We start from the raw sequence: 56755 nt of genomic DNA, 5'->3' as shown, positions 1-56755 counted from the left end.
ACATCTATTGGGGCGCGGTCGGATCGGCCAGCGAGCTGGTGGATGGCCAGCCGGTGTTCCGCGAATGGCAGCCCGAAACCGACGCCGAATGGCAGGCCGTGGCCGCATCCGCCGCCAAGCTGCGCGATCTGGCCAACACGATGGGCAGCCCCGCCTATGCCGAAGGCCGCGATGCGGGCTGGACCGATTTCACCGAAGGCATGGCCGAAGCCGCAACCCGCGCCGAACAGGCCGCGCAGAGCAAGGATGCCGATGCCGTGTTCGAGGCGGGCGGCACGCTCTATGCCGTGTGCTCCGCCTGCCACCAGGCCTTCCCGCCGGAAGCCGGCATCCCGGGCGAGCCGGTGGACATGACCCCGGACCAGTAGGGTCGGGACGGTGCTCTATCTCGCCGCCAAGGCCCTGCTCTCTGGTGTGATCATCGCCATCGCTTCCGAAGTCTCGCGCCGCTGGCCGGGTGCAGGCGCGTTGATCGTATCGCTGCCGCTCGTATCGCTGCTGGCGATGATCTGGCTGTGGCGCGACACCCAGGATCCGGAGCGGTTGGCGCTGCACGCCGGGGCCACCTTCTGGTACGTGCTGCCCAGCCTGCCCATGTTCCTGCTGCTCCCGCGCCTGCTGCGCGGGGGCATGGGTTTCTGGCCGGCGCTGGCGCTGGGCTGCGTGCTGACCGTGGCGCTCTATGGCTTGCTGGTGCTGGCCACACCGCGATTTGGAATTCGCCTGTGACCGGGCGCCTTGATAGCAGCCGCCTGCTGACCCTCGCCGTGCTGGCGCTGTTGGTGCCGGTGGCCGCCCTGGCCCATGACGTGGCGCAGAGCGACAAGGCGTTCGTGTCATCCATCAGCGGCCCCGCCATCCCGCAGTTCCTGTACCTTGGCGCCAAGCACATGGTGACGGGCTACGATCATATCGCCTTCCTTGTCGGCGTGGTGTTCTTCCTGCGCCGCCTGAAAGACGTGGTGCTCTACGTCTCGCTGTTTACCCTGGGCCATTCCACCACCCTGCTGGCGGGCGTGCTGCTGGGCTTTGGTGTCAACAGCTACCTCATCGATGCGATCATCGGCCTGTCAGTGGTGTACAAGGGGTTCGAGAACGTGGGCGGCTTCCAGAAGCTGGGCCTGGCCATCAACACCAAGGTGGTCGTCCTGGTCTTCGGCTTGTTTCACGGGCTGGGCCTGGCCAGCAAGGTGCAGGACCTGGAGATGTCGCGCGATGGCCTGCTGGCCAACCTCATCGCTTTCAACGTGGGCGTGGAACTGGGGCAGGTGATCGTGCTCTCTTTCGTGGTCTACCTGTTTTCGCTGTGGCGTGACCGGCCCAGCTTCACCCGTTATGCCTTTGCCGCCAACGTGCTGCTGATTGCCGTTGGCCTGTGGCTCACCACCATCCAGATACAGGGATACCTTGCCGCATGACCCAGACTGCTCCCCGTTCGAAGAAGCCGCTGCTGATCGGCGGCATCGCCCTTGTTGCCGTGGCTGCCGGGGCCGTGATGTTCGTCCTGCCGGCAGAGACCGGGTGGGATCCCACCGGCGTTGGCAAAGCGCTGGGTCTGGTGGAGATCGCCGACCCGGTGAACGAGGAGCAGCAGCGCGGGATGGCCCGGATGGAGCGCGAGACGGTGCTGGAACTGTCCGATGCCGCCCCCGCCGCCCAGCCCGGTGCCACCGACGTATGGGAATATGAACTGCCACCGTTCGAAGGGATCGAGTTCAAGTACACCATCCCGCAGGGCGGCAAGATGGCATTCAACTGGCAAGGCAGCGCGCCCCTGCACTATGACATGCATGGCCACCCCTTCGACGGCGGCACCGAGATGACCGAGAGCTATGGCGTGTCCGAAGCCCAGGCCATGCAGGGCATCTATACTGCGCCGTTTACCGGCATCCACGGCTGGTACTGGCAGAACCGCAGTCTGGACACAGTCACCTTGCGGCTGGAAGCCAGCGGCGCCATGACCACCTCCACCCTGTTCACCTCCATGGGTGAGGTGGATCGCCCGTTGGAAGGCGTGGAGAATACGGTTGAAGGCAGCGCCGCAGGCCACCAGATGCAGCAGCCGGACAGCGCCGCCGAATGATACATTTGGCGACAAAAAAACCGGATTAAGTCAAATTCACCGACCTGTTTGGCCTTGTTGAGCAGCCCCGGTTGCGGCTAGGCTGCAGACCGAGAGAGACGGGCGGATTCTGCCCGCCCTGTGACTTGTTCGGGAGGCATACATGTTCATTTCGGCACGGCGCACTGCGCGCCTGGCGGCAACCACGGCGCTTGCTGTGGCGCTGGCGGCCTGCGCGACCACGGGCGGCACCACCGCTTCCGCCACCGACGGACCTTCCCGTGCCACCGGGATGGCCCCGGACTATGCCACCTGGGATGCCAGCGGCAGCGGGGCGGATTCCAGCCAGTATTCTTCGCTAGACCAGATCAACCGCAGCAACGTGAACCAGCTCCAGGTCGCCTGGACGTTCGAGACCGGCCCCGGTCAGCCGCCGCGCTTCAACCCCACGCTGGGCGGCGGACGGATGTACGTCATCACCGGCGCCAACCAGATCGCCGCGCTTGATCCGGCCACTGGTCGCCAGCTCTGGGTTACCGCGCTGGAAGGCCGGATTGGCGCGCGCGGCATCAACTACTGGCAGAGCGCCGATGGCAGCCAGCAGCGCCTCATGGTGCTCAACAACGGCATGCTGCGGGCAATTGATGCCACCAACGGGCAGGTGATCAGCACCTTCGGCACCAATGGCGGGGTGGACTTGCGCGATGCCCTGCCGCGCGATGCGGTGATCCCGGCCAGCCCGATGATGACGGACAACCCCGGCCGCATCTACCAGAACACCATCGTCATGTCGCTGCCGGCGGGTGCCTATGACTATGCCTCGGCCCCGGCCAACATCCAGGCCTATGACGTGATCACCGGCCAGTTGAAGTGGACCTTCAACGTCGTCCCACGTGAAGGCGAATTCGGCTATGACACCTGGGAAGCCGGCCCCGACCATCACCGCTATGGCGGCGTCCACAACTGGTCGGAATCGACCGTGGACGTGGAGAACGGCATCGTCTTCATCCCCACCGGCACCCCGCGTTACGATTTCTACGGCGGCAACCGCGAAGGCGACAACCTGTTCGGCAACTCGCTGATCGCGCTGGACGCCAACACCGGCCAGCGGCTGTGGCACTACCAGATCGTGCACCATGACCTGTGGGATTTCGACCTGCCGGTGGCCCCCAAGCTGATGACCATCACCAAGGATGGCCAGCGCATCCCGATCGTGGTGCAGGTGACCAAGCACGGCTTCGTGTTCGCCTTCCAACGCCTGACGGGCGAGCCGGTGTGGCCGATCGAGGAACGGCCGGTTCCCGCCAGCGACATTCCGGGCGAGGTGGCCAGCCCCACACAGCCCTTCCCCACCTGGCCGCAGCCCTTCATGCGCCAGACCTTCACCGTGGATGACATCAACCCCTACCTGCCAGAGGCAGACCAGGCCGAACTGCGCCGCAACCTGACCGAGGTGTGGCGCAACGAGGGCATCTTCACCCCGCCCTCCCTGCGCGGTTCGGTGTCGATGCCCGGCCACAACGGCGGTGCCAACTGGGGCGAAGTGGCGGCCGATCCGGTGCGCGGGCGCCTCTACGTAGTCAGCCGCGAGCTGCCCATCCTGCTGAAGCTGAACACCGACAACCGGCCGGAATCGCTGGCTGCCATGCCCAACCATGACGATGTGGACCGGGTCTATCGCTGGCCGGTGAACTTCCTGCTGCAATCGAACGGCATGGGCGCGATGAAGCCGCCGTTCTCCACGATCACCGCTTATGACATGAACACCGGCGAGCAGCTCTATCAGATCCCCAATGGCGGGATGATGCAACTGATGGAGCAGGGCATCAACGATACCGGCGCGCAGACCCCGCGCGGCGGCCCCGTCGCCACCGCCGGGGGCCTGCTGTTCGTGGGCACCGCCAGCGACCGGATGTTCCGCGCCCGCGATGCCGATACCGGCCGCGTGCTGTGGGAATACCAGCTTGATGCTGCCACTGAAGGCGTGCCCGCCACCTACATGGTCAATGGCCGCCAGTACGTGACCATCCCCGTAGGCGGCGAAGGCCACTTCCTGGGCGGTCTGGACATGCCCGATCCGGGCCCCGGCCGCTACATCACCTTCGCCCTGCCGGCACCCAATCCCGCACGGGGGAACTGATGCGTAGCCCGCTCCTCTCCGCCGCGACGCTGGTGCTGGCCTTGGCCAGCGGCAACGCCGTGGCGCAGGAGGAAGACCTGACCCGGCTGCCGCCCGCTTCGGACGACTATCGCCCGTCGCAAACGCCATGGGGCGAGCCTGACCTGCGCGGCGGCTGGCCTATCGACCACCTGAACGGGCGGACCCCGCTGCAACGCGCGCCCGAACACGGCAACCGGCAACTGCTGACGCAGGAGGAATACGCCGCCCGCGCTGAGGCGGTGGAGGCGCTGGAACAGCGTTACCAGAACGAGGACACCAACGGCACCATGGGTATTGGCCACTGGGCCGAAGTGGCCGCCGCCAACCGCCGTACAAGCTGGATCACCGCTCCCGCCGATGGCCGCCTGCCGGCCTACACGGCGGAAGGCGAGCGCCTGTCCGCCGCCATGCGCAGCACCTGGGCGCGCGGCCAGCAGTTTGACAGCCCGGCCGATTTCGACAGTTGGGACCGTTGCATCACGCGTGGTCTGCCGGCGAGCATGTTCCCCTTCATGTACAACAACGGGATGCGCGTGTTCCAGGCCCCCGGCGTGTTCGCACTGCAGATGGAAATGGTCCACGAAACGCGCGTGATCTATACCGATGGCCGCCCGGGCATTCCGGCGCAGATCGGCCAGTGGCTGGGTGAAAGCCGGGGCGAATGGGTGGATCACAACACGCTAAAGGTGACCACCACCAACTTCCTGCCCGGCCCCAGCGCCACCAACATCGGCACCACCGGCTCCCCGCCGGAGAACAAGACGCCGGTCAGCGCCTCCGCCCGGATGACCGAATGGTTCCACATGGTGGGGCCTGACCAGATCATCTACGAATTCACCTGGGAAGACCCGGTGGTGTTCCAGCAGCCGTGGTCTGCCCGCCTGGAGTGGCAGCGCGACGACGATTATGGCATCTTCGAATATGCCTGCCACGAAGGCAACGTGCAGATTCGAAACTACATAAATGCCAGCCGGGCCGAGCGCGCGGCGGCTGCCGGGGGAACCAGCCAATGAAACTGATCGCCGCACTCGCCTGCTCCGCCGCTCTGTTCGCCGTACCGGCGCTGGCGCAGAGCCAGGTCCCTGCCGACCTGACAACGATGCCGCCGGTGTCGGACGATTATCATCCGGCCACCACGGCCTGGGGCGATCCGGACCTGCGCGGCACTTGGCCGATCAACGACATTGCCGACCTGCCGGTCAACCGCCCCGACCGTTTCGGTGACCGTTTCTGGAAAACCCCGGAGGAGATTGCCGCCGAACAGGGCCGCGTGGAAACGCTGGAGGAAGCCTACAAGGCCGAGGAAGAGGACGCGACCATCGGTCTTGGCCACTGGATCGAATACACCGCCGGCGTCACCCGCACCTCGATGGTAGTCTCGCCTGCCAACGGCCGCCTGCCCGCCTGGACGGACGAGGGCCGCCGCCGCTCGGCACTGATGCGGTCGAGCTGGATCATCGGCCAGACTTACGACTGGACAGACGATTTCGACACCTATGACCGGTGCATCACGCGCGGCTTCCCCGCCGCCATGTATCCGGCTCGCTACAACAACGGCATCCGCATCTTCCAGTCGCCCGGCACGGTGGCCATCCAGATCGAGATGCTGGGCATGCGCGTGATCCCGGTGGGTGAAGGCGGCCACTGGCCCGCTGCCGTTACCGGCTGGTACGGCTCCAGCCGTGGCCGCTGGATCGATCACAACACGCTGGAGGTGGAAACCACCAACCTCAAGACCGGCGCATCGGTGTTCAGCAACGGCACCGGCGGCGTGCCGATCAACAACACCACACCGGTCAGCGAACAGGCCCGCGTGGTGGAGCGCTTCTCGATGGTGGGGCCGAACACCATCACCTACGAGATGACCTACGAGGATCCCATCGTCTGGACCGCGCCGTTCACCCTGCGCGTCGACTGGACGCGCGACGACAGCTACGAGATTTTCGAATACGCCTGCCACGAAGGCAACGTGCAGCTGCGCGGCTACATCACATCCGACCGCGTGCGGCGCGAGGACGAATACCGCCGCGGCCGCATGCTGGAACCGGTCGATCCCAACACCGGCCCGCCCCCGGCGATGGACCCTGCCGCCGGTGGCCTCAGGCGGCGCGACTAGGCTTTTGCGGGCGCGCGCCGCTGGCCTGCGTCCGGGACTTTCAGGAGAGAAAACCGCAATGACCAAGTTCACCATTACCAAGTCGCTGATGGCGCTTTCTGCCGCCGCCCTGGCCTTGACCGCCGCCAGCGCTCCGGTTGCCGCCCAGGCCGTGCCCGAAGACCTGACCGTGATGCCCCCGGTATCGACCGACTATCAGCCGGGCCGCACCGCCTGGGGCGATCCGGACCTGCGTGGCATGTGGCCGATCGACAATATTGCCAGCCTGCCGATGAACCGCCCGGCGCAATACGGTGACCGCTTCTGGCTGACCGACGAGGAATATGCCGCCCGCGCCGCACAGGCCAACCGCTCCGACCAGGCCTATGCTGCCGAAGACGAAAGTGGCACCATCGGCATGGGCCACTGGGTGGAATCGGACAGCTCCGGCCGCCGCACCAACCTGGTGGTCTCGCCCGCCAACGGTCAGCTTCCCCCGCTGACGCCGCAGGCCCAGGCCCTCTACAGCGCCGGCCGCAGCTCGTGGACGCCCAACACCCAGTTCAACTGGGTGACCGAATTCGATAGCTGGGATCGCTGCGTCAGCCGCGGCTTCCCCGCCAGCATGTTCCCCTTCCGCTACAACAACGGCATCCAGGTCAAGCAGAGCCCGGGCTACGTGGTGATCAACCTTGAGATGATCCACGATGCCCGCGTGATCCCGATCGTGGCCAACAAGGCTGCGGCAGATGCACGCCGCTGGCCTGCTGCGGTGGAAGCCTGGATGGGCCAGTCGATCGGCTGGTGGGAAGGCAACACCCTGGTGATCGAGACCACCAACATCAAGAGCGGTGACAGCGCCACCCGCGATGCCTTTGCCCGCAACGGCTCGCCACTGAACATGGCCACGCTGGGCGTGCCGCCGTTCAACACTATCCCCACCAGCAAGCAGGCTCGCTCTGTCGAGCGCCTGACCATGACGGGGCCGGACTCGATCGTATACGAAGTGACCTACACCGATCCGGAAGTGTTCACCGCCCCGTGGACCGCCCGTCTCGACTGGACGCGCAACGAGGAATACGCCTTCTTCGAATACGCCTGCCATGAAGGCAACGTGCAGATCCGCAACTACATCAATGCCAGCCGCGCCGGCGTGCAGCTTTCGGGCGAACGCGGCGGCGTGGAATAGGCGACGGGAACCGGGAGGGGTGGGCCTGGCCGGTACGGTCGCTGCCCCTCTCCCTGCGCCTGCCATTGCTTAACATGACCGGACCGCTGCCAGACGCGGTCGGCACGGGGATGCCCACAAGATGACCTTCACTCTTCGCCAGCCCGCCCTTGCCGCCCTGCTGCTGGCCACCGCAACAGCCTGTGCCACCACCGACCTCCCGGCGCAGGCGCAGGACACTATCGCCAGCAGCCCCGTCCGCACGGCACAGGGCCTGGTGCGCGGCGTGCCAGGTGATCTGCCGGGGATCACGGTGTTCAAGGGCCTGCCCTTCGCCGCCCCGCCGGTCGGTGACCTGCGCTGGGAACAGCCCCGACCGCCTGTCAACTGGGACGGTGTCCGCATGGCCGACACGTGGGGTGACAACTGCGTGCAGAACCCCGCCCCTCAGCGGTTCCCCGTCAACTCCGCCACCGACATGCCCGACAGCCCCGGCATTTCGGAAGATTGCCTGTATCTCAACGTCTGGACCCCGGCGACGACCGGCGCCGAGAACCTGCCGGTGATGGTGTGGATCTATGGCGGGGCCTACAACGAAGGTGGCGGCTCCGCGCCATTCAGCCAGGGCAACCAGCTGGCGGCCAAGGGCGTGGTGCTGGTGACCATCAATTACCGCGTGGGCGCGCTGGGCTTCTTCAGCCACCCCGAACTGACCGCCGCCAGCCCGCACGGCGCATCGGGCAACCAGGCAATCGGCGATACCATTGCCGCACTGCGCTGGGTGCAGGAAAACATCCGCGCCTTTGGTGGCGACCCGTCCCGCGTGACGATCTTTGGCGAAAGCGCCGGCGCAGCCATTGCCGGCGGCCTGGTGGGCGCACCCGAGGCGCGCGATCTGGTCACCCGCGCGATTCCGCAGTCGGGGGCCTGGATGGGCCTTGGCATTGCGCCGATGAACACGCGCGAACGGGCCGAGCAGGCGGTGATGACCGCGGCGCAAACGCAGTTCGGCACCACCAGCCTCGCGGCTTTGCGCGCCCTGCCTGCCGCCGAAATCCACCAGAAGCTGCGCGGTGCGGGGATGATCGTGGACGGCCACGTGATTCCCGAGGACGTGACCCGCGTTGTGGCCGAAGGGCGGCAGAACCCGTGGGACGTGCTCGCCGGATCGAACGAGGACGAAGGCAGCTTCACCGCCGGTTTCGGCCCGCCGGTAACGCTGGAAGGCTGGACTTCGGGCGAAGCCCAGCGCTGGGGTGAAAGCAACGTGGAACTGGGCCGCGCGGCCTATCCCGCCGCCAGCGATGCCGAGGCCGCCGCCCAGGCCGTGCGCCCGTTCAGTGATGCGATGACCTGGCACATGCGCCAGTACGCCGAGGGCCAGGCGCGGCTGGGCCGCAACGCCTACCAGTATTTCTTCACCCACGATCCCCTGTACGATCCCGACAAGCCCAACCTGGGTGCCGCGCACACGGGCGAAATCCCCTATGCCTTCGGCAACCTTTGTGCCCCGCGGACATTCCCGGGCGGCTCTTCGGTCACGCTGATGTGCGGCAACCCGGCCGAGGAAGCCTTTGCCAGCCAGGTGTCGCAGTACTGGGTGAATTTTGCTGCCACCGGCAATCCCAATGGCCCCGGCCTGCCCCACTGGCCTTCGATCACCGAACTGTCGCGGCGCGAGGTGATGCGGCTGGACGGTGATGGCTCCGGCGTGGGCCCGTGGCTGACCGAGGCACAGGACGCGCTCTACACCGCGCAGTTCAACCAGCGCGTGGCCACTCCGCTGGGCCTGCCTACCGGCAACTGAAGCGAGCCGCCTGCCCCCTCTTTCCGGCACCGGGTGCTTGCGCCATAAGGATGCCGGAGAGAATGGGGAGGATACAATCTTGGCACATGTGACACGCGGCCTGCTGGCCTCGGCCGTGGCCCTTGCAGCGCTGGGCGCGGCAGGCGCTTCGGCCCAGGCGAGCGATGAGGCGTTTGCCGACCAGATCAGCACCGGCCGGGCGCTGTTCGCCGCCAATTGCGCGGCCTGCCACGGGGCGGACCTGACCGGTGGCCAGTTCGCCACCGGTGTAAAGGGCCCGGCCTTCCTTGCCCGCTGGGGCGGCCAGCCCGCCAGCGCACTGGTCAATTATATCGCCACCTCGATGCCGCCGGGCGGCGGAGGGCGGCTGTCGGCGGCGCAGTATAATGCGCTGGCTGCGCTGATCCTGGCCGAGAACGGTTTTGCCGGGGATGTGGCACTGGCAACGGCCGAGATTCCCCTGCCTCCGCGCGGCCAGGGCGAAGAAGGCAGCGGCCTGGGCCTGCCCGGCGTATCCAGCCGCTACCCCTTCCCCGCTGCCCCGACCATACCGGATCCTTTCGCCGGCTATACCCCGGTGACCCAGGACGAGCTGGTCAATCCCGCGCCCGAGGACTGGGTGGCCTGGCGGCGCAGCCAGCTTGGCCAGGGCTATTCGCCGCTGGCGCAGGTGACCACCCAGAATGTCAGCCGCCTCGCCGTGGCCTGGGCGCAGGCCCTGCCCGCCGGCCCCACGCTGGCCGAGCCGCTGGTGCGCGATGGGGTGATGTATGTCCACGCCTTCGGCGACGAGGTGTTCGCCTTCGATGCCGCCACCGGCCGGCAGATCTGGCGCTATCGCCGGCAATTGCCTGAAGGCACCATGCCGCTGGGCAAGAAGACCATATCGCTTTGGGATGACAGGGTGATCCTGGCCACCAGCGACCTGCACGTGATGGCGCTGGATGCGCGCACTGGCCGCCCGGTGTGGGACGTGGCGATCCCCACGCAGGGACGCGGCGGCCTGCGCCTGAATGGCGGCACGCTGGTGGCCGATGGCGCGGTGATGATCGGCCTCGCCACCCAGGCCGACGAAGGGGCCTTCATCGCCGCCTTCGACGCCGCCAGTGGCCAGCACCTGTGGAGCTTCAACACCGTCGCCCATGCCGATGAGCCGGGCGGTAACACGTGGAACGGCCTGCCCGACAACCAGCGGCGCGGCGGATCGGTGTGGACCAGCGGCAGCTTCGATCCGCAGACGGGCCTTGCCCTGTGGGGCGTGGCGCAGACTTACGACACGGCAGCCCTGCGCGACTTGGTGCCGGGACAGAACAACGACGGGCTGTTCACCAACAGCACCCTGGCTTTCCGCCCGCGCACTGGCGAGCTGGTGTGGTACTTCCAGCACATGCCTAACGACCAGTATGACCTGGACTGGGTGTTCGAGCGCACGCTGGGCGAGGTCAACGGCCGCCACGTGGTGATGACCGGCGGCAAGGAAGGGCTGCTCGACACCCTCGACGCCGCTACCGGGCGCTACATCACCACGGCCGACATGGGCTACCAGACCTTCATCACCGCGATCGACCCGGTGACGGGCCGAAAGCAGGTGGACCCGGCGCTGGTCCCGGGGCGGGACCGTGATGCCGTGTTCATGTGCCCGCACGCGGGCGGCGGCCGCAACTGGAGCCCGGGCGCCTTCGACGATGCCACCGACACGCTGTTCATGAACTATCGCGATACCTGCATGGAGCTGCGCCCGCGCGCCGACGGCGGCTTCCTGTCGACCGGCGTGGACATCTACTATTCCGCTCCGGCCGACAGCGATGGCAACTTCGGCATCCTGCAGGCGATGGACATGGCCACCGGCACCGTCCGCTGGGAGCACCGCCGCCGTGCGCCGTACAACGCCGGGATGCTGGCCACGGCAGGCGGCCTGCTGTTCAGCGGGGCAATGGACCGGGAGTTCATGGCCTTCGACCAGGCGACCGGTCGGCAGGTGTGGCGCACAGGGCTTAGCGGCGTGCCCAACGCCTCCCCCATCACCTACTCGGTGAACGGCCGTCAGTATGTCGCGGTGGTTACCGGCATGGGCAATCCGCTGGCTTTCGGCCTGCCCAACTTCACGCCCGAACTGCCGGTGCCCGAAGTCAACTCGGCCAGCGTCACCGTCTTCGCGCTCGACGGCGGACAGTAAAATCCGGAGGCAAACAAAAGGGCCGCTTCCCGGCTGGGGAAGCGGCCCTTTCCTGTTTCAGGCTGCGAACGACGCAGGGATCAGTAGTAGATCCCCAGCGTGAAGCCGATGGCACGGCCGCAGAACACGATCACCATCCACAGTACCAGCGACAGCACTGCCGACAGCTTCACCGCAGTCGGCGGGCTTGCGGCCGTGTCCCATTGGTCCACCGTCTTGTAGGTGACAAAGTGGAAGAACAGCATGTTCAGGCCAGCCACTGCCATCAGGCCCATCTTCGTCAAGAAGTAGGGGTTGATCATGTAGGAGCTGGTCTTGCTGATCCACAGCAGGGTGCCGGTAATGGCGGCCACGACGAAGGCCATCCAGGTCCACTTCAGCGTGTCTTCCGACACCTTGCGGATCGGCACTGCGGTGCTGGCCCACCCCAGCATGCGCAGGTCCATGACCAGCAGGGTGCCCAGCACGGTGACCAGCGCGATCACGTGGATGGTCTCGATCATGGGGAAAGCCCACAGGCTTTCGGCGATGGAAATACCGAGCGAGGAGTACTCGATCGATTCCCAGATATTGGTCGGTTGCGGATACATTGCGATTACTCCCCCTTACACCGGCACGTAGGCGATCCAGCGACCGCACAGCATGATCAGAGCCCACAGGAAGAGGATCAGCCAGGCGCTGCCCTTCATCCCGCCGGTGACCTGGCCGTCCACCGCGCCCGAAGCACCGGCAGCGCGAACCTTCTTCTGGAAGCCGATCGACAGCAGCACCACCAGCAGCAGGGCCACCATCTTGATCCAGAACACGGCGTTGACCATGTTGCGGATCGGCTCGGCAGTGATCATCAGCAGGCCGCTGATCACGATCACCAGCAGGCCCCACCAGGTCCAACTGATATAACGGTCGGCCTGGGCGGTCAGCGTCTGGTGCGTGCCAGCCTTGCCCAGCACCCGCAGCGACAGCATCAGCGTGGCCCCGAAGGTTGCACCGATACCCAGGATGTGCACCACCTGGGCCAGCGGCACGTTCCAGAAATTCTCGACCATGAAGAGGCTCAGCGGCGTCTCCGTGATCCAGAAGGCGAGGTCGAGGAGAAACGTGTTCCTCAACCAATCCGTTATATTGAACAGCAAATCGAACATGGTGGGCTCCCCCAGATTTTGACTCTACGGTCCGCCACAGTCCTTGCGGACATGACAGCCGGCAACCTTGATCCAGCGCAAACGCGCTAGCGACTCTACAGGTCCCCGCCAAGAGGCAGGGAGCAAATGCGACCAAGCGCGACAATTTATCACAAAGTCACCCTCGACTTTGCCCCGCGCATTTCGCAACGGATGCCGGACAAGTTCAAATGCAGACTCTGTGCGAGGGCTGCTAGAACAGGCGACAGGCCATTGTCAAAGTTGGGTTGCGCCTTTAGGACAGAATCAACGAGCAGCGGCGATCCCAGGGTCGCCCACCTGCTACGGGAGCTGGTCTGAACAGGCGGGAGAAGAGGCGTTATGGCATTAAGCCGATGGTTGACGGGTGCTGCGCTGCTGGCAACGGTGATGACCGGGGCCGGCCAGGCGCAGGATGCCTTGCCCGCCGGGGACTGGCGGACGATCAACCGTGACCTGGCTGCCACCCGCTATTCGCCGCTGAACGACATCAACCGCAGTAACGTGGCCAGCCTGCAGCAGGCCTGGACCTATCCGCTGCGCGCCTTCAACACCGCAGTTCCCCTGGTGGTGGACGGGGTGATGTACATGCCCGCGCAAAATCGCGTGCTGGCGCTGGACGCCGCTACCGGCACGGAAATCTGGGTTCATGAAGTGACCCCTCCCGCCGACCAGGCGCAAGGCATGGGCGGCGGCGGCTTTTCCAGCCGCGGCGTGGGCTACTGGCCCGGCCAGCGCGGGATGGCTCCGCGCATCCTGGTCATGCGGGGCAACAAGCTGATCGCGCTGGATGCCGCCACCGGGGAACCGGTCACCAGCTTCGGCACCAATGGCGAGGTTGAAGTCGGCGTTGCCTATGGCGGCACGCCCACAATCAACGGCAACGTGGCGGTGATCGGCGCGGCCAGCCTGGAGAACCCGCAGGGGGCCGCCGGCAACCCGCGTGCCTTCGACGTGGTGACCGGAGCCAAGTTGTGGGAATTCGACACCACGCCAGATCCCGGCCATCCGGGCAGCGAAACCTGGGGCGCAGGCAGCTCTGCCGGGCGCGGCGGCACCAACATGTGGGGCTTTGCGGCCACCGTGGATGCGGCCAGCAACACCGTTTATCTGCCCATCGCCGGCCCGGCGCACAATTATTACGGTGGCGACCGCCCCGGCAACAATCTCTACGGCAACTCCATCGTGGCCGTGGACATGCGCACCGGTGCCTACAAGTGGCACTTCCAGACCGTGCACCACGACCTGTGGGACATCGACATGAGCCATGCGGGCCCGTTGATTCCGGTGCGCGGGCCGGACGGGCGGCACCAGGCGCTGGCCAATATCGGCAAGTCCAGCCTGTTCTTCCTGATTGATGCGCAAGATGGCGAGCCGGTCCTGCCGGTGGCGGAAAAGCCCGTGCCGCAGGGCAACGTGCCGGGTGAATGGTACAGCCCCACCCAGCCGATCCCGCAGGCCACCCCGCCGCTCAGCCGGGTCAGCATGACCTATGCCGACATCGTCTCGGCCGAAGACACCAACGCGGCGCACTCTGCGGCCTGCCACGCCATGTGGGATCGCGCCGGCGGCTACCTGAACTTCGGGATCTACACCCCGTTCAATTTCCGCGCGGCGGGCGCTCCGGCGCAATCGACCATCCAACTTCCCGGCGGCACGGGCGGGGTCAACTGGGGCGGCCCGGCGGCCGATCCCACCACCGGCATCGTCTATGTCAACGCGCAGGACACCAGCCTGGTCGGTTGGGTTGAACGCGTGGAGGGTGACCGTCCCTACAGCTTCGATGCCACCAGTTCCCCCGCGTATGACCGGGCCAGCGTGGACGGCAAGGGTCCGTTCTTCAGCTTCAGCGCCCCGCTGTCGGGCGAGTACGACGCCAACAACCGCCCGGTGGGCGTAACCGCGCCGTGCTACAAGCCGCCGTGGAGCAGGCTGACCGCGGTCAACGCCAACACCGGCGAGATCCTGTGGGCCGTGCCGCTGGGCACCTTCGATACGCCGGAAGGCCCGCGTGCCTGGGGCAACTCCGGCAGCGCCGGTCCTACTGTCACGGCCGGGGGCCTGGTCTTCGTGGGGGCCACCAATGACCGCCGTTTCCGCGCCTTCGACGCGGCCACCGGCGAGCAGTTGTGGGAAACCGCGCTGAACGGCAACGCCAATGCCAACCCGATGACCTATCGGGGCAAGGACGGCAAACAATATGTCGCCATCAACGCCAGCGGCGTTATCATGGTGTATTCGTTGGATCAGTGAAGTTTTTGCATACAGGAGAGGTTATGCAGGGGATTAAGCGTTTTACGACGGCAGTGGCGGCAGCGGCGCTGATTGCGCTGGGCAGCGGTGCCGCTTCGGCTCAGGACCGCATCGGCGATGCGCCCAATATCAACGGCATCTGGCAGGCGATGAACACCGCCAACTGGAACCTTGAGCCGCACAGCGCCGGCCCGAACCCGGTGGCTGACCGGTTGGTGGGCGCGATCGGCGCCATCCCGGCCGGCCTGGGCGTGGTGGACGGGGGCGAAATCCCCTATCTGCCCGAAGCGCGCGAGCGTCTGGAGCGCAACCGCGCCAATGTGATCCGCCACGATCCGGAAGCCGCCTGCTACCTGCCGGGCATCCCGCGGGCGACCTACATGCCCTACCCGTTCCAGATCATCCAGGGCAACGATGACGACATCCTGGTGGCCTATCAGTATGCCTCGGCCAACCGCGTGATCCACATGGAAGAGGTCGGCATTCCGCCGATCGATACCTGGATGGGCACCTCCTACGGCCAGTGGGAAGGCGATACCCTCGTTGTCACCACCCTCGCGCTGGGCCCGGGCCTGGTAAAGCTGCCGGGCGGCGAGATGGAAGAAGGCGTGACCTGGCTGGACCGCGCTGGCAACTATCTGACCAACCACGCCACGGTGATCGAACGCTTCACCCCGCGTGGCCCCAACCACATGGACTACGAAGCGACGATCGAGGATCCGACCGTCTATTCGCGCCCGTGGACCATTCGCATGCCGCTGTACCGCAACGTCGACGCGAACGCGCAACTGCTTGAGTTCAAGTGCGTGCCGTTCTCTGAACAGCTGTTGTACGGCGACTTAATCGAGGGCCAATCCGCACAGTGATAGAACACTGTGTGGGGTTGTCCCGCCTGACACACTGAAGAGTGAAACCAAGGAGTTACCTGCCATGCAACTGAAGAAGCTCAGCGCTGCCGCGATCGGCGCCGTGCTCGCGGTGACGGCGGTGGGGGCGGCAGCCCACCACTCGTTCGCTACCGAGTTTGACCGCAACCGCCCGATCCGACTGGAAGGCAAGGTGGTGATGTTCGAGTGGGTCAACCCGCACTCGTGGATCCACATCGACGTGCGCCGCAACGGCCGTGTCGAGCGCTGGCGCGTGGAAGGCGGTGCCCCCTCGGCCCTGCTGCGCCGTGGCTGGAACAGGAACTCGCTGCCGGCTGGGACCGACATCATCGTGGACGCCTTCCAGGCCCGCGACGGTGACACCCGCGCCTCGGCTGCCGAAATCCGCTTCCCGAACGGTCGCGAGCTGTCGCTCGGCAACCCGACCACGGAAGCCGTGGCCGCTGCCGCCCGCCGCGCGCAGGGCAACTAATCCGATCATCGTCGCCTCCGGGCGAGCGAGACGAAGCGGGGGTTCCTTCGGGAGCCCCCGTTTTCGTTGGTGGGCCTGACAGCGAATGTCATCGAGATAACGATCGGCGTCGCTTGCGGACCGAGTGGCAATCGGCCAGTCCCCGGGGGCGTCATCTTTGGGAAATTGACTACACATGCATACCGCCATCCGCACTCTGGCCGCTGCCCTCGGCCTGGCCGTCGCCACCCCGGCACTGGCAGCCTGCCCGGTTGGCCAGTACGAAGCGGTCGGCTGGAATCCCGGCGGACCGGCCGATGGCGAACCCAGCTACCAGGCGCGCGTGACCATTGCGGAACGCGGGGCCGACGTGTGCACCATCGACTGGGTGGTCGGCCGCAACCAGCGCTTCTCCGCCGTGGCCCTCTATGACGAGCGCACCCAGCAGCTTCACGGCTCCTACGCCAACCTGGAGGAAGGCTGGTTCGGCGTAGTCAGCTATCGCCGCGAGGGCGACCGGTGGATCGGCGAATGGGCCATCTACAACACCGGCACCAGCGACCGCGGGCGCGAAATCTTGACACGTCGCCGCTGAGCCCGGTTCGTCGCTCGATCCTTGCCAGCAGGTCGCGCGCGGGCAATACCGGCGCCAACCCCCTGGAGAGGAAAGACATGATCGTGACCCGCGCTGCCCTGGGCACCAGCCTGCTGCTGGCTTCTGCCGCCCCCGCCTATGCCCAGGACACCCCCGCCCCGTCGTGCCTGCCGCAGGCAGCCTTTGCGATTCCCGAATACACCTCGGTCGAACAACTGCCCGACGGACGCGTTACATTCCGCCTCTGCGCGCCCGAAGCGGACGACGTGCGGGTGACCAGCAACGACCTGGATCCGTGGGTTCCGGCGGGCTTTGCCCCGGGGACCGAGCGGGGTCTTGCCATGACAAAGGACGCCACCGGCCTGTGGAGTGCGACCACCGCGCTGCCCGTTCCGGCGGACAACTATCGCTACAACTTCCAGATCGATGGTGTGAAAGTGCCTGATCCGATGGCGACCACCTTCAGCCGCGAGCGGGTGGGCGTCAATTCAACGGTGGACCTGCCGGGCGAGGCCGGTGCCTTCCAGGCCTGGCATGCCGATGTGCCGCACGGCACCGTGACCCGCGTGGATTACTGGAGCGAGCCGCTGGGCGTGCGGCGCGGGGCCTATGTCTATACCCCGCCCGGCTACATGAACGGCACCGATCGCTACCCGGTGCTCTACCTGGTGCATGGTGCCGGCGATTCGGCGGATAGCTGGACGCAAGTGGGCCACGCCAACACGATCATCGACAACCTGATCGCTGCCGGACGCGCGCAGCCAATGATCGTGGTCATGCCCTTTGGCCATACCCCGCAGCGCGCCGATGCGCCGCTGGCAGGCCTGCTGGCCAATGGCGATTTCGGTGCAGATCTGCATCAGGCGCTGATCCCGCAGATTGACGGCCAGTTCCGCACCATTGCCGATGCCGACCACCGGGCCATGGCGGGCCTCAGCATGGGCGGCGCGCACACCATCCGCTTCGGCCTGACCCGGCCCGATGTGTTCAGCCGCCTGGGGATCTTCTCGATGGGCCTGGGCATGCAGCCCGGCGACGTACCGGACTATGTCGCCGCCAACGATGCTGCCCTGCGCCGTTCCGCACAGGAACTGGACCTGGTCTATTACGCGATGGGCAAGGACGATTTCCTTTATGGCACCGTGGCCCCCACGCGCGAGATGCTCGACCGCTATGGCATTGCCTATCACTATAACGAGACCGACGGCGGCCACACCTGGATCAACTGGCGGCGCTACCTGGCGGACTTCGTGCCGCGGCTGAACTGGGGCGACTAACGCAGCCAGCGCTGCAAGCGGGGCCGTACGGTCAGGAAGCGCAGGTACATCGCCTCAAGCAGGGCCAGCACCCGGCGGTTGCGGGCGAGCAGCCCCAGCGGGCGCAGCAGCGGAATGGCCCGCCACATCGCCGCAAAGGCCGCCGCGCCGCTGAGCAGGCGTCCATCCTCCAGCGCGTGAAAACGGGCCAGGGCCTCCTGCCGGGAAACGGGGCATGACTGCCCCTCGGCCCCGTGCAGGTCGACAAAGGAAATGGAACCGCGCCGGTCCAGCCGCCGCAGCAGGGCGATCTCGCGGCGGCACAGCGGGCACTGGCTATCGTGCCAGACTGTCACCCGGCCCTGCGGCATGGCGGCTTCCTCCTGGAGGTGGGACACCGCAGCCGGTGGAGTGGAGTGGGAAGTCGGCAGCGGGACCTTTGAGGGGGGAAGGTATGTCCCGCCACAGCCCGGCTGCGGTGCATGGTCCTGATGCAACACATCGCCGGAAGGGGAAACATGGACCTTGGCCCATGCCGACCAAGGGCGGGGGTTCAGATGCCCGCTTCCACCGCCAGCCGGATCATGTCGGCCGAGCTTTGTACGCCCAGCTTTTCCATCGCGATACCGCGGTGCATCTTCACCGTCTTCTCCGACAGGCCCAGTTCCCAGGCAATCTGCTTGTTGCGCAGGCCACCCGCCACCAGCCGCAGAACCTCAAGCTGGCGCGGCGAAAGCTGGTTCACCCGCTCGGACGCACGAGCCCGGCGGTTAACACTCGGGCCGGGCGACCCTTCTGCAAGTTCCACCTGCGAGCCGACGAAGTATTGCAGCTCGTCCTGCTCGTCGAAGATCGGGGCCACCAGCACCGCGTTGCGGAAAGGGGTGCCATCCTTCTTGTAGTTCAGGATCTCTACCAGCACCGATTTCCTGTCGCGCACTCCCTCCCGGATCACGTCGGTCAGCCAGGGTTCGGTGGCCGGGCCGGCCAGGAAGCGACAGTTGCGGCCCAGCACCTCTTCCACTCCGTATCCCGTCAGGTCCAGGAAGGCCTGGTTGCAGGCGATGATGGGGTTATCGGGCTGGCGCGGATCGCTGATCACCGAAGCGATCGGCGAAGCGGCAATCAGGTTGGCCACCTGTTCGTCCGCTGCGAGATTGAGGACTTGTCCCATGCCAGTAAGTGTAGGTGTTATCAGCGCCATTTACCATAGGCTGAATTGTCTTGATACGCGATGATTCAGGCGCTTTCGCGGGCAATGATGCGGAAGCCCACATCGATCAGGCGCTGATCTGGCAAGGTGCCCTTCTGGTGGCTGGTGATGGCGGCAATCGCCTCGCGCGCGATGCGCCGCCCGTCCACATCTACGGTAGTGATGGTGGGGCGCATCTCCCCGGCAATCGCACTGTTGCCAAAGCCCATTACTGCCAGATCATCGGGCACGCGCAGCCCGGCCGATTGCGCCTCGATCACCAGGCCCATTGCCAGGTAATCCGATCCGCAGATCACCACATCGGGCATCTGCGGCAGGCGACGCATCTCGGCAAAGGCACGACGAGCGTGGCCAAAGCGCGAAGGGATGTCGACGGTAGACAGGCTGGGCTCGCCGCTGGCGATCTCGCGCCACTCGGCCAGGAAGGCATCGCGCCGTTCCATCGCCCGGGCCCCGTCGGCAGTTACCAGATGGGGCCTTCGGTATCCGCGCGAGACGGCAAAGCGGGCAATATCGCGCCCGGCGGCGGCGTGCGAAAAGCCTACGGCAATGCCAATGGGATCGGCGGGAAGTTCCCATATCTGGATGAACAGCGCGGGGCTGCGCCGCACCAGTTCGCGGGTTTCCGCATTGAGCGGGCCCGACGAGATCACCGCATCGACCCGGCGGCTCAGGGCATCGCGGATCAGTTGTTCCGTGCGCTCGGCGGATACGCCGGTGATCCCCAGCATCACGTTGAGGCCGGCGGTGGACAGGTCCTCCACCATCGCCTCGATCGTGTCGTTGAACATCGAATCGCTCAAGTGCGGGATCAGCACCGAGACCATGCGGCTTTTGGAGGAAGCCAGGCCGCCCGCCAGCATGTTGGGGATATAGCCCGTCTCGGCAATCGCCTCGCGGATACGCTCCGCCGTGTCAGGCGCGACCACGGCGGCATTGTTGACGAAGCGGCTGACGGTGGCGGTAGAAACACGGGCACGCTGGGCCACGTCTTCCAGAGTGGGGTTGCGCGCCGGCATGGTCATCCGGCGCAGATAAGCCGATCAGGGCAGGAAGCGCAATGGCACGCTGATCGCGCCGATTTCCGGCCAGCGCGCGGGCACCGGCTCGCCCGCCAGCTCGAACCCGCCCGGGGTCGCTTCCAGCAGCGCCTGCAGCATGACCCGCAGTTCCATGCGCCCCAGGTGCCGCCCGGGGCAATGGTGCGGCCCGCGCCCGAAAGCCAGGTGATCGGCAATGTTGGGCCGGTCCAGCTCGAAGCTGGAGCCATTGGGAAACACCGTCTCGTCGCGGTTGGCCGAGGCATAGACCAGCGCAATCGCCTCGCGCTCCGGGATGGTTACATCGCCGAATTCCACCGGGTGAACCGCCGTGCGGGCAAAGCCGCGATAAGGCGTATAGAGCCGCAGGAATTCCTCCACCGCGGCACCGATCCGCTGAGGGTTGGCGCGCAGGAAATCCTGCAGGGCGCGATCGCGCGAGAGGTGCACGGCAATGCTGCCCGTGGTCACCGTGGGGGCCACGATCCCCACCACCAGGACCTGGCGGACCATGCCCACGATCAGTTCCGGGTCCAGCGGCTCGCCCCGGTCGCGGTTGGCGAGGAGCGCTGTGGTGATATCGGTCGCCGGGTCCAGCGGGTGTTCCTGCCGCAGGGCGATCAGCTCGCGCGCCATGTCGTACAGCGTCAGGCTGGTGCGCTTCATGGCCTCGGGATCGTTCAGGTTTACCGCAAGGATGAAAGCGCGTCCGGAATCGTGCAGCCGGTCCACCCAGTTCTCCGGCACGTTCATCCATTCGCCGAACACCTGAACCGGCAGGTAACTGGCCACCTCGCCGCAGATGTCGCCCCCGCCCCGCTCCACCAGCGGGCGCAGCAGCCGGTCCGCGCAATCGCGCGCATAGCCGGCCAGTGCCTCGGAACGCTCGGCCGATAGCAAGGGTGTCAGGGTGCGGCGGTAGGGGGTGTGTTCCGGCGGATCGAGATGCAGCGGCGGCCGCCGACCGGTAAAGGCCACCTTGGGCACCACGTTCTGCACGGATGTGACGAAAGTGGCCGGATCGCTGGCCGCGCGCTTCACGTCCTCATACCGGGTCAGCGCCCAGAAGCTGCCCATCGCATCGGTGTGGGCCACCGGGCAGCGGCTGCGCAGACTTGCGAACTGCTCCCACGCGCTGTCGAACGTCTCGACCGGATCGGGCTGGAAATCGATGGTTCGCGTTGCCATGATGCTGCGGCATATGGCTCGACGGGAATACATGCAAGCGCTATCATTCCCCGACAGACCAAGGGAGAGGGTATGACAGCCACCGGCACCGCCGCAGGTTCCGCGAAGGATATGGAACAGATTGTCGGCGGCCGCGTGCTGTGGCGGCTGGTGTTGCCTTGTGCGCTGTATATCCTGGTGGGCGCGATCGACCGCACCAATGTCGGGTTTGCCGCCCTGCACATGAACGCCGAGCTGGGTCTCAGTTCCAGCCAGTATGGCTTTGGTGCCGGTGTGCTGTTTGTCGGCTACGTTCTGGCCAAGTATCCCAGCGTGCTGGTTTACGAGGCGCTGGGCTTGCGCAAGTGGCTGGCGCTGATCAGCTTCGTCTGGGGCCTGGCCGCCTGCGCGATGGCCGCGATCCAGACCGATTGGCACCTTTATGCCCTGCGCGTGCTGATCGGTTTTGCGGAAGGGGGCCTTTCGTCCGGCCTGATGATCTACCTCAGCCACTGGGCCACCGAGCGGTGGCGGGCGACGATCCTGGCCATCCCGATCATGTCGATCTCGGTCGCCCAGGTGATCGGCGCCCCCCTGTCGGGCGTGCTGCTTGACCTTGATCAGCCGCTGGGCATGAGTTCGTGGCGCTTCATGTTCCTGGTGGAAGGGCTGCCCGCGCTGGGCCTGGCGCTGTTTGCCCTGCTCTATTTCGTTGATCGGCCGACTGAGGCCCGCTGGCTCTCGCCAGACCAGCGCACCTGGCTGGCCGCCAACACCCGTGGCGCTGCCGATCCGAAGGCCCAGCAATCGCGCGAGGGACGCTGGGACGCCTTGAAAAGCCCCGTGGGCTGGACCTGCGCGGCGATCTGGTTCTGCATCCTGGCCAGCAATTACGGCATCATCTTCTGGCTGCCCCAGATCGTCAGCGGCATGGCCGGCCTCACGCCCACGCAGACCGGACTGGTGGTGGCCCTGCCCAATTTCGCCACCGCCATCGGCCTGGTGCTAAACGCCCGCCACTCGGACAAGACCGGCGAGCGGGTGCTGCACGTGGCCATTCCCGCGCTTGCCGGCGGCATCGGCCTGGTGGTGGCCTACCTGGTGGGTCCGGGTCTGCCGGGCCTTGCCATGCTGATCATTGGCGGAGCCTGTACCGGTTGCACGGTGGCGGCCTTCTGGGCCATACCAACCAAGCTGTTGCCGCCGCAGGCATTGGCGATGGGGGTGGTGATGATCAACATGGTTGGCAGCTTCGCGGGCGCGACCGTCCCCGCTGCCATGGGATGGCTGCGCGACCAGAGCGGGTCGTTCCTGCCGCCGACCTTGCTGCTGCTGGGCATCGCCACGGTCTGCGCCACGCTGTGCCTGGTCGCCCGCCGCCAGTTGCGGCAACTGGACGCCACTGCATGACGCTGAAGGCCGGCCGCGGGACGATCCTGCTGCTGGCGGCCATTGCTTCCCTGGGTTCGCTGGCCACGCAATTGCTGGTCCCCGCCCTGCCGGCCATCTCGCGCGACCTGGCTTCCGGGCCGAGCGATACGCAACTTGTGGTCAGCCTGTTCCTGATCGGCCTTGGCCTGGGGCAATTGCTCACCGGGCCGCTGTCCGATCGCTATGGGCGGCGGCCGGTGCTGCTGGCGGGTCTGGCGATCTATTGCTGCGGGTCGGCCCTGGCTGCCGTTGCCGCCAGCCTGCCGGTGCTGCTGGCGGCGCGACTGGTTCAGGCGGTCGGCGGCGCGGCCGGCATCGTCGGAGCGCGTGTGCTGGTCCGCGACCTGTTCCCGCCCGAGGAAGCCAGCGCCCGGCAGGCAACGCTGATGGCCGTGGTGCTGATTTCCCCCGCTGTGGCCCCGGTAGTCGGCGGACTGCTGACCGACTGGACCGGCTGGCGGATGCTGTTCGCCATGCTGGCCGCAGGCGGAGTTGCCTGTTCGTTGCTCGTGCTGGCCACCCTGCCCCGCCACCCTGTGGAGTTGGAGCAGCACAGCCGCTGGACGCTGCGCCGGAGCCTCGTTCAACTGGTTCGCAACCGGCGTTTCCTAGCCCTTTGCGTCACCGTGGCCGCAGGCAGTTCTGCGCTGTACATCTACCTTTCCAGCGCGCCCTTCCTGCTGTCGCGCGATTTCGGCCTGTCAGCCCGCGATGTGGGCCTGTGCCTGATGGCCGTGGCTACAACCAGCATTGGCGGCACCTTCCTCGTCGCCCCGCTCGACCGGCGCGGGCGGGCGCTGATGACCGGCTCGGCGCTGACGGCCGCCGGCGGCATTGCCTTGATGCTGGCGGCCCTTTCTGGCGTCACCAGCCTCGTCGGCTTCCTGTGTCCGACGATGATCCTGGGCCTTGGCGCGGGGATCAGCGGGCCAGCGGGATTTGCCCGCATTACCGGTGCACAGCCCGGCATTGCCGGCACGGCCACGTCTATCGCCGGCGCTTTCCAGATGCTGGTCAGCGCGCTCAGTTCATGGCTTTTCAGCCATTTCGCACCCTTAGACGAGGTGAAGCTGGGCATCGGCCTGACCATTGCCGGGCTCGTTGCGGCAAGTGCGGCAATTGTGTCACACCGGGCGGGAGCCCGTGCAAGGGCTTGCATAACGCGCACGTGGACCTATTGATGCGGGCATTCCGGGAGTGGAGGACTCTTATGAACCGCATGATTTACAAGACCGGCCTGGCCATGCTGCTGGCCGGCGTTTCGATGCCCGCCCTGGCCCAGAGCGATGCGGCCGGCGAGACCGGCGGCCTGGACCAGATCGTAGTTACCGCAGAACGGCGCGAGCAGAACCTGCAGGACGTGCCGATCGCCGCTACCGTGCTGACCGGCGAACAGTTGCAGCAGCGCGGCGTCGTCAACCTGAACGATGTGCAGCAGGTTGCGCCGTCGGTGGCGATCAACACTTTCAACCGCTCGACCTACATCAACATCCGCGGCGTGGGCATCGCCCAGTCCGCCCCCACGTCCAATCCGGGCGTCGCATATTACATCGATGGTCAGCTGATCCCGCACGAACAGTTCATCGGCCACAGCTTCTACGACATCGGCACCATCGAGGTGCTGCGCGGTCCGCAGGGCACGCTGACCGGCCAGAATTCAACCGGCGGCGCGATCTACGTGCGCACCCCGGCGCCGGAATTCGAATCATTCAGCTTTGGCGGGGATTTCACGGTCGGCAATTTTGACCGCTACCGCGCTGTGCTGACCGCCAACCTGGGCGTGGAAAATGCCGCCGTGCGCATCGCCTATGTGCACGACGAGCGCGACAGTTTTACCACCAACATCGCCCCCAACGCGCAGAGCCAGCCGGGCAACATGGAACTGGATGCCGTGCGTGTCACCGCGCGCGCCCAGTCGCCCGAAGGCAACCTGACGCTGAACCTGCGCGGCGAATACTTCAACATGCGCAGCGACAACAACGCGGTAAAGCGGCGCGGCGATACCGTCAGCACCGATCCGTTCGTGATCCAGGAGGATGCGCTCTCGTTCCTCAACCAGGCCGGCTATCGCGTCTCGGCCGAGCTGGAATACGAAGTGACCCCGAACGTCGGCAGCCGCATGCTGGTCTCGTTCCAGGACGGCTATACCCACGACCAGACCGATGGCGATCGCACCGCCACCGCAGTTGGCGTGCCCGCCAATCTGCCCACCAACGGCACCAACACGCGCAACTTCCCCGGCCGCGTGAGCGTGGGCGACACGGTATTCGAGACCTTCACGGCAGAATTCAACCTGCTGTCGCTGGACGAGGGTCCGTTCCAGTGGGTGTTCGGCGCCTTCGTGATGGACGAGAACGTGCCCGTCACCCTGCTGCGCGACAACCGCAACACGCGCAACTTCGTCTCGTCCAGCAGCGACATCATCGCGCGCGCGATCAACACGTCGCAATCGGTCTTCGGCCAGGTGAATTACTTCCTGACCGACAGCCTGGAAGTGCTGGCAGGTGCGCGGCACAGCTGGGACAAGCAGGTCTACACCCGCTTCGCCGTTCCGCGCGGTCCGGGGCAGACCTTCGTCCTGCCCTATACCAGCGATTTTTCCAGCAGCGAGTGGACCGGCAAGATCGGCCTCAACTATCATCTGGCCAACAATGGCCTGCTCTATGTCTCGGCTTCCAAGGGCTACAAGGCAGGCGGCGTCAACCTGACGCCTGATACCGCGCCGTTCCTGCCGGAAACCAACAAGGTCTACGAAGCCGGCTTCAAGACGGAACTGCTTGATCGGCACCTGCGCCTGAATGGTGCGGTGTTCATGTCGGACTACCAGGACATCCAGCTCGCCAGCCTGGTCGGCGGCCTGCCGGTGACGCAGAATGCCCTGGCCGGTGAAAGCTGGGGTGCGGAGCTGGAAGCCACGGTGCAGTTCGGCGGCTTCCAGGCCAATGGCGGCCTTGGCTATCTTGATGCAGAATTCTCCAACGGAGCCTGCATCTCGGACACCAACTCGCCCGGCACGGACGTGGGCTGTCCCACCAACCTGCGCTTCGTGCCCAAGGGTGCGGTGCTGCCGTTCTCGCCCGAATGGACGATCAATGCCGGCATGCAGTACACTTTCGCGCTGGGCAGCGTGGACGTGACCCCGCGCGTGCAGTGGTCGCACCTCTCCGGCCAGCTTGCCACCCCTTTCGTCTCGGTGAACACCATCGTGCCGGGGCGTGACCTGCTGGATGCGCGCATCACCTTCGACATCGGTGACCGCTACAAGCTGGAAGCCTTTGCCAACAACCTGACCGACGAGGTCTATATCGCCTCGCAGATCCAGAACAGCTCCAGCGCCGATGGCGGCATCATCTATGGTGCGCCGCGCACCTATGGCCTGCGCCTGAAGGTCGAATTCGGCGACTGACCGTTTGGAGGGGGCTTTCGCAAGGAAGCCCCCTTCCCGCTTAAGCCCGCAGGAGCGCGCCTACGTCGGCGCAGTTCTCCAGATCGAGGATGCGGTCTGCCAGTGCGCGCGCCTTGTCCTCGGCCAGCGGCCTCGCCGCGCGCCCCGCACAATCGACAAACTTGGCTATCAGCCGCTCGGAACCCAGCGGCTTCTCCGGGCTGCCGAGCGCAGTCGTGCAGCTCGCTTCCAGGCGACGTCCGTCTGCCAGGGTAATGGCCAACCGCCCGCCGGTGCCGCGCTGCCAACCTAGGTTGTCATCCATTATCGCGGAAACCTTGCCAGACAGGTCCAACAGCGCAGGATCGCGCAGCGCACTGGCGCTGAAGCTGTCGAGATCGACGCCTCCCTGCCCGATCGCAACGGCAATGCAGAAGGGGATGGAGAACTTGGCATCGATCACAGTGGCCGGAGCCTGCTTGCGGGCAAGCGGCTCCACCAGCATCTGCTGGACCCGGTCGATCCCTGCCTCGATGGCCAGCACATCGCGTGGGCCAAAGCCGTGGCGCGCCGCCAACTCCAGCGCCAGCTCGATGAAGGCATGGGTGCCCCGGCACGATGGCCAGGGCTTGAAGGTCAGCTCGGTGATGTGGAACCGCTCACCCAGCCCTTCCAGGAGGTCTTCCGGCGCAAACTTGCCGCCAGCATACAACGCATAGAACCCGCTGCATCCTTCCAGGGGCTCCTCGAAACCAGCCACGCCCTCGCGCGCCAGCAGGGCCGAGATGACCGCTCCCTGCGCCGGAAACCCTTCGCGCACGGCGCGGATCACGGTGCCCTGGCTATGCTTGATCTCGCCGGGCATGACCGACTGGCACAGCATCAGCGACAGCGCATCGCGCGTGGCGGTGGCATCCAGCCCCAGCAGCTTTGCCGCCCCCACGGCCGCGCCCAGGCCGGCCAGGATCGGCGGTGGATACCAGCCGCCCTGCTCCATCTCCTGTCGCAGCGCCAGGCCCAGGCGGCACGACAGGTCACCACCCAGCGCCAGCGCGGTCAGGTACCGAATTCCATCAACTGGTCCTTCAGCGTGGGCCAGTGCGATCAGCGCCGGAACCAGGCTGGCGTTGGGGTGCCCGGGAGAGCGATCAAAGGCATCCTCGAAATCGAGCGCATGGGCCATCGCCCCGTTGGCCAACGCCGCCATCGGAGCGGTCGCTGAAATGCCGGTGCCCAGCACGCCACAAGGTCCACTCCCCCCGGCCTTGGCCAGTGACACGAACGGTTGCACTTCTGGTGACAGGCCGCTGGCGGCCAGCATCACGCCCGTGGCATCCAGCAGCGCCAGCTTGGCGGCCTCCGCCGCTGCGGGCGGCAGCGCAGCCGCCCTGAACTCTGCCACCTGGCGGCAGATCGCGTCCGAAAGCCCCCTCACCGGTCCTTGCCGCGCGACAGCCGCGGGGCGAGCGAAAGCAGAACGATCGCCCCGATCAGGATGGCCGCGCCCCACAGCTCGGCACTGCGCGGCATCTCGCCATCCCAGAACCAGGCCAGCAGCACCGATCCGGCCACGCCCGCCAGCAGGCTGGCCGCGCGCTCCAGCGGCACGCAATAGGCGTTCTCGTGCGGGTCAAGCAGGATGATGATCGCGGCGATCGAGATCAGCGTCAGCGTGCTGCCGATGAGGAAGATTTCCCAGATCACCGGATCGGTCCACACGTCGATGAAACCCCAGCGCAGCTCGTTCGACTGGCCGCCGATGCCCGAGGCGGAGATGAGCGCCAGGATCACCACCGCCAGCGGCAGGGCCACCACCTTCTCCTCCACGAAATAGCGTCGCACGGTCGCCGGATCGCCGTTCTTGGAAATGCGGTTCATCACCGCCAGGCGCAGGAAATAGCCGAAGGTGTAGAGCACCACCACCAGGATGGCCAAGGGAGGCAGCTTGAACCCGCCCCGGTCAAGCAGGGTCAGGGCCAGCGCCCCCAGCACCATCACCAGCGCCAGCCAGCTCCACCAGCGCACGCGGCGACCGAACGCGATGTCCAGCAGCGGCGCTATCACCAGAATGTCGCCCCGCATCAGCAGCTGCATGAAGGGAATCGACACATCCGGAATGGTGAAGCTGAGCGGCACCGTGAACAGCACCAGTGCCGTGCCCACACTTGACAGCAGGGTGAACCTAGTTGGCACCGGCACGCGATACCTGCCCATCTGCACGCCGTTGGCATCGCGGTGCCAGCCCGATGCCCAGATGAAGATATAAGTCAGCACCGTGCTGATGATCAGCGATGCGGGCAGCGTCTCCAGACCGGTCAGCGGGCGGCCCAGATCGGGGTGCGGATTGGTGGTGATGAAGCGGGTGATCATCACATTGGGCAGGTACAGCAGCAGATAGATGCCCACCCAGCTTTCAAGGCTGAGATTCCACCCCTTGCCCGGCCCGGTCATGCCACGCCTTTCAGTTCGACCATGTCCGCACCCTGCCGGTACCGCCCGTTAAGGCCAGCCTCCTGCGTCACGGCAGCCAGGTAATCGATCACAGCCTGATGCTCGGCGCTGCCCTGCGGAGCAAAGTGCGGCACGGCATCCCGGCCGATGTATAGCGGCATGACGCCCGCCTTCAGCAGCTTGCCCCCGGCGATTTCCAGCCGTGCCACCAGCGCCAGCCGGCTGGCCTTGGGGAAGTTGTAGAGCCCCTCGAAATCGGGCTCCCACTCTTCGGCCAGCACGCGGATTTCGTTCCAGCTCTTCGACTTGGCGTGCGCCTCATCCATCGCCAGGTCGGTGGCGAAGTTGCACAGGCAATGGAACACAGGCTTGCCGTGGATCACCTGGCAACCCTTGATGATGTGCGGATGGCCACCGATCACCGCATCGGCCCCAGCCTCGATCGCGGCGCGGGCCACGTCATGCTCATAGTCCGCGATCACGGCGCGCACGAAGTGAATGCCCCAGTGCTGCGAGACAACGACCACGTCGGCCTGCTCCTTCGCCGCGCGGATATCGGCCTGCATGGCGTCCAGGTCCTGGCGGTGGGGATAGGTGTGGACGCGCGCCGGCGTGCCGGGCTGGTCATGCTCGATCTGCTCGTAAACCGTATGCGCCCGCATCGGCACGCAGCCGGGCCGGCGCTCGTCCGCCCAGTAGGAATGTGGCAGGATGCTGGAATAGGACAGGACCGCCAGCCTGGTGCCGTCGCCCAGCGTGAACAGCGCGGGCTCGCGCGCCTCGGCGATATTGGCGCCGGCCCCCACCACGCTGATCCCTGCCGCCTTGAGGTTGGCGCGGGTTTCGTGAAAAGCCTCTGCCCCCCAGTCCATGCAGTGGTTGCCAGCCATCGAGATGACGTTGAACCCGGCCCGGCCCAGCGCGGCCGCGCCATCTGGCCGCGCCAGCACCGCATGGCGGGCCTGCGGCAGGCGCACGCCTTTGCTGGCAAAGGAGGTCTCGAGCTGACCGAAAGTCACGTCTGCCGCGCGCAGCACGTCCCGCGTGGCGACGAAGCTCTCGTCATAATCGGCGCGGTCCATCGCCAGGTCGCCGGTGGCGAGAAAAACGTGGGTCACGTGCGCGAACCCGCCGGCAGGTTACCCAGCGCGCCAGGGGCGAGATAGGGCATGCCCCACAGCTCACCCACGACCTTGGGTTGATCCACGGGAGTGGCCGCGCCGAGCGGCAGGCAGGGCATGGCGGCCAGCGAACCGCCGACCAGGAATGCGCGGCGTGACAACCTCACCCTGCCCTCCAGTGATAGAGCGGCAGACCCTCGGCATCCTGTGGCAACTCGGCATAGGAAAACGGCAGCCCCTGTTCGCGGGCGAAGATCTGGCTGATCAGGCAGTCGCTCCACAAGGTCAGCCCGGAAACCGCCCCGCCAGCGGCCAGGGCGGCGGGGATCTGCCTGCGCCAAGCCACTCCCAGGTCACTGGTGCGCGGGTCGAGCAGGTTCACCCCCGATGCTGCCATGTCCTGCGCAGCCGTCTGCGAAAGCGGCAGCCGCGCATCGAACACGAACAGCGCCATGTCTCCGCCAGCCGCCAGCACCGCGCCGGGAGTCATCGCGGACACGGCCAGCACCCCCGCCCCGCCCTTCATCACGCCGCGCCGGGTCATGCCGATCATTGTCCTGCCTCCAGATAGCGGGCGATGGCCGCCAGTTGCGCATCGCCCAGTTCCGCCGCACGGATCTGCGGCATCGAGCCGATTCCCCGGCGGACCACCATGGTGGTGAAAGCGGCAGGCAGGACCTCTCGATCCTGCAGCAGTGCCTGCCCTTCAGGCACACGGCGCGACAGCACACGGGTGCCGAAACCGCCCTCAAGGTGACACAAGCCGCATTTCTCCACGAACAGCGCCTCGTCGGAAGGCTCCGGAACGGGCGCATCCTGCGCCACGGCGGCGGCACCCAGCGCCAGGCTGGCCGCCAGTCCAAGGGAGACCAGCGCCCTCATTCCCCGGCCTCCCGATAGCGGCGCGGCCAGATGCCCATCTTGCCTGGCGCGATGATGCCCTGCGGGTCCACAGCGTCCTTCACCCTTTCGTTCCAGCGGCGCATGGCCCCGTTGTTGTAATCATAGCTGCGGGCCACCTCGTCATAGAACAGGGTGTGGGTGCGGTATTCACCCCAGCCGTTCTGCGCCCCCACCTCGATCAGGCGGGTGAACAGGCTGTTGGCGCGGTCGCACATGTCCTGATCGTTGCGGTTGAACAGGATCATGGTGATGTGGTTGAGGTAACGCTGGCCGGCGGTGAAGCCGCCGTAGTAGTCGAAGCCCGCCTCCTCATACATCCCGCGCACCAGCGTGTACTGCTTCCACGCTTCGGCGCCGGAGAAGGCCGAGACGGGCGAGAAGGTCAAGTGTCCTCCAGGCCCGCCCAGCCAGTCGACTACGCCCAGCGCGGCCAGCGTAGGGGTCGGATGGCCCGATCCGCGCAGGTCGCCGCCGGTCCACTCGCTCTCCTCGAACTCAGCCTGCACCTTGCCGGCAAAGGCCGCGCGGACCTTGCGGGCGTTGATGGCGTTGACGTCCGGATCGCCGAACAGGCGGATGCCGAAGTTCCAGTGCCCCACCCCGGCCTGTTGGCGCGCGGCATCGAGCACGTCCGCCGGCATCGGCCCGCTCCCCTGCCACAGCGCCGACCGCGGGCCGCGCGTCGCCAGCGATCGGATGACGTTGCCCAGCGAGGGGTTGGCTTGGACCGTTCCATCCAGCTTCAGGGGCCGCAGCACATCGATGGCGGGCGACAGGTCCTCCACCCGGTCCAGCTTCATCGCCAGGTTCAGCGTCTGCGCCGGGCGCGGCATCAGCCACAGGCCCATGCGGGTGACCACGCCGAAGTTGCTCTGCATGAAGGCCGGGTCCCACGAGGGGCCATAGCCATAAGGGAAGCCATGCCAGGTCTGGCTGCCTGCCATCGCCCCCATGCCGGTGCGCAGGAGGCTGCCATCGGCGGTCACCACTTCCATGCCGCAGACCTTGGAGGCATGCTCGCCATACGGGGTATAGCCAACACCGCGCTCCAGCGCGTTGCCCAGCACGCTGCCCCAGGTGTGCGCAGGGGCGGACATCCACAGCGGAATGTCGTTGTCCACCAGGTAGTGGTAGAGGTCATCGAAGCTGACCCCCGGCTCCACAACCACATAGCCCATCTCGACATTGCATTCGAGGATGCGGTTCATGCGGACCATGTCCAGCATCACCACATTGGGGATATGCGGCGCGGCCCCGCCATAGCCGAAGTTCTTGCCCCGGCTGATCGGCCACAGCGGCACGCCCAGCTCTGCCGCCACTCGGACGATCGCCTGCACCTCATCGGTGCTGGCGGGAGCGACGGCGGCATCGGGCGCATAGCTGGCGGGATCGCGCGGGGCCATGGCATCGGCGTAAGACGTGCGCGCGGTATCGCCGGACCAGACATTGTCTGCGCCGACAATGCGGGCAAATTCGGCCAGCGCGCGGGCCAGCGTCTCGGGCGGGATCGGGATCATGCCTGTCCTTCTCCCGGCATCATCCATTGCGGCACCCAGTTACCGTGGATCTGCCCCGGCGCGCGGAACGGCAGCTTGATCCGCGCCACGGGGCCGGCCGCCAAGTTGGCCGTGTCGCCGATAATCACCTGCGATTTCATGTCGGCATAGTCGGTGGCGAAGGCCAGCACCCAGCCATCGCCCTCGGGCGCATCCGGCGAGCGCGGGGCGAAGACCACTTCGGACAGGGCCACGGTCGGGCCGGCATGCATCGTGTCCACCTGCCCGGTCTGGAAATCGAACCGGCAGATGCCATTGCTGGGCGCACGCGGGCCCATCACCTGCGCGTCGTATGCCAGCGAGGGGTGCGAGGCGCTGAGGAAACCGTAGCGGAACGGATGGCCCTGGAACCGGTCATCAATGCGCGACAGGGCACCGGCGTATTCGGGGAAAAGCACTTCCTCCTGCCAGCCATCCTGCGGGCGGGAGAGATCGATCACATACTTGCGCACCGTGGTGCGCGCTTTCGCACCGTTGAACGGTTTGCCGTGAACGTCCGGGAAGAACGGGAACGGGTTCGAGTCGCTGACTGCCGCGTGCAGGGTGATCACCCCGCCCTCGTCCGTCGCCGAGAAAGTGTGGACCATGGCCATCTCCGGCCCGGCAATCCACACCACCTCGCCGTCGCCGCGCCGCGGCATCACGCCGATATAGCTGGGCACGGTATCATCCCAGACCCAGTGGACCTTGCCTTCCCGCAGGCGCTCCATGCTGGAAACCATGCCGTAGACCGGGATCAGGATGTAGTTCTGCGAAATGGCGATATCGTGGACCATCGACAGATAGGGCGCGGCGATCTTGCGCTCGCTTGTCACCGTGCCGTCAGGTGCGATCGTGTAAATCCAGATGGCATTGCTGGCCAGTCCCTCGGCCTCGTAGCCATAGGTGACCATTTCGCCGCTCTGCCCATCCACCTTGGGATGCGCGGTGAAAGTGGGGGCCTTGTAGTCACCGCCGAAATCGTTCGTGCCTTCGGTGCGCAAGGTATCGGGATCGACCACATAAGGCAGCGCATCTTCCTTCAGCGCCATCAGCTTGCCGGCGAACACGATGATGTTGGTGTTGGCCACCGTGCCGTGAACGCCTTCCGCCTCCGGCTCATCGGTAAAGGGGTTGCGATAGTATCCGAAGAGCTGCCGCCGCGCCGCCTTGTTGGCCAGGTAGCGCGGCGTTTCCACATAGCGGGCGGAAAAGTCGCAGGAACCATCGGCAATGCGGAAACGCGAGGCGATGCCATCGGCGGCAAAGGGCGAATCGTCAGGGAACTTGGGCGGGTAGAACCACTCTGCACCCACGCGGAAGAACGAACCGTTGAGGCCCGCCGGAATCGTTCCTTCCACAAGGCAGTCGTACACCTCTGAGGCGAACCGCGCGGGTTCCATGGCCCCGCGCAGGGCCGGGTGATTATCGTAGCTTAGCGTCATTGCATCCTCTCGCCCTTGGTCCTTTACGGACCTGCGATCCCCCGCCATCTTGACAGGCACGGCCAGATTATCAACACGATATGAAAACGCTTGCAAGGCCGGGAGAGAATATGTCGTCAATTTTGGCCGTGGCACCTGCAGGACCATCTACATGAGCGCTCCCCTGCCCCCCGGCACATCGCAAGCCGCGTTGGATGCGGCGCTGGAGGCATTCCGCGCCGCGGTGGGGCCGCAATGGGTTTTTACCAGCGAGGCAGACCGGGCGAGCTACCTCGATCCCTTCTCGATCGGTGATCCCGATGCCCATGCCACAGCGGCTGCGGTTGCCCCGGCAAACACCGATCAACTAGCGCAGGTGCTTGCGGCAGCCAATGCCCACAAGGTGCCCGTGTGGCCGGTATCGATGGGCAAGAACCTGGCCTATGGCACCGCCGCCCCGGCCCTGCGGGGCACCGTGGTGCTCGATCTCAAGCGGATGAACCGCATCGTCGAGATCAACGAGGACCTGGGCTATGCCGTGGTCGAACCGGGCGTCAGTTATTTCGACTTCAAGGCGGAGCTGGACCGGCGGCAATCGAACCTGTGGATGAGCGGCGCAGCGCATAGCTGGGGCAGCGTGATGGGCAACGCGCTGGAACACGGCGTGGGCTACACACCCTATGGCATCCATGCGGAAACGATCTGCGGGATGGAGGTGATGCTGGCCGATGGTACGCTGGTGCGCACCGGCTTCGGTGCCATCGAAGGCAGCCAGGAATGGCAGGCGTTCAAGTGGCCCTTCGGCCCCAACTGGGACGGCGTGTTCACCCAGTCGAACTTTGCCGTGGTGACCAAGCTGGGCCTGTGGCTTATGCCGCAGCCCGAAGGCATGGCCGGCTTCACCATCAGCGTGCCCGCCAAGGGCGATCTGGCGCGGCTGGTCGATACCCTGCGCCCGCTGCGGCTGGATGATACAATCAACGCCACGTACACCATCGCCAACGCCTGGCGGCAGAGCACAGGCGGCGCGCAGCGCAGCGACCTGTGGCAGGGCGAAGGCGCGATCCCGGAGGAGGTGGTCACCCGCCGCCTGGCCGAGCGCGGGCGCGGCTGGTGGAACGTGATCTTCAACGTGTTCGACCACGTGCCCGGCGGGATTGACCTGCGGATCGACAAGATCAACCGGCACTTCGCCGCCCATTTCCCGCAAGCCAGCATCGAGCACACCCGCTGGGTGAAGGGCGAGCCGCAACAGGCGTGGATGCGGCAGGATGTGTCGCTCGCTCCCTTCGGCATCGTCGATTGGCGCGGATCGCCCGGGGGACACAGCGATTTCGGGCCTGTGGTGGCTGCCGTGGGTAGCCGGGTGACACAGGTTTACGAGCTGATCGAGCGGCGCTTCCTCGAACACGGCCTGGACCCCTGGGTCGGCATGTTCGGCATGGGCGGGCGGGCGCTGATCTTCGTGGCGGATATGCTGTACAAGCGCGACGATCCGGAGATGACCGCCGCCTGCCAGCGCCTGTTCCGCACCCTTTGCAGGGAAGTTTCGGCAATGGGCGTAGGGCTTTACCGCAGCCACATCACCTTCATGGACGATGCCGAGGCGATGCACACCTGGAATGCCCAGGACGGCCAGGGCGCGCTGCCTGCGCTGAACGAGCGGCTGAAAGCCTGCCTTGATCCCAACAACATCCTTGCCCCCGGCAAACAGGGCATCGGGAGTGCGCGGGCATGAAACTGACCATCACACTTGCAGTCGGCGCGCTCGCCTTGTCGACCCTTGCGGCTGGCGCGCAAGAGGCACCGCCTTCGCGCACCGGAGAAGATATCTTCGCCCAGCGCTGCGTGTTCTGCCACGACGCGCGCGGCTGGGGTACGCGCTCGCTGGCGCGGCGCACTCCGCCGGACCAGGCTGAATTGCTGGAGCGCGAAGTGTTGCCCGAAATTCTGGTGCGCCACGCCGTGCGGCGCGGGATCGGCTCGATGCCGCAGTTCACTCCGACCGAGATCAGCGACGCAGAGCTCGACGCCCTCGCCCGCTGGCTGGCCACCCGCAACGCGGACTAATCGGCGGGAAGCACATCCTCGGCGGTCAGGGAGCCCATACCGCCGGCCTGGTTGCTGAAAACGTTGTCGCGGTTGGCCTCGGCACAGATGTATTCGCGGATCGCCCAGTCATCGCGCCGGTTGTAGACATGGCGGCGATGGACCGGGCGGGTGAGGTTCACCGGGTCTTCGAACTTCACGGCAATTACCAGCGTGCGGGCATCCTCCTCCAGGCTGATCCGCTCGGTCATCCGCGCTTCAGTGCTGATGGGGATGCCGTTGCCCATCAGCCAGGTCTTGCCGTTGAAGTTGGTGGTGTCGACCACCAGCGTCTGCCCTTCCCAGTGTGCCGTGGCGTGGCCGAAGAAGCGGGTGTCATCCAGCGGATCGGGATGATCGCGCCCGTCGGTATAGACCAGGCGGAACACCGTATCCCATTCGAACAGCATCGCCACCCGCCCCGGCCGCTGGACGATCTCGATCGGGTAGGGGCCAGAGAAATGGCGCGGCAGGCCGGGCAGGCACAGCACGCTGGGATCCAGCGCGGGGCGCACCTCTCGCGTGGCTGCCAGCGCGGCGGGGGTGAGGTAGTCCTCAGGCTGCATCGGCTGCAGGTTCTCGTCTAGGTTGCCGTTCTGCGAGCGGTTGGAGATGACCCACAGACCCGAGAAATCCACCGGATCACGCGCCACGGCTTCCTGGGCGCGCGGGTGCGCGGGCAGGATGACGCCGCCGGTCACCAGCAACAGCGCGGCAAGCAGTGTCCGGCCCCTCACCGCGGCCCCTCCTCGTTGGTGTCGACCGCTGTGGGCGTATCGGCATTGAGCACGCGGCCATCGGCAAAGCGCACGCTGATGATCGCACCGCCGGGCCGTCCGTCCTTCAGGGGGTGGACGGTCAAGGTCACCCGGTCACCCGGGCGCAGGGTCAGGCGGTTCCAGCCGCGCCGCGCCAACACGTTGGGACTGCGGCCTTCGATGCTCCACATGGTGCTGCGACCATTAGCGGTCACATCAAGCTGCACCCAGGTGTGCGGGTTGGCCCACTGGAATTCGCGCACCGTCCCGGCCAGCTCGATCTCCCGCTCGCCATCGAACATGGCAAAGCTGTGATGGGCGGCGGACGGCACGGCCATCATCGCCAGCAGCGCCAGCGTCCCGCCGACCAGCCTGAAAATCCCGTCCCCCATCTATCTTTCCCCGCTTTACAACCTTCCCATCGGATGTAAGCGTATACATCACAAGAACAGCGTCAAGCCTGCCGGTTTGCCGCATGGGAGCAGGACAGATGACAGCCACCCTCAAACTGGCGGCCGCCCTTGCCGCCCTGGCGATCGTGCCGGCCAGCAGCCACGCCCACCACAGCTTCGCCATGTTCGACCAGCAGAACGAACGCTGGATTGAGGGCACGGTGGCGGAATTCCAGTGGACCAACCCGCACACCTTCATCCAGGTCAGCGTGCAGCAGAACGGGCGCGCGGTGGTGTGGAGCCTGGAGGGTGGCAGCCCCAATATCCTCTCGCGCAACGGCTGGCGGCGCACCGCCCTGCAACCGGGCGACAAGGTGCGGATACTGCTCTACCCGCTGCGCAACGGCCAGCCGGGCGGCACGTTCGTGGAAGTGCACAAGGAAGATGGCAGCGTGTACTACTATCATGGCTAAGCGAATCCTCCCGCTGGCGCTTGCCATCGCGCTGCTGGCGCCAACCACCCTGCCCGCCCCGGCCCTTGCCGTGCAGGGCGAGGAACCTGACGGCACCGTGCCGGAGAACCCGCGCGATTTCAGCGGCGTGTGGATGAACGACAACTCGCTGGACGAGCGGCTGAAGCGCGAAGGACTGCGCCGGCTCGATCCCAATGCCCCGCCACCTCCACCGCCTCCGCCTCCACCGCTTACCGAGGAATACCACGTGGTGCGCCAGCAGATGCTGGCCCAGCGTGCCCGGTGGGAGGAAGGCGTTGAGCCCTGTTCGTGGCCGGGCACGGTCCGGCTTATGGGTTACCCCTACCCCTTCGAAATCCTGCACACGCCGGGCCGCATCACAATCATCTTCGAAACCGAAAGCCAGGTCCGCCGCATTTTCCTCGATCGCAGCGAACACCTGCCGTTCGACGAGTTGGACCCCAGCTACAACGGCGATTCCATCGGCTATTGGGAGGGCGATACGCTGGTGGTCAGCACCGTGGGCTTCAACACCCTGACCGAACTGGGCGGGCAGGTGCCGCACTCCGAGGAAATGCGGCTGACCGAGCGCTTCCGCTTTATCGACGGCGATACCATGGTGATGGACATGACAATCACCGATCCCCTGGCGCTGACGGCCCCGATCGAGCGGCGCTTCGTCTATTCCAAGCGGCCCGAATGGCGCATCCGCGAATACACCTGCCTGGAAAACAACCGCGACGCCCCCGGCGCGGATGGGCAGCGCGCTGGCGGCGTGGTAGCGGCGCCGTCCGAATAGGAGCGCGGGCAGACATGAGCGGGGCAGAACGGCAGGCCACGGTGCGGGCAACCATTGTCGATGTCGCCCGCGCAGCAGGCGTTTCCACTGCCACTGTCTCGCGCTTCCTCAATGGCAGCGCCACCCTGGCCCCGGCCACGGCTGAACGGGTGCGGGGCGCGATCGCCAGCTTGGGCTACATTCCCAACATCTTTGCCGGATCGCTGGCCAGCCGGTCCAGCAAGGTGGTAGCCGTTGTGGTGCCCGGCATCGTCAACTCGATCATCGACAAGACGGTGGAGCAGCTTGTCATGCGCCTCTCCGCCGCCGGGGTGGTGCCGCTGCTGGGCATCACCCACCTCGATCCGGAACGGCTGCACAGCATCACCATGGCGGCGCTGGGAATGCAGGCCGAGGCGATCATCTTCACCAACCAGATTCCGCCCGATCTGCGTGATCTGCTGGCCCGGTTCGATACCACCGTAATCGAGATCTGGGGCCTGCCGCGCGAGCCGCTGGACGTGGCGATCGGTTTCTCGCACCGCGAGGTGGGCTTTGCCCTGGCCGACTATGCCGCCCGGCAGGGCTATCGGCGGCCGCACTTGGTCACCGCGCAATCACCGCGCGGACAGATCCGCAGCGATGCCTTCGCCGAACGCTGGGCGCAAAATGGCGGTGCGGTGGTTACCGAGCAGACCGTCGCCATTCCGCTGGTCTATGACCACGCGGGCGAAGTGATGGCGGCCATCGGTAGCGCAGCCGAGCGGCCCGACCTGATAGTGGTCGCCTCGGACCTGCTGGCCTACGAGCTGGTCCGCCAACTGCAGGCCGGGGGGCTGCGCGTACCGCAGGACGTGGCGGTGATCGGCTTTGGCGACATGGCCATGCCCAGCGCCGAGCCGCAGCTCACCACGGTGCGAATCGACGGGACCGACATTGCCGACCGCGTGCTGGACGTACTGACGCTGCGCGGACAGGGCGAGGACCTACCCGAGCGGCGCATCAACTGCGGTTTCACCATTGTCCCCCGGGGAAGCGCCTAAAGGCTGAGGGCTCCGGCCCAGCTCAGTCAAGCGGCGCACCACATTTGGCACAACCTGGCCGCCAAAACCCCGTGTCAGGCCGGCGGGCTCGTCGCAGGATCGGGGATGGTCAGGGACAGCACCGTGCCTCCGTCCGAGCTGGCGATGGCCAGGGTTCCGCCCACTGCGGCGGCGCGGTTCTGCATGCTGGCAAGCCCGCGCCCGCCCTTCACCTCTGCGGGCAAGCCCCGCCCGTTGTCAGCCAGGGTAATGGTCACGGCCCCCTCCGGGGCGACTGCGCTGGCAAGGCTGATCCTGGTGCCGCCCGAATGGCGCAGGGCATTTGTCAGCGCTTCCTGCAGCACGCGCAGGATCTGCAAGGCGGGGCGCGGGCCGGGGCCGGGCTGGTCATCGGGCAGCCCGTGTTCCACCGAAAAGGCCATTCCCGCCGCCTCCACCTGGGGCCGGGCCCGGTGCTCGAAGCTGCGCAGCGTTTCAGCCAGGCCACCTTCCGCCGAATCCATAGAATCGACGATCAACCGCAGGTCGGCTATGCTCGCCTGCAGGCCCTGTTCCACCACCGGCGCATCGGCACCGCCGCTGCGGACCTGCATCAACAGGCCAAGCAATTGTCCGCCAATGCCATCGTGCATGTCGCGCACAATGCGCTGGCGTTCCTCCAGCATCGTATGGCGCTGGAGCATCTGCTTTTGCGCGTCATAGCTGCGCGCCAGTTCGGCATCCTGCTCCGCCAGCCGGCCGGCCAGGATCTGGTTCGATTGGACCACGGTGCGGCGCGCCTCGCTGGCCTCGCGCGCAATGGAGGCGATCACGCCCAGGCCCAGCAGCAAGCCCACCGGTGCGGCGGCATAGAAGGTTAGCGGCACACCCTTGCCCAGCGGGATGGACACCGCCAGGATGCTGTCCAGCGCATCGATAGACAGGGCCAGCAGGCAAACCATCAGCGCCAGCCGTTCAAGCCAGCGTCCGTCACGCCTGGTGGCCACGCCCCAGGCCAGCAGACTCAGCCCGATCACCGCCAGCACGGCCAGCAGCAACGAATTGGCCCAGGCCAGCGCCTTGAACCATTCGCGCACTGCCGGCCCCACCACGAAACCCGCCAGGGTCACGGCCACAAGATAGCAAATAATCGCCAGCCACAGCCAGCCCAGCCCCTTGCGCCAGTCTTCCAGCGCCGCCTCGCCCGCCAGCAGGTTGCGGGCCAGGGCAAAGATCAGCGACACTTCCAGCGCATAATAGATGAAGCTCGTCACCAGAAAGGGCAGTTCCACCGGGGTGGGAAAGCTGATGAACCAGGTGCGCAGGGCCCAGATCGCCAGCAGCAGCATCAGGCTGCGGATCCGCTGCCGGTCCTGCGGCGGCCAGTTGGTGACCAGGCACAGCAGGGTGGCAAAGACCAGGAACGAGATTGCCATCACCGGCACATAGGTGCTGATCAGTGCCGCCATCTCGGCGGCGCGCGCGGCTTCGGTGGCTGGGCCAATATGGAAGGGCGCCAGGGCAAGCAGGCCACTCTGGGTCTCCACCAGCACCTCGATGTGGTTCGCGCCCGGTTGCAGCAGCGCAGGCGGCAGCATGTAAAAGAACGCCCTGCCATCGGTGGCCCCGCGCAGCGTATCGCGCGGCACATTGGGCTGCAGCACGCGGTCGTTCAGGCGGATTTCCTGCAGGCCCGGCGTAGCACCGATGAAGAAGGCCAGCTCTTCCTTGGGCGTCGCGAGGTAGAACGGTATCTGGAAGGCGACATGCGGGCCGGCCACGTCCGCACTGGCGCGATAAACAGGCTCTTGCGAATAGGGTGCCTGCTGCACTGGTGCCGTACGGTCGATCAGACCGGCCTGCGTCACCGGCAGGAAGGTCACCGCCTGGCGCGCGGCCATGCCAGCGGGACGAATGGCTACTTCGCAGGCAGTCAGCGCGGCCAGGAAGCCGGCGATCACAGCCAGCAGCACCACCGCCGATTTCGCGTATGCGGGCCAGCCCTGCATCGATCCCCCCGATAACCTGCCCTAACCTGACTGGCGCCACTTGCGCCAGCCGGAGATGGTCAGCGCCATCCCCAATACCATGCAGGCCGCAGCGGCAAGGTAATGCCACAGGTGGTATGTCCACGAAGTGCGCTGTTGCAGGTCTCCGGCCAGCATGGGTCCATCGCCCTGCCCCGGCACAAACACCACCGGTACGCGGGAGGCGACCGGGTGTTCCTCCTGCCGGGTCTCGCCCACATCGATGCGAGTGGTCGCCATGGCTGGGTAAGCAGATGGCGCCAGTTCCCGGAGAGCCTGCCACTCGGCATAGGGCGTGCCGGCATTCAGATCATAGGACAGCGAAAGGTAGTAGTTGGTGCGCATCCGCGGCTTGCCGCGCTGGGTGTAATTCTCGACCTCCTGCTGGTGTCCGGTCACCACTGCCTCGGCCACCACACCCTGCCTTTGCAGCTCGTCCAGATGCCCATCCTGTTCTGACAGGATCGCCAGCACCACCGGCCCGACGAAAAACAGGCCCACGCCGCAGACGAGCGCCAGTTCGCCCGGCTTGCCCCGCTTGCCCATCAGGCGGCCCTGCGCCGGCCGATGCGCCAGCCGATCAGGCCCAGCACCACCATCAGCGCCAGCGAGATGCCGATGCCGGGATAGAAGCTGGCCGGGTCGAAGTCGCGGATTTCTGCATGGAACAGTGGGCCATCGCTGCTGTAGAACGTGTCGACCACCACCAGGGAATCGCCCACTTGCGCCGCATCATAGACCGCGGGCGGCACTGTTATGATCTCGACTCCCTGGTTATCGGCCACCGGATCGCCGCTCAGCGCGTCCGGCCCCGGCAGTTGCGCTTCGCTGACGCTTGCGGGGTAATCGGCATACTTCACCGTGGAATCGGGATCGAAGCGGATCCACAGCATGCGCCATTCCTCTGTGCGCGAGCGGCCCCGGCGCCCCTCGTAGCGGACGGTATCCACCTGCTTGTCAGTGATGATCGCCCGGCTTACCGTGCCTTCGGCGCGATAGCGGTCCACTACAGATTGCTCTTCCTGCATCCGCATGAAGAAAACGAAGGCGAAGATCAGCGCCAGCGCGGCGGCGCACTTGAAGAACAGGGCAATCCACGGGCGTGCGGCAGAATTCATGGGCTTATCTCCCTCGGCATGGACAATTACGAATGCCCAGGCATTACCCCCGCATCGGAGGGGGGTAGACCCCTTCACCTGAGGGGGTTCAGGGTGTGAACGCGGTGGTCCAGGTGCGCGGCCAGAGATCCTGCGCCAGGCCGATGCACAGGGGCATGCGGCGGGCTTCTGCCAGTTGGAAGCCCTCGGCGGTCCATTGCCAGGTGAGGCTGCTGCCGCAATCACCGTCGGGCCGTCCCAGCTCCATCGAGTGAATCTGGCCCGCAGCATGATCGAACCAGCTGTTGGGAAGGAAGCCGTCGGTGCCATCCTGCGCTGCCAGATCGGGCTGCGGAAAATGCGCCAGGTCAAGCTGGCCATCCTCATCCACAACCAGCCATATCCGCCCGCCGTTGAGCGCTTCCGACCCGCAATCGACGGCCACGATCCGCTTGCCACCCGCCATGCGCCAGACCACCGCATCGCCCGAATGGCGCGGCGCGCCGATGCCGCAGATCATCCGGAAGGCTTGTGTGCCCAGTTCCCGGTTGGCTTCCTCCAGCGCGGATTCACGGACCAGCACCGGCAAGTGCGGAGGCATGATGGCGGCAAGCGGAACCCGGTTTTCCCCGCGGGTGTAGATGCCGGTGACGGTGTCGGTGCGCGCCTGCACATGATCGAAGCGATTCAGGGCCGCTTCGAGGCCGTTCAGCGACACAGCGGCGATGACGCGGCCATCCCGGTGGCGAAACTGCGCGGTGCGGGCGTTACGGGCGGCTAGCAGCAGGCTGAGCCGCTCGTCATGGGGCATGCCGAAGCGCCCCGCCGCCAGCCGATGGAAGGTAAACCGCGTTCGCGCGCGCCGGCCGGGCGTGGAATGCGCTCGGCGGTCTGCGGATTGCAGGACAAGGTCGACCGACATTCCGTCGAAACCTGCACGAGCAAGGTCCAGCACGATCAACGGCAGCGCGTCCCAGTCTGCGTGGCGGGTGATCTGGATCAGCGCGGGCGCATCGGGCACGGCACTGGTGGCGGTGCAATCGTGCCGGTTGTCGCACAACACCATCCAGTCCTCGAACAACTGGTGAGACCCGGCAACAACAGGCGGCGGAACCGGCTGGGCCAAGGCGGGCAGCGCGGCAAGAGCAGCCAGCATTGCGAACAAGAGCCTCAGCATCACCCCGCCCCCCACCCGTCGGCCATGAAGTGGACCGGCCAGTCCTCCGGCAGGATCGCAACGCAGCGCGGCATGGTCTGGCGGGACAGCAGGACCCACCCCTCACCGTCCACCCAGCCGAACCGGTGCCGCAGGCCGCAATCCCGGCTGCCGATTGGGTGATCGAGCAGGGTCAGCACGCCGAGATCGGGATCGAAGCTGGCCTCCATACGGCGGAAGCGTGGATCACGCTGGCGGGGCAAGTCGAGCGGTGCGGGCGGCGCATTGCCGGACGGATACCAGGTGTAGAGATAGTCCCGCCCACCGCAGGACAGCAGGACCAGCAGCGTGGGAACAGTAGTGTGATCCAGCGCATAGCCGTTGGCGTGGCTGTAGGACGCACGGCGGCAGAGGCGGACAAAGTCCGGATGGGTCACCGGCCCGTCCACCCGATCGCGGGGGAACAGGGTATAGCGATAGGGCTCGGGTGCCGGCGGGTCTTCGATCTCGGGGCCGATCGGCTCGGCAACCTGCGGCTGCGCACGGTCCATCCGTTCCAGCAGATCGGCCAGATCGCCCTGTGGGACGGCACCAACGGCCCCGAAGCCATGGAGCAGCAGGCCGGGCCGTTCGTCCGCCAGGACGCCGATGGTGCCCTCCGCATTCTCTGGCATGATCACGTCGCCGTGCGGGCTGGCAATCGTCGGGTCCAGCCGCAGAGAAGCCATCGACCCGCCCATTGGTGTTGCACCCAGTTCCAGCCCCTCGACCGTACCGTTATGGCTGCCGTCTTCGTTGATCAGCCGCATCGCCAGCATCAGCGGATAGCCTGGCCGGTTCTCACGCCAGATCGTCACCAGCGCGCGCGGATAGCCGGGCATGACCGATGGCAGCGGAACGCCGGTGATCGTGCAGTGGCCGTGGTTTTCGCAGACCAGCAACCAGTCGCCCTGCTGGCGAACGGTCTCTGCCATTGCCGGAGCGGGCAAAAGCAGCAGCAAGACAGCGGCCAGCCACCTCATTCGCCCGAACCTGCGCGGGCACTGCGCGAAAGGCGGCGCCAGGAGACCGGCCAGTCACTGACCGCTAGCCCCCGACACAACGTCATGATCCTCTGTTCCACCACCACCCACTCCTGTCCGGTCCAGCCCCAGACGGCGCTGATCCCGCAGTCCTCGCGCCCTTGCATGCCATAGCTGACCGAACGAATCACACCGAAGTCCGCCTCCACCCGGGCATTGGGCCAGAACCAGCCATGCTGCGCCGTGGTCTGGCCCATTTCCCCCGGCAGGCGCAGCACCGGGGCGCGGTTGGGCCAGAAAAAGCCATCGTCCGATACAGTCAATCCCATCTCCCCGCGCTGGGCAAAGGCCTGGGCCTCGGTCCCATCCCCAAGGTGAATGAAGAAGCGTGAGACGGACGCGTTGCGCGCATCCCCGGTGCAGGTGTGTTGCCAGAGCTGGCCCACGGGCCCAAGGTCGAAGGCGTGCAGGTCTGCTGCATCGATGCCGCTGGCGCACCAGTCCATCTGTTCGGCGGTAACCGGCGGCACGCCCGAGACGATAACGGGTGTGATCGCCCGCAGTTGCACCTCGCGCTGGTCGGGCCGCACCCGCCGCAGCCAGCGCCCGATGGCCCGCTGGCGCTGGCGCACCTGTTCCATCGCGTCTGCAAAGCCGATCCACGGCAGGCGCAGGCGCAGAGCACCGGTCTGCGGGTTGACGGCTGCCAGCACCCGCCCGCTGCGCAAATGCGTGACCACGGCGGCCAGATCGGTGCCCGCGAGTTCTCCGCGGCTGAACGGCATGGTTACCGCCCGACCGCGCAACCGTGGCATCGCAAGTTCAAACGAAGAGGAACAATCGATACCCGCCACCGGCTGGTCGGTGACCTGCTCGTCGGGGATGAACTCCAGCCGGGCCACCTGTCCTTGCGGGTTGACCCAGAGGCGCAGGGCCAGCGATCGCGTGCCATGTGCCACCACCCGGTTGGGTTCGGCCAGGCCATCATGTCCGATGATCGTGCACCATGCGCGGTTGTCGCAAGTGAAAACCCAGTCCCCCGCCTCGCCCGGCCCCATCGCCTGCATGGCCCCGGCTGTGGCCGCGGCCTGGGGCGAGAGGTTCTGCTCCGCCATGACCTGGAACGGAAAGGTGGCCCCGGCCAGCGCAATCAGTAGGGCTGCGGCGCCGGCCGGGGCCTGCTTCCCAGAACGAGGGATAAACCAACCCGCCGGGAAGCTTAGGGACATGGCTCAGAATGCCAGGCTGACGGTGGCCCGCACGCTGTGGTTGTCGCGCTGGCCGATTTCTGCCCGGTACCCCAGGCCCACCGAGAGGTTTTCGCGCGTGGTATAGCTCCCGCTGACCCCGCCCACGCCCTGCACCACGTCGCGGGTGTCGCCTTGCAGGACCACCCCGGCATTGCTGGCGGCGAAGGTGACCGGGATTGCCCGATCGCCCAGCGCAGCTAGGTAGCGGGCGCCGAGATCGAACCGCAGGTCCAGCCGTTCCGGCGAATCTTCCGCCGCGAAGCCGCCATCCAGCAGGTTGAGCGTGGCCGACAGCAGGCCTTCCGCCTCCAGCGTGCTGGTGGACAGGTCGTCCAGCTTCAGCCGCAGCGGACTGGTGCCGCCTTCGGTATAGCCGTCCTGCGACAGGTGAACCCAGGCCCCGTTGGCGTTGGCGGCAAAGCGCCAGTTGCCCTGCTCGGCTAGCGGCACGGCAGCCTCCGCGAAGGCGGCCAGCACATCGCTTTGCGTGGCACCTTCCACGCTGGCGGAGAAGCCGTTGAAGCTGACGTTGCGCAGCGTGTCCTGGTCGATCCGGCCATAGACCACGCCCGCCCCCAGGCGCGGGGCATTGCTGTTTGCGGTGCTGGCATGGCGCAGGGTCAGCGCGCCCAGCACGCTCGACTGCTCGCCCCCGCCGCCATTGCTGCCCAGGGTAATGTCTCCGCTGGCCCAGCCCACGGCCGCGCCCAGGGTCACATCACCGCCAACGGCCAGGTTCACCCCGCCAGCCAGGCCGGCGACATCGTGATCGTAGGCCAGCGTGGACGCGGTGGCGCTGCGGCTGCCCCAGGCGCCCAGGCCGCTCAGCCAAACCCGGTTGCCGGTGCCGTGGCGCAGGTCGGTAAGGCCCATCGCATCGATGAAGGTCAGTGTGGTATCGGCCCCGGCCAGCGTCTGGGCATTGAACGTGCTGGGCCGCGCGGTCAGCACCGAAGGGGCCATCAGCGCGCTGTTGGTCTGGTAGATCACCGCCAGCGGCAGGGCCGCGCCCACCGTTTCCACGGTGGCGAAGGTCCCGGTCACGCCGCCGGTCGCAGTAAGGAACGTGCCACCACTGCCTTCCGCGCCGGTGGTGGAGATGAAGCGCAACGTGCCGCCGTTCAGGGTGGCCGTGCCGTTGACCGCCAGCAGGTCAATGCCGCTGCTGCCGTCAAACTCGATCTCCAGCACCGATCCGCTGGTGTGAACATAGTTGCCCTGCACCGTCAGTGTGCCGATCGAATTGCCGGGGGCCACGGTGCCGTTATTGGTCAGCGTGCCGGTGACCTGCCCGGTGCCGTCGAGCCGCGCGCCGCTGGCTATGTTGACGTTGCCAGTCAGCGTGCCATTGATCCGCACAGAGCCCGCGTCCACTGCCAGGGAGCCAATGCTGGCCGGTCCGCCGAATAGCAGCCGCCCTGCCCCCAGCTTCCGGAAGGTGCCCGCGCCGGACAGGCCGTTGGCGAAAGTGGCATCAGTGGCGTTGGTATAGACCAGCTCGGCTCCCGAGGAGATCGCCACGGCCCCGCTGCCGGTGCCGGTGGAACCTCCGGTGGCCAACACGCGCCCGGCGGTGATGCTGAGGCCGCCGGTGAGGGCATTGTTGGTCACCGTCAGGTCGCCCGTGTTGCTCTTGACCAGGCTGCCCGCGCCGGTCAGCGCCAGCCCCAGTGTCTGCGCTGTCGCATTGCCCACCCGCAGCGCCGTGCCGCTGGTGGTGCTGACCCCGCCGGTGCCCAGCGCGTTGACGCTGGTTACCGCCAGATCGCCGCCCTGGATCAGGGTGCCGCCCGAATAGCTGTTGTTGCCCGACAGCAAACCCGTGCCGCTACCCGTCTTGACCACCCGGCCCGCACCGGTCAGCGCGTTGGCCAGGGTAGCGCTGCCGATGGCAAGTTCCGCCCCGCTGGCGATGGTCACGCCTGCCGTGCCAAGCGCACCGCCGTTACCCAGTGCCAGTTGGCCTGCGTTGATCGCGGTACCGCCGGTGTAGCTGTTGGCGGCGTTGATCACTACGGTGCCGCTGCCGTCCTTTACCAGCGTGCCTGAGCCGCTCAGCACGTTGTTCAGCGCCACGTTGGTGCTGCCACTGTAAGCGAGGTTCAGGAAGGTCCCTGCACCCAGGCTTACGCCCCCGGTGCCCAGCGCCGCCGGGGAATTGACCACCAGCGTGCCACCCTGGATTTCCGTACCGCCGGTGTACGTGTTGGTGCCGGTCAGGCTGCCGGTGTTGCTGCTGGTCTTGAGCACCTGGCCGGCACCGCTGATGTCGTTCGCCAGCGCAATCCCGCCGATCGAGAGCTGCGCCCCCTGCAGTACCACAACCGGGCCGGTGCCCAGCGCCTGACCGTGGTTGAGGCCCAGCCGGCCGGCGTTGACCAGGGTGCCGCCGGTGAAAGTGTTGGCGTTCTGGATCACCAGCACGCCCGATCCATCCTTCGTCAGGCCGCCGCCCCCGATAATGGTGTTGCCCATCGTCTCGGTGCCGCTGGTATCGAATACAAGCTGCGTGTCGGCCGCTAGGCTCACCTGACCACCGCCGATGGCACCTGCGGTGCTCACGATCACTCGCCCGCCGACCACGTCCAGCCCGCCGGTCAGCCCGTTGCCCAGCAGGGTCAGGTCGCCCACATCGGACTTGCGCAGCAGGCCCGCGCCGCTGATCGCCTGGTTCAGCGTCTGCTGGCCGGCGATGGACAGGTCCAGCGCCGCGCCCTGCTGCACGGTGATCGCGCCGGAGCCCAGGAAGCTAACATCGGTTACGCGGATAGCGCCCTGCTGGATGTCCGTACCACCGGCATAGGTGTTGTTGCCGGTGACGAACACCGTGCCGGTGCCGGTTTTCACTAGGCCGCCATTACCGGAGACGACGTTGCTGAGAGTTGTGGTTCCTGCGGTGTCCAGGTTCAGCGTGGCTGCGCTGCCGGCTATATTGATCGTGGCAGTGCCGATGTTCTGGCTGCCCTCGATCTGCAGGGTGCCGTTGGAGATGAAGACCACGCCGGACAGGCTGTTGTTGCCGGTCAGTGTCAGGCGGGTGTTGCCGAAATTCTCCAGATCGCCCGCGCCGGAAATGTCGGCGGCAATGGTGGTATCGCCCACCAGGCTGTTCACAAACACGAAGCTGCCGCTGGCAATTGCAAGGTCACCCACGCCCGCTGCACGGCCATCGGTAAGTTCCACGCCGCCATCCTGCACGTCGAACAAGCCAGCGAAGCCGGTGTTGTCGCCGCCAAGGGTGGACTGGTTGTTGGCCGTCTTGATGATCGACCCGGAGCCGGTGATGGTGTTGTTCAGGGTGATGCCGCCGATGCCCAGGATCGCCCCGGCATCCACCTGGATCGATCCCGTGCCCAGTGCTCCGCCATCGTTCAGGCCCAGCCGCCCGCCGTGGATGATGGTGCCGCCGGTAAACAGGCTGGCAACGTCCAGCACCACATCGCCCGTACCTTCCTTGATGAAGGCGCCGCCGCCGCTCATGAAGGAAGTGGTTTGCAGCAGCTGGCCCGCGCCGCTGTAATCCAGGACCAGGCTGGCCCCGGCGTCCACCGTGGTCGCGCCCGTGCCCAGCCGGTCGAACCCGTCCACCCGCAGCGCGCCGGCGGTGATCGCAGTGCCGCCGGTGTGGGTGTTGGTGCCGGTTAGCGTCACGGTGGCATTGCCCGATTTGCGCAGGGTGCCAACGCCGGTCAGGTCATTGGCCAGCGTCCCGTCGGCGGCGAAATCCAGGTTGAGGAGGGCCCCGGTATCAATATCGACCGCGCCCGTGCCCAAGGCGCTGCCGTTGGTCACGTTCAACTGCCCGCCGGAGATCAGCGTGCTGCCGGTATAGCTGTTGATGCCGGAGAGGGTGCTTTGCCCCGGTCCGGTCATCCACACTGCGCCGGTCCCGGAAATGGTGTTGGCCACGTTCAACCCGCCGCCGAAGATCAACTGGCCGTTGTTGGTGATCGTTCCCGTGCCGAAGGCGGTGTCAGAAGTGAGCAGCGCATTGTTCAACTGGCTGATCACCAGTTCGCCGGTAAACCCGTTGGCCGTCCCGCCGAAGGTGAAGACGTTGAACTGCGTGCCCAATACGATTTGCCCGGCACCGGCAAAGCTGTTGTTGAAGGTTTGCTGGACTGATGGCGCAAGAGTCAGGCTGGCCCCTGCCGCAACAGAGACCTGGCTGGTGCTCACCCCCAGCGCGGCCGGATCCAGCACCCGCGTGTTTCCGCTCAGCAGGTTAACCTCAGTCAGATCGGCATTGGTACCATTCAGCGCGCGGAACCCGCCCGTCCCGGCATCCACCGTCAGCTTTTCGATGCTGGTGGTGTTGAAGTTGGTGATGCCGGATCCGTTGATTTCCATGGCATCGGCATCACCGCCGCCGTTGAACAGGATGTTGTTGCCGGTGCCGCCCAGGATCAGGGACCCATCCTGAATGATGAACAGGTCATCCCCGCCACCACCGCTAAAGGCCAGACCATTGCTCTGCACGGTCAGCCTGCTGCCCGCCTGCAATTCGAAGGTCTGATTGCCGGTGTTGCCAGCCACCACGAAGACCGAAGGCACGGTGCCAATGGCGGACAGTTCGCCACCCAGGGAAAAGGTGGAACCTGACCCCGCCGGGCTGCCAATCGACAGGCTGCCCGGTTGTGCGGTAACCACCGCACCGCTCCCGATCCGGAACTGCGCATCCGCACCCGAAACCGCACCGCTGAAGTTGGTATTCTGGCTGTCCTGCAGAGACAGGCTTGCGGCGTTGCCCTGCACCAGCACCTGCACGTCGGCAGTGGTCGCCGAGTTGCGGATGTCTACCGAGTTGCCATTGCCGATGACCTGAATGCTTGAGGTGCTCAGCTGCGTGCCACCAAGCGCTACATTGACCAGCACGTTGTTGGCGTTGGCGACAACGATCGCACCGCTGGTCACCCCGGTGCAATCGACCTGCGAGTTGTCGGTCGTGATGCCGTTCAACGGCTGCACCGGAGTGACTGCGCACTGGGCCTGCGCCTCCCCCGCCGCGACCATCGACAGGACCGAGGCCGACGCCATCAGGCCAAGGCCGGACAGGAGCTTGCGGGCGGAACGCGAAGTGACAGCGGACATGATAACCTACCTTTGGGTGTGAAGATTGCGCCTCACTCCCAAAAGCGGCCGTCAGGAAACATCCCCCTACATGGGGGGATAAGCCCCTCAAACTATTCGCGATCGATCCGGATCAGCCGGGCCTGAATGGCCTCGAACACCGCCTCGCCGCGCGATTTCACCTGCAACTTGCGATAGATCGCCTGCATGTATTCGGCGACCGTGTAGGGCGACAGGTTCATCACCCGCGCAGCTTCCTTGCGGCTCAAGCCCCGGGCGAGATACTCCAGCAGTTCACGCTCGCGCGGGGAAAGATGCGGCGCTGCGGGATCGGCGGGCTCGGGCGCCACCGGCTCATCACGCACCAGGCTGAGGAGATGGCTGGCGGCGCGAGCGCTGATCGGCGTTTCCCCGGCCAGCGTGGCCCGCACGTGGCCCAGCAACTGCTCCACCGAGGTATCCTTTAGGATATAGCCGTCGGCCCCTGCCTTCAACGTGCCTAGCACGCTGGCCCTGTCCTCGAACACGGTGAACACCAGCACCCGGCAACCCGGAACGCGTTCGCGGATGGCCTGGATGATGGTCTGGCCGCTGCCATCGGGCAGCCCCAGGTCCAGCAGCGCCAGATCGGGTTGCAGGTCCACCAGCGGCAGGCCGGCGGCCAGCGACCCGGCATCCCCCACCACGGCGATATCCTGCGCCCCGGCCAGGGCGCCCAGCGCATAGGATCGGAGCCGCTCGTCGTCCTCCACCACGATGACCCGCGCGGGCATCGCCGAAACGGGTGTTGGCCGGTCTGTCTCTGCCTCGCTCATCGCTGTCTGTTTGCCCGCAATATCCAGCAACTTCCAGCCTGCCTTGCGAACCAGGTGCTGCAGGAAGTGCGCCAATGCCCCAAGCTCCGCCCGCCCCGGTTATGCGTGGGGCAGTGGTACGGCCATAGAGCGGGCAAAGCCGCGCGAGAATCCCCGCCAGATGGGGGGATGCTCAGTGCGCCGTCTGCCCGCCGTCGATGGTCCAGGTGGCGCCGTTGACGAAGCTGGCGGCATCGGACGACAGGTGCAGCACCGTGGCGGCGATTTCCTCTGGCATGGCCATGCGGCCAGACACGTTGTGCTGGAAGAACATGGCCTTGAACTCCTCGCTGTCCACCCAGGCCTGAGTCATAGGGGTGGCGATGAAGCCGGGGGCAATGCAGTTCACGCGAATGTTCTTCCGGGCATATTCAACCGCAGCCGCCTTGGTCAGGCCGGCCACCGCGTGCTTCATCGCGCAATAGGCCGCCATGTTCGGGTCCGCGATCAGCGCGCCGACGCTGGCGGTATTGACGATGGAGCCACCGCCAACATCCAGGAAATGGCGGATTTCCGCCTGCATGGCATACCACACACCCTTGAAATCGACCGCGATGGCCAGGTCCAGTTCGTTATCCGGCACTTCGTGGATCGGGCGCAGCGGTGGCAGCACGCCGGCGTTGTTGAACGCCATGTGGAGGCCGCCGTAGGTCTTCAGCGTCGCCGCCACCAGGGCGCGCACTTGGTCGCCGATGGTGACATCGGTGGGGTTGAAATCCGCCGTGCCGCCAGCCTGCCTGATGATGGCGACGGTTTCCTCGGCCCGCGGGTCGATGTCGCCGATCATCACGCTGGCGCCGGCGGCGGCAAAGGCCTTGGCGGTCTCGCGCCCGATGCCGGTGGCCCCGCCGGTAACTAGGGCCGTGCGGCCCGAGAAGTCATAGCTGACCCGGCTCATGATCAGGCGATCCCCTGCTTGCCGGGCGCAAGGATGTGGTTGGGATCGAGCGCCTGCTTGATCCGCGCGTTCACCTCGCGGTTGGTCTGGCCGTATTGCTGGGCCACCAGGTCCATGGTGCTGACCGAGGACCGATAGGCCGCCCAGCCCCGCTCGCCGAAGCGGGTGATCATCTCGTCGATGCACTGTTCGGCGCGGGCGGCGCTGGCATCGTCACCCTTGTCGAACATCAGGAAGATGATGTGGTGCAGTTCGCGCCCGCCCACGGCATAGGCCGGGGCATAGTCGAAGCCGTACTTGTTCATGATCTCGGTGGCGAGAGCCGACTGGGCCAGCGTCTGGTCACCCTTGGCGGGCGCCACAGGGGCGAAAGCCACGGCCCCGCCGTTGCGGCCCCACCAGCGCACCAGGCCGATCTCCTCCAGGCTCATGCCGCCGCGCATCAGCGTCTTGTGGTGTTCAAACCAGGGGTTGCCGCCCATCTCGGCTTCGGTCAGCACCTCGCCGCCCGCAGCCTCGAATGCTCCGCGCAGGATCGGTTCCACTGCCCCGATAATCTCATCGGTCCCGTAGAGTGCGAAATAGGTGTTCCACATGCCCAGACCGTTGCGCGCGGCCTCGGCCTTCAGCAGGTCCATGGGGATTGCGCCATCGCCACTGAAAACCTCGCTGCGGCGCTTGAACATGGCGAGCTGGTACAGCGCGCCCATGATCAGCACACCGTTGGGAATGAGGTTGTTCATCCGGAACGGGCGGATGGTATTGGTTATCGCCGCCACGTCCTCGAAGTTTGCCGAGCGGACCACGAAGGGCTTGTAGACCGGTGGCTTTGGCATCAGCCACATGCCCATCTTCACCACAACGCCGAAGTTTGATTGGGTGAAGATACCGTCCAGATAGGGGCCATAACCCCATTTGAACGCCTGCCAGGTGTTGCCGTTCTCGATGCTGCCCATGCCCGTGCGCAGGATCGAGCCATCGGCCAGCACCACTTCCATGCCGCACTGCATGAAGAAGTGGTCGCCATACGGAGTGTATCCCACGCCGCGTTCCAGCGTGTTGCCCACCATCGAGACGATCGGGCCCACGGTGGGCACGTCCAGCCAGTAGGGCAGGTTGTGCTCTTCGATATAGTCGTGGATCTGCTGGTAGGTGACGCCCGGCTCCACCAGGATGGTGCCCAGTTCGGCATCGAAGTCGATGATCCGGTTCATCCGCTTCAGGTCCAGGATCATCTGGCCGCTGCTGGCAGGGGTGGCCATGCCATAGCCCATGTTGTGCCCGGTGCTGACCGGCCACAGCGGGAGCTTGTAGCGGTTGGCCACGGCGAGGATTGCCTGCACCTGCTCGACACTAGCAGGAGCCACAGCGCCGGACGGGATGTGCTCACCCCGCAAGTCGGGAATGAAGCTCTTGCGGTAACTGATGGTGGACGCTTCGTCAGCGAACACCCAGTCCTCGCCCACGATGGCGCGCAGTTCCCGGCAGGCAGCGGCGAAGACGTCGCGGTCCATCGCTTCCGGCAACATGCGGGCATGCGCCAGCGGGGTCATGGCGGCCAGACCGGCGGCAGCTCCGCCGATGGCCAGCATTTCGCGGCGGGAGAAACCGGGGCCGCTCACTGGCCATGCTCCCGGGGATCGGCAGGGGCGGTGGACAGCCACTGGGCCAGCGCCTGCAGTTCGGCATTGGTAATCTCGGTGGGCTTGAACGCGGGCATGGCACCCTGCCCGCTGCGGACCATCGCGGCGATCACGGGCGCAGGCAGGTTTCGGCCCCGGATGATCGGGGCCACGTTGTGCCCGTGGCAATAGCCGCAGGTGCGGGCGTAGAGAAACTCCGGCGCGCGGGGCTGGACCTCATAGGTTGCCTGCGCCCGGGCATTGCCGCCCAACATGGCGATTGCCGCCATAGCTGCTGCTGCGGCAAGGCCACCGGCGGCCCGCCATCTACTTGCGCTTGTTCCCATCAGCCCTCTCCTCGCCCGACAAATGTTTTTACATTTCGTCTAATATGGGCTGACATACGCTCGCCTCCCGGGGGAGTCAAACGTGGTCTAACGTAGCAGAACGGTGTCGAGAGCAGTCTACGAGGCGGCCAACTGCGGCAGGGGTTGGTGGACGATGGCTCGCGCCTCGTCATGCGGCACGCCCAGCGCTACCAGGATGTGGCCGGCCACGGCTTCCGGGTAATCTGCCGGTGCCTGGCCCCGCAAGATCGTGCCCAGCGCTGCCAGGCAGGCGCCCAGCAGGATATCGCGCCCCAGTTCCATCGAGGCGATGCGGAACACGCCGGCGTCCAGCCCTTCGCGCACAGTCTGCCCGGCCTGGTCGAATGTTTCCGCGCCGAAGATCAGCCCGTTTGCGCTGAGGTTCAGCATCGACCAGCCCCACCGCTGATCGGCCATCGCCCGGTGCAGGTAGAAGCGGATCGCCACGGCCGAGCGGTCGCGGGCGTCAGGCATGGTGGCAATGGTGGCGGTCACTGCGGAGAGAAAATCGTGCGTTACCTCGCGGGTCAGGGCCTCGCGCAGGTCGATCATGCCCGCGAAGTGATTGTAGAACGTGGCGCGGGTTACGCCGGCCTCTTCGGCAATGTCCTCGATCCGGGCAAACAGGCCGTTCTCGTTGCCGAAAATTGTGAAGGCGGCGGCGATGATGCGGGCACGGTTTTCCGCCTTGCGCTTGCGCCCGGCGGCTATCCGTCCCGCGTGTTCGTCACCCTTGCCTGCCACGATCGTCTCCGGCCCGCTCCGGGCCAGAGGCATAAGGCAACCGGGGCACGGCGCAAGCTTACGTGTCAGAAAGGTGCGGCAAGCCGGTGCAGCGCGGCGGACAACTTGCCGCTGATCATCCTGGCATCGCCGCCAGCGAGTTGCAGTTGTCCCACTTCCACGCTGCTGTCGACAACGTCGCGGCAACGCTCGAACCGGCGCTCCTGATAGGCGGCCAGCGCCTCTTCCACCGTTGCGCCCTTCTCCAGCTCCTCGGCCAGCACGATGCCGCTTTCCACCGCCATGCCGGCGCCAGAGGCAAGGTGCGGCGTGGTGGCGTGGACCGAATCGCCAACCAGGACGATGCGCCCGTTCGACCATGGCCCCGGCTGGATCTTGGCGGCCAGCGGGCGATAGTTGATCCAGTGATCGCGCGTCATGTTGTCGCGGATCCAGCCGGCACTGCCACCGAAACCGGCCAGGTTGGCCTTGAGCGTCTGGTACAGTTCCTCGTCGTCGAAGTGCTTTTCGCGGCTTTCATGCGGGGTCAGCATGAACAGGTACACCGCATCCTCGCCGCAGCGGGTGATGCCTACGGTGTACTGGTGGCCGAGGTAGAATTCGCCGCGCTCCAGGCCCGGCGGCCGCTCGATCGAGATGCGCCAGCAGCCCTGGCCAGTCCGCTCCGGCTCGCCCATGTGCGGGAAGGCCATCTCGCGCACGGCGGAATTGACGCTGTCCGAGCCGACCACCAGGTCATAACGTCCCTCGCTGCCGTCGGAGAAGACCACGTCCACCCCGCCATCACGGTTTGTCAGGCTGGTGACGGTCAGCCCCAGGCGCACGGGAATGCCCAGCGCCCTTACCCGGTCCTGCATGATGTGATGCAGCACGGGGCGCATGATCCCGCCAGTGGCGGGCAGGCCTTCCTCGATCGCCGGTTCGTCAAGGTCGGCCAGGTGCGTGCCGTTGAACAGGAAGATGCGCGATCCGCTGGTGATCGCACCCTGGGTGGCGATCTGGTCAACCATGCCCAGCGCCTTGTAGGCGCGCAGCGTGGGGCCGGTGATGGTGATGCCAGCGCCATACACGCGCCATTCGGGATCGAGATCGATCAGGTCCACCGCCACGCCGCGTTCCGCCAGGCTGATGGCCGTGGACATGCCGCCAATGCCGCCGCCCACGATCAGGGCATTCGCTATCGTCGAAATCATCTGAAGGGTTCCTCCCGCACTTGCCCGCTGCCTAGGGTGCGCCGCGCGCGAGGCCAAACCGCTTTCATCGATAGCTGGTGTTCGGTCGGTGGAACTGTGCCGCAGTGGCCGTTCGACGGCGCACCGGTCAGAAGTGGGTAGCGACCAGATTCCAGTGATCCACCCGTGGCGGTTCAACGAAGAACGGCCCGGCCAGTTCGCG

At 66.3% G+C, this 56755-nt stretch carries 53 protein-coding genes (2 of these 53 running past the window's edge); 23 read left to right on the top strand and 30 right to left on the bottom strand.

Translation table 11 applies throughout. The annotated features are described in order from the left end of the window. The 10 genes from GRI99_RS10175 to GRI99_RS10130 all read left to right on the top strand — a co-directional run. On the top strand, positions 1-368 hold the 3' portion of the coding sequence (locus tag GRI99_RS10175) for a cytochrome c (RefSeq protein WP_160771931.1). It extends 136 nt beyond the left edge of the window; 368 of the gene's 504 nt are visible here — the last part of the coding sequence; its start codon lies off the left edge, out of view; it ends in the stop codon at positions 366-368. 10 nt (positions 369-378) lie between these two features. Then, positions 379-729, top strand: coding sequence for a DUF3147 family protein (locus GRI99_RS10170; protein WP_160771930.1), 351 nt, complete (start codon positions 379-381; stop codon positions 727-729). Then, positions 726-1418: a HupE/UreJ family protein gene (locus GRI99_RS10165; RefSeq protein WP_337192899.1), complete on the top strand. Its 693-nt coding sequence runs from the start codon at positions 726-728 to the stop codon at positions 1416-1418. The genes GRI99_RS10170 and GRI99_RS10165 overlap by 4 nt, the downstream gene beginning before the upstream one ends. Next, complete coding sequence (locus GRI99_RS10160; RefSeq protein ID WP_202393030.1) at positions 1415-2083, top strand: hypothetical protein; 669 nt, start codon at positions 1415-1417, stop codon at positions 2081-2083. The genes GRI99_RS10165 and GRI99_RS10160 overlap by 4 nt, the downstream gene beginning before the upstream one ends. Before the next feature lie 142 nt (positions 2084-2225). After that, positions 2226-4202 (top strand): outer membrane protein assembly factor BamB family protein, encoded by a 1977-nt coding sequence (locus GRI99_RS10155; RefSeq protein ID WP_160771929.1) that lies wholly within the window; start codon positions 2226-2228, stop codon positions 4200-4202. Beyond that, a complete protein-coding gene (locus GRI99_RS10150) occupies positions 4202-5236 on the top strand; it encodes a hypothetical protein (RefSeq protein WP_160771928.1) in 1035 nt (344 codons plus the stop codon). The genes GRI99_RS10155 and GRI99_RS10150 overlap by 1 nt, the downstream gene beginning before the upstream one ends. Next, positions 5233-6339 carry a hypothetical protein gene (locus GRI99_RS10145; RefSeq protein WP_160771927.1) on the top strand — a complete coding sequence of 369 codons (1107 nt, stop codon included), beginning with the start codon at positions 5233-5235 and terminating at the stop codon, positions 6337-6339. Before GRI99_RS10150 ends, GRI99_RS10145 begins: the two co-directional genes overlap by 4 nt. 58 nt (positions 6340-6397) lie before the next feature. Beyond that, the gene (locus GRI99_RS10140; protein WP_160771926.1) at positions 6398-7507 is read left to right on the top strand and encodes a hypothetical protein; all 1110 of its coding nucleotides are present in this window, start codon (positions 6398-6400) and stop codon (positions 7505-7507) included. Positions 7508-7628: 121 nt separating this feature from the next. Next, positions 7629-9293 (top strand): carboxylesterase/lipase family protein, encoded by a 1665-nt coding sequence (locus GRI99_RS10135; protein WP_160771925.1) that lies wholly within the window; start codon positions 7629-7631, stop codon positions 9291-9293. A gap of 88 nt (positions 9294-9381) precedes the next feature. Then, positions 9382-11469, top strand: coding sequence for an outer membrane protein assembly factor BamB family protein (locus GRI99_RS10130; protein ID WP_337192903.1), 2088 nt, complete (start codon positions 9382-9384; stop codon positions 11467-11469). 80 nt (positions 11470-11549) lie between these two features. Here GRI99_RS10130 and GRI99_RS10125 read toward each other — a convergent pair whose 3' ends face one another. Together GRI99_RS10125 and GRI99_RS10120 are read right to left on the bottom strand one after the other, a co-directional pair. Continuing rightward, positions 11550-12059: a DUF6644 family protein gene (locus GRI99_RS10125; RefSeq protein ID WP_160771923.1), complete on the bottom strand. Its 510-nt coding sequence runs from the start codon at positions 12057-12059 to the stop codon at positions 11550-11552. 15 nt (positions 12060-12074) lie between these two features. Continuing rightward, a complete protein-coding gene (locus tag GRI99_RS10120) occupies positions 12075-12611 on the bottom strand; it encodes a DUF6644 family protein (protein WP_160771922.1) in 537 nt (178 codons plus the stop codon). Between the two features lie 360 nt (positions 12612-12971). Here GRI99_RS10120 and GRI99_RS10115 point away from each other — a divergent pair, with 360 nt between their 5' ends. From GRI99_RS10115 to GRI99_RS10095, 5 genes are all read left to right on the top strand, one after another. Beyond that, positions 12972-14882: an outer membrane protein assembly factor BamB family protein gene (locus GRI99_RS10115; protein ID WP_160771921.1), complete on the top strand. Its 1911-nt coding sequence runs from the start codon at positions 12972-12974 to the stop codon at positions 14880-14882. Between the two features lie 23 nt (positions 14883-14905). Then, entirely contained in the window at positions 14906-15748 is an 843-nt protein-coding gene (locus tag GRI99_RS10110; RefSeq protein ID WP_160771920.1) for a hypothetical protein, read from the top strand. A 64-nt stretch (positions 15749-15812) separates the two neighbouring features. After that, a complete protein-coding gene (locus tag GRI99_RS10105; RefSeq protein ID WP_160771919.1) occupies positions 15813-16241 on the top strand; it encodes a DUF6152 family protein in 429 nt (142 codons plus the stop codon). 175 nt (positions 16242-16416) lie between these two features. Further along, entirely contained in the window at positions 16417-16815 is a 399-nt protein-coding gene (locus tag GRI99_RS10100; protein WP_160771918.1) for a hypothetical protein, read from the top strand. 77 nt (positions 16816-16892) lie between these two features. Next, on the top strand, positions 16893-18092 hold the full coding sequence (locus tag GRI99_RS10095; RefSeq protein ID WP_160771917.1) for an esterase: 1200 nt from the start codon (positions 16893-16895) through the stop codon (positions 18090-18092). Here the strand turns inward: GRI99_RS10095 and GRI99_RS10090 are convergent. From GRI99_RS10090 to GRI99_RS10075, 4 genes are all read right to left on the bottom strand, one after another. Continuing rightward, positions 18089-18442, bottom strand: a complete 354-nt coding sequence (locus tag GRI99_RS10090; RefSeq protein ID WP_160772015.1) for a thiol-disulfide oxidoreductase DCC family protein — start codon at positions 18440-18442, stop codon at positions 18089-18091. The genes GRI99_RS10095 and GRI99_RS10090 overlap by 4 nt on opposite strands. Before the next feature lie 182 nt (positions 18443-18624). Next, entirely contained in the window at positions 18625-19245 is a 621-nt protein-coding gene (locus tag GRI99_RS10085; RefSeq protein WP_160771916.1) for a LuxR C-terminal-related transcriptional regulator, read from the bottom strand. A gap of 65 nt (positions 19246-19310) precedes the next feature. Beyond that, on the bottom strand, positions 19311-20309 hold the full coding sequence (locus tag GRI99_RS10080) for a LacI family DNA-binding transcriptional regulator (RefSeq protein WP_160771915.1): 999 nt from the start codon (positions 20307-20309) through the stop codon (positions 19311-19313). Positions 20310-20327: 18 nt separating this feature from the next. Beyond that, positions 20328-21512 (bottom strand): cytochrome P450, encoded by a 1185-nt coding sequence (locus GRI99_RS10075; RefSeq protein ID WP_160771914.1) that lies wholly within the window; start codon positions 21510-21512, stop codon positions 20328-20330. Positions 21513-21584: 72 nt separating this feature from the next. Here GRI99_RS10075 and GRI99_RS10070 point away from each other — a divergent pair, with 72 nt between their 5' ends. Genes GRI99_RS10070 through GRI99_RS10060 form a run of 3 tightly spaced genes read left to right on the top strand, consistent with a single transcriptional unit; the run spans position 21585 to position 26328 of the window. Then, entirely contained in the window at positions 21585-22901 is a 1317-nt protein-coding gene (locus GRI99_RS10070) for an MFS transporter (protein ID WP_160771913.1), read from the top strand. Continuing rightward, positions 22898-24103 (top strand): Bcr/CflA family efflux MFS transporter, encoded by a 1206-nt coding sequence (locus GRI99_RS10065; protein WP_160771912.1) that lies wholly within the window; start codon positions 22898-22900, stop codon positions 24101-24103. The genes GRI99_RS10070 and GRI99_RS10065 overlap by 4 nt, the downstream gene beginning before the upstream one ends. 29 nt (positions 24104-24132) lie before the next feature. Further along, positions 24133-26328, top strand: a complete 2196-nt coding sequence (locus GRI99_RS10060; protein ID WP_160771911.1) for a TonB-dependent receptor — start codon at positions 24133-24135, stop codon at positions 26326-26328. Between the two features lie 40 nt (positions 26329-26368). Here GRI99_RS10060 and GRI99_RS10055 read toward each other — a convergent pair whose 3' ends face one another. Genes GRI99_RS10055 through GRI99_RS10020 form a run of 8 tightly spaced genes read right to left on the bottom strand, consistent with a single transcriptional unit; the run spans position 26369 to position 33762 of the window. Beyond that, positions 26369-27742 carry an MmgE/PrpD family protein gene (locus tag GRI99_RS10055; protein ID WP_160771910.1) on the bottom strand — a complete coding sequence of 458 codons (1374 nt, stop codon included), beginning with the start codon at positions 27740-27742 and terminating at the stop codon, positions 26369-26371. Continuing rightward, positions 27739-28758, bottom strand: coding sequence for a hypothetical protein (locus GRI99_RS10050; protein ID WP_160771909.1), 1020 nt, complete (start codon positions 28756-28758; stop codon positions 27739-27741). The genes GRI99_RS10055 and GRI99_RS10050 overlap by 4 nt, the downstream gene beginning before the upstream one ends. Further along, positions 28755-29876 carry a CapA family protein gene (locus GRI99_RS10045; protein WP_160771908.1) on the bottom strand — a complete coding sequence of 374 codons (1122 nt, stop codon included), beginning with the start codon at positions 29874-29876 and terminating at the stop codon, positions 28755-28757. Before GRI99_RS10045 ends, GRI99_RS10050 begins: the two co-directional genes overlap by 4 nt. Continuing rightward, positions 29873-30046: a hypothetical protein gene (locus GRI99_RS10040; protein ID WP_237438264.1), complete on the bottom strand. Its 174-nt coding sequence runs from the start codon at positions 30044-30046 to the stop codon at positions 29873-29875. Before GRI99_RS10040 ends, GRI99_RS10045 begins: the two co-directional genes overlap by 4 nt. Then, a complete protein-coding gene (locus tag GRI99_RS10035; RefSeq protein ID WP_160771906.1) occupies positions 30043-30432 on the bottom strand; it encodes a hypothetical protein in 390 nt (129 codons plus the stop codon). The genes GRI99_RS10040 and GRI99_RS10035 overlap by 4 nt, the downstream gene beginning before the upstream one ends. Further along, positions 30429-30761, bottom strand: a complete 333-nt coding sequence (locus GRI99_RS10030; RefSeq protein ID WP_160771905.1) for a c-type cytochrome — start codon at positions 30759-30761, stop codon at positions 30429-30431. The genes GRI99_RS10035 and GRI99_RS10030 overlap by 4 nt, the downstream gene beginning before the upstream one ends. Continuing rightward, positions 30758-32299, bottom strand: a complete 1542-nt coding sequence (locus tag GRI99_RS10025) for an FAD-binding oxidoreductase (protein ID WP_160771904.1) — start codon at positions 32297-32299, stop codon at positions 30758-30760. Before GRI99_RS10025 ends, GRI99_RS10030 begins: the two co-directional genes overlap by 4 nt. Beyond that, positions 32296-33762: a carotenoid oxygenase family protein gene (locus tag GRI99_RS10020; RefSeq protein WP_160771903.1), complete on the bottom strand. Its 1467-nt coding sequence runs from the start codon at positions 33760-33762 to the stop codon at positions 32296-32298. Before GRI99_RS10020 ends, GRI99_RS10025 begins: the two co-directional genes overlap by 4 nt. Positions 33763-33913: 151 nt before the next feature. On the opposite strand from GRI99_RS10020, the gene GRI99_RS10015 reads away from it, so the two are divergent. Together GRI99_RS10015 and GRI99_RS10010 are read left to right on the top strand one after the other, a co-directional pair. Continuing rightward, the gene (locus GRI99_RS10015) at positions 33914-35479 is read left to right on the top strand and encodes an FAD-binding oxidoreductase (RefSeq protein ID WP_160771902.1); all 1566 of its coding nucleotides are present in this window, start codon (positions 33914-33916) and stop codon (positions 35477-35479) included. Beyond that, a complete protein-coding gene (locus GRI99_RS10010) occupies positions 35476-35811 on the top strand; it encodes a c-type cytochrome (RefSeq protein WP_160771901.1) in 336 nt (111 codons plus the stop codon). The genes GRI99_RS10015 and GRI99_RS10010 overlap by 4 nt, the downstream gene beginning before the upstream one ends. Here the strand turns inward: GRI99_RS10010 and GRI99_RS10005 are convergent. Next, complete coding sequence (locus GRI99_RS10005) at positions 35808-36566, bottom strand: hypothetical protein (RefSeq protein WP_160771900.1); 759 nt, start codon at positions 36564-36566, stop codon at positions 35808-35810. The two genes, GRI99_RS10010 and GRI99_RS10005, sit on opposite strands and share 4 nt — an antisense overlap. Beyond that, positions 36563-36979: a DUF6152 family protein gene (locus GRI99_RS10000; RefSeq protein ID WP_160771899.1), complete on the bottom strand. Its 417-nt coding sequence runs from the start codon at positions 36977-36979 to the stop codon at positions 36563-36565. The genes GRI99_RS10005 and GRI99_RS10000 overlap by 4 nt, the downstream gene beginning before the upstream one ends. A 98-nt stretch (positions 36980-37077) precedes the next feature. Between GRI99_RS10000 and GRI99_RS09995 the strand changes: the two genes are divergently transcribed. From GRI99_RS09995 to GRI99_RS09985, 3 genes are read left to right on the top strand one after another with little or no spacing between them, the layout of a single operon-like run. Further along, positions 37078-37452 (top strand): DUF6152 family protein, encoded by a 375-nt coding sequence (locus GRI99_RS09995; RefSeq protein WP_160771898.1) that lies wholly within the window; start codon positions 37078-37080, stop codon positions 37450-37452. Then, on the top strand, positions 37445-38251 hold the full coding sequence (locus GRI99_RS09990; protein WP_160771897.1) for a hypothetical protein: 807 nt from the start codon (positions 37445-37447) through the stop codon (positions 38249-38251). The genes GRI99_RS09995 and GRI99_RS09990 overlap by 8 nt, the downstream gene beginning before the upstream one ends. A 14-nt stretch (positions 38252-38265) precedes the next feature. Further along, positions 38266-39273, top strand: a complete 1008-nt coding sequence (locus tag GRI99_RS09985; RefSeq protein ID WP_160771896.1) for a LacI family DNA-binding transcriptional regulator — start codon at positions 38266-38268, stop codon at positions 39271-39273. Positions 39274-39347: 74 nt separating this feature from the next. Here the strand turns inward: GRI99_RS09985 and GRI99_RS09980 are convergent, their stop codons facing one another. The 14 genes from GRI99_RS09980 to GRI99_RS09915 form a co-directional block, all read right to left on the bottom strand. Then, complete coding sequence (locus GRI99_RS09980) at positions 39348-41228, bottom strand: sensor histidine kinase (protein ID WP_337192898.1); 1881 nt, start codon at positions 41226-41228, stop codon at positions 39348-39350. A 54-nt stretch (positions 41229-41282) separates the two neighbouring features. Further along, positions 41283-41825, bottom strand: a complete 543-nt coding sequence (locus GRI99_RS09975) for a hypothetical protein (protein ID WP_160771894.1) — start codon at positions 41823-41825, stop codon at positions 41283-41285. Beyond that, positions 41825-42397, bottom strand: coding sequence for a hypothetical protein (locus GRI99_RS09970; protein WP_160771893.1), 573 nt, complete (start codon positions 42395-42397; stop codon positions 41825-41827). Before GRI99_RS09970 ends, GRI99_RS09975 begins: the two co-directional genes overlap by 1 nt. A gap of 88 nt (positions 42398-42485) precedes the next feature. Beyond that, a complete protein-coding gene (locus GRI99_RS09965) occupies positions 42486-43553 on the bottom strand; it encodes a DUF1176 domain-containing protein (RefSeq protein ID WP_160771892.1) in 1068 nt (355 codons plus the stop codon). Beyond that, entirely contained in the window at positions 43553-44506 is a 954-nt protein-coding gene (locus GRI99_RS09960; protein ID WP_160771891.1) for a DUF1176 domain-containing protein, read from the bottom strand. Before GRI99_RS09960 ends, GRI99_RS09965 begins: the two co-directional genes overlap by 1 nt. Positions 44507-44550: 44 nt before the next feature. Then, positions 44551-45669 (bottom strand): DUF1176 domain-containing protein, encoded by a 1119-nt coding sequence (locus GRI99_RS09955; protein WP_160771890.1) that lies wholly within the window; start codon positions 45667-45669, stop codon positions 44551-44553. Positions 45670-45786: 117 nt separating this feature from the next. Continuing rightward, complete coding sequence (locus GRI99_RS09950) at positions 45787-50895, bottom strand: autotransporter-associated beta strand repeat-containing protein (protein ID WP_160771889.1); 5109 nt, start codon at positions 50893-50895, stop codon at positions 45787-45789. A 92-nt stretch (positions 50896-50987) separates the two neighbouring features. Continuing rightward, the gene (locus tag GRI99_RS09945) at positions 50988-51764 is read right to left on the bottom strand and encodes a response regulator (RefSeq protein ID WP_237438263.1); all 777 of its coding nucleotides are present in this window, start codon (positions 51762-51764) and stop codon (positions 50988-50990) included. A 97-nt stretch (positions 51765-51861) separates the two neighbouring features. Beyond that, a complete protein-coding gene (locus GRI99_RS09940) occupies positions 51862-52626 on the bottom strand; it encodes an SDR family NAD(P)-dependent oxidoreductase (RefSeq protein WP_160771888.1) in 765 nt (254 codons plus the stop codon). A 2-nt stretch (positions 52627-52628) separates the two neighbouring features. Then, positions 52629-54248: an FAD-binding oxidoreductase gene (locus GRI99_RS09935; RefSeq protein WP_337192897.1), complete on the bottom strand. Its 1620-nt coding sequence runs from the start codon at positions 54246-54248 to the stop codon at positions 52629-52631. Next, positions 54245-54595: a c-type cytochrome gene (locus tag GRI99_RS09930; RefSeq protein ID WP_237438262.1), complete on the bottom strand. Its 351-nt coding sequence runs from the start codon at positions 54593-54595 to the stop codon at positions 54245-54247. Before GRI99_RS09930 ends, GRI99_RS09935 begins: the two co-directional genes overlap by 4 nt. A 117-nt stretch (positions 54596-54712) precedes the next feature. Then, positions 54713-55393 carry a TetR/AcrR family transcriptional regulator gene (locus GRI99_RS09925; protein WP_160771887.1) on the bottom strand — a complete coding sequence of 227 codons (681 nt, stop codon included), beginning with the start codon at positions 55391-55393 and terminating at the stop codon, positions 54713-54715. Between the two features lie 32 nt (positions 55394-55425). After that, the gene (locus GRI99_RS09920) at positions 55426-56553 is read right to left on the bottom strand and encodes an FAD-dependent monooxygenase (RefSeq protein WP_160771886.1); all 1128 of its coding nucleotides are present in this window, start codon (positions 56551-56553) and stop codon (positions 55426-55428) included. A 127-nt stretch (positions 56554-56680) separates the two neighbouring features. Beyond that, on the bottom strand, positions 56681-56755 hold the 3' end of the coding sequence (locus tag GRI99_RS09915; RefSeq protein WP_160771885.1) for a putative quinol monooxygenase. Its footprint extends 225 nt past the window's final position; the window shows 75 of its 300 coding nt (coding positions 226-300); the start codon falls outside the window, past its right edge; it ends in the stop codon at positions 56681-56683.

The organism is Alteraurantiacibacter buctensis (assembly GCF_009827655.1).
GTDB classification, from domain to species: domain Bacteria; phylum Pseudomonadota; class Alphaproteobacteria; order Sphingomonadales; family Sphingomonadaceae; genus Alteraurantiacibacter; species Alteraurantiacibacter buctensis.
This window is presented reverse-complemented; position numbering and strand designations above follow the sequence as displayed.

Excerpts from the sequence above, each read along its gene's own strand:
- GRI99_RS10160 (WP_202393030.1), top strand. The coding sequence starts at position 1,415 with ATGACCCAGACTGCTCCCCGTTCGAAGAAGCCGCTGCTGATCGGCGGC.
- GRI99_RS10155 (WP_160771929.1), top strand. The coding sequence starts at position 2,226 with ATGTTCATTTCGGCACGGCGCACTGCGCGCCTGGCGGCAACCACGGCG.
- GRI99_RS10150 (WP_160771928.1), top strand. The coding sequence starts at position 4,202 with ATGCGTAGCCCGCTCCTCTCCGCCGCGACGCTGGTGCTGGCCTTGGCC.
- GRI99_RS10145 (WP_160771927.1), top strand. The coding sequence starts at position 5,233 with ATGAAACTGATCGCCGCACTCGCCTGCTCCGCCGCTCTGTTCGCCGTA.
- GRI99_RS10140 (WP_160771926.1), top strand. The coding sequence starts at position 6,398 with ATGACCAAGTTCACCATTACCAAGTCGCTGATGGCGCTTTCTGCCGCC.
- GRI99_RS10135 (WP_160771925.1), top strand. The coding sequence starts at position 7,629 with ATGACCTTCACTCTTCGCCAGCCCGCCCTTGCCGCCCTGCTGCTGGCC.
- GRI99_RS10125 (WP_160771923.1), bottom strand. The coding sequence starts at position 12,059 with ATGTATCCGCAACCGACCAATATCTGGGAATCGATCGAGTACTCCTCG.
- GRI99_RS10120 (WP_160771922.1), bottom strand. The coding sequence starts at position 12,611 with ATGTTCGATTTGCTGTTCAATATAACGGATTGGTTGAGGAACACGTTT.
- GRI99_RS10115 (WP_160771921.1), top strand. The coding sequence starts at position 12,972 with ATGGCATTAAGCCGATGGTTGACGGGTGCTGCGCTGCTGGCAACGGTG.
- GRI99_RS10110 (WP_160771920.1), top strand. The coding sequence starts at position 14,906 with ATGCAGGGGATTAAGCGTTTTACGACGGCAGTGGCGGCAGCGGCGCTG.
- GRI99_RS10105 (WP_160771919.1), top strand. The coding sequence starts at position 15,813 with ATGCAACTGAAGAAGCTCAGCGCTGCCGCGATCGGCGCCGTGCTCGCG.
- GRI99_RS10100 (WP_160771918.1), top strand. The coding sequence starts at position 16,417 with ATGCATACCGCCATCCGCACTCTGGCCGCTGCCCTCGGCCTGGCCGTC.
- GRI99_RS10095 (WP_160771917.1), top strand. The coding sequence starts at position 16,893 with ATGATCGTGACCCGCGCTGCCCTGGGCACCAGCCTGCTGCTGGCTTCT.
- GRI99_RS10090 (WP_160772015.1), bottom strand. The coding sequence starts at position 18,442 with ATGCCGCAGGGCCGGGTGACAGTCTGGCACGATAGCCAGTGCCCGCTG.
- GRI99_RS10085 (WP_160771916.1), bottom strand. The coding sequence starts at position 19,245 with ATGGGACAAGTCCTCAATCTCGCAGCGGACGAACAGGTGGCCAACCTG.
- GRI99_RS10080 (WP_160771915.1), bottom strand. The coding sequence starts at position 20,309 with ATGACCATGCCGGCGCGCAACCCCACTCTGGAAGACGTGGCCCAGCGT.
- GRI99_RS10075 (WP_160771914.1), bottom strand. The coding sequence starts at position 21,512 with ATGGCAACGCGAACCATCGATTTCCAGCCCGATCCGGTCGAGACGTTC.
- GRI99_RS10070 (WP_160771913.1), top strand. The coding sequence starts at position 21,585 with ATGACAGCCACCGGCACCGCCGCAGGTTCCGCGAAGGATATGGAACAG.
- GRI99_RS10065 (WP_160771912.1), top strand. The coding sequence starts at position 22,898 with ATGACGCTGAAGGCCGGCCGCGGGACGATCCTGCTGCTGGCGGCCATT.
- GRI99_RS10060 (WP_160771911.1), top strand. The coding sequence starts at position 24,133 with ATGAACCGCATGATTTACAAGACCGGCCTGGCCATGCTGCTGGCCGGC.
- GRI99_RS10050 (WP_160771909.1), bottom strand. The coding sequence starts at position 28,758 with ATGACCGGGCCGGGCAAGGGGTGGAATCTCAGCCTTGAAAGCTGGGTG.
- GRI99_RS10035 (WP_160771906.1), bottom strand. The coding sequence starts at position 30,432 with ATGATCGGCATGACCCGGCGCGGCGTGATGAAGGGCGGGGCGGGGGTG.
- GRI99_RS10030 (WP_160771905.1), bottom strand. The coding sequence starts at position 30,761 with ATGAGGGCGCTGGTCTCCCTTGGACTGGCGGCCAGCCTGGCGCTGGGT.
- GRI99_RS10025 (WP_160771904.1), bottom strand. The coding sequence starts at position 32,299 with ATGATCCCGATCCCGCCCGAGACGCTGGCCCGCGCGCTGGCCGAATTT.
- GRI99_RS10020 (WP_160771903.1), bottom strand. The coding sequence starts at position 33,762 with ATGACGCTAAGCTACGATAATCACCCGGCCCTGCGCGGGGCCATGGAA.
- GRI99_RS10015 (WP_160771902.1), top strand. The coding sequence starts at position 33,914 with ATGAGCGCTCCCCTGCCCCCCGGCACATCGCAAGCCGCGTTGGATGCG.
- GRI99_RS10010 (WP_160771901.1), top strand. The coding sequence starts at position 35,476 with ATGAAACTGACCATCACACTTGCAGTCGGCGCGCTCGCCTTGTCGACC.
- GRI99_RS10000 (WP_160771899.1), bottom strand. The coding sequence starts at position 36,979 with ATGGGGGACGGGATTTTCAGGCTGGTCGGCGGGACGCTGGCGCTGCTG.
- GRI99_RS09995 (WP_160771898.1), top strand. The coding sequence starts at position 37,078 with ATGACAGCCACCCTCAAACTGGCGGCCGCCCTTGCCGCCCTGGCGATC.
- GRI99_RS09990 (WP_160771897.1), top strand. The coding sequence starts at position 37,445 with ATGGCTAAGCGAATCCTCCCGCTGGCGCTTGCCATCGCGCTGCTGGCG.
- GRI99_RS09985 (WP_160771896.1), top strand. The coding sequence starts at position 38,266 with ATGAGCGGGGCAGAACGGCAGGCCACGGTGCGGGCAACCATTGTCGAT.
- GRI99_RS09975 (WP_160771894.1), bottom strand. The coding sequence starts at position 41,825 with ATGGGCAAGCGGGGCAAGCCGGGCGAACTGGCGCTCGTCTGCGGCGTG.
- GRI99_RS09970 (WP_160771893.1), bottom strand. The coding sequence starts at position 42,397 with ATGAATTCTGCCGCACGCCCGTGGATTGCCCTGTTCTTCAAGTGCGCC.
- GRI99_RS09965 (WP_160771892.1), bottom strand. The coding sequence starts at position 43,553 with ATGCTGAGGCTCTTGTTCGCAATGCTGGCTGCTCTTGCCGCGCTGCCC.
- GRI99_RS09960 (WP_160771891.1), bottom strand. The coding sequence starts at position 44,506 with ATGGCAGAGACCGTTCGCCAGCAGGGCGACTGGTTGCTGGTCTGCGAA.
- GRI99_RS09955 (WP_160771890.1), bottom strand. The coding sequence starts at position 45,669 with ATGGCGGAGCAGAACCTCTCGCCCCAGGCCGCGGCCACAGCCGGGGCC.
- GRI99_RS09950 (WP_160771889.1), bottom strand. The coding sequence starts at position 50,895 with ATGTCCGCTGTCACTTCGCGTTCCGCCCGCAAGCTCCTGTCCGGCCTT.
- GRI99_RS09940 (WP_160771888.1), bottom strand. The coding sequence starts at position 52,626 with ATGAGCCGGGTCAGCTATGACTTCTCGGGCCGCACGGCCCTAGTTACC.
- GRI99_RS09930 (WP_237438262.1), bottom strand. The coding sequence starts at position 54,595 with ATGGGAACAAGCGCAAGTAGATGGCGGGCCGCCGGTGGCCTTGCCGCA.
- GRI99_RS09925 (WP_160771887.1), bottom strand. The coding sequence starts at position 55,393 with ATGCCTCTGGCCCGGAGCGGGCCGGAGACGATCGTGGCAGGCAAGGGT.
- GRI99_RS09920 (WP_160771886.1), bottom strand. The coding sequence starts at position 56,553 with ATGATTTCGACGATAGCGAATGCCCTGATCGTGGGCGGCGGCATTGGC.